This window comes from Modicisalibacter sp. 'Wilcox' (assembly GCF_010993675.1).
Taxonomy (GTDB): Bacteria; Pseudomonadota; Gammaproteobacteria; order Pseudomonadales; family Halomonadaceae; genus Modicisalibacter; species Modicisalibacter tunisiensis.
Genome location: NZ_WNXF01000001.1, coordinates 152725 through 209815, shown reverse-complemented (window position 1 = coordinate 209815; position 57091 = coordinate 152725). Strand labels below are relative to the sequence as shown.

At 67.3% G+C, this 57091-nt stretch carries 50 protein-coding genes (1 of these 50 cut by a window edge); 35 read left to right on the top strand and 15 right to left on the bottom strand.

All coding sequences use genetic code 11. From position 1 onward, the window contains the following. From G7A98_RS00930 to G7A98_RS00915, 4 genes are all read right to left on the bottom strand, one after another. Positions 1 to 1087: the 5' portion of a M14 family metallopeptidase gene (locus G7A98_RS00930; protein ID WP_163647605.1), read on the bottom strand. Its footprint begins 674 nt before the window's first position; the window shows 1087 of its 1761 coding nt (coding positions 1-1087); its start codon is at positions 1085 to 1087; its stop codon lies off the left edge, out of view. A gap of 223 nt (positions 1088 to 1310) precedes the next feature. Beyond that, positions 1311 to 2039, bottom strand: coding sequence for an AcvB/VirJ family lysyl-phosphatidylglycerol hydrolase (locus G7A98_RS00925; protein WP_163647604.1), 729 nt, complete (start codon positions 2037 to 2039; stop codon positions 1311 to 1313). Further along, entirely contained in the window at positions 2036 to 4600 is a 2565-nt protein-coding gene (mprF, locus tag G7A98_RS00920; protein ID WP_163647603.1) for a bifunctional lysylphosphatidylglycerol flippase/synthetase MprF, read from the bottom strand. Before mprF ends, G7A98_RS00925 begins: the two co-directional genes overlap by 4 nt. 382 nt (positions 4601 to 4982) lie before the next feature. Beyond that, the gene (locus tag G7A98_RS00915; RefSeq protein ID WP_163647602.1) at positions 4983 to 5207 is read right to left on the bottom strand and encodes a hypothetical protein; all 225 of its coding nucleotides are present in this window, start codon (positions 5205 to 5207) and stop codon (positions 4983 to 4985) included. Between the two features lie 418 nt (positions 5208 to 5625). On the opposite strand from G7A98_RS00915, the gene G7A98_RS00910 reads away from it, so the two are divergent. Then, entirely contained in the window at positions 5626 to 5937 is a 312-nt protein-coding gene (locus tag G7A98_RS00910; RefSeq protein WP_163647601.1) for a cupin domain-containing protein, read from the top strand. Between the two features lie 726 nt (positions 5938 to 6663). Beyond that, entirely contained in the window at positions 6664 to 8184 is a 1521-nt protein-coding gene (locus G7A98_RS00905; RefSeq protein WP_163647600.1) for an aldehyde dehydrogenase family protein, read from the top strand. Between the two features lie 80 nt (positions 8185 to 8264). On the opposite strand, the gene G7A98_RS00900 is transcribed toward G7A98_RS00905, so the two are convergent. After that, a complete protein-coding gene (locus G7A98_RS00900) occupies positions 8265 to 9215 on the bottom strand; it encodes an ABC transporter substrate-binding protein (protein ID WP_163647599.1) in 951 nt (316 codons plus the stop codon). Positions 9216 to 9379: 164 nt separating this feature from the next. On the opposite strand from G7A98_RS00900, the gene nrdR reads away from it, so the two are divergent. The 13 genes from nrdR (at position 9380) to ilvD (ending at position 24235) form a co-directional block, all read left to right on the top strand. After that, positions 9380 to 9862, top strand: a complete 483-nt coding sequence (gene nrdR, locus G7A98_RS00895) for a transcriptional regulator NrdR (protein ID WP_163647598.1) — start codon at positions 9380 to 9382, stop codon at positions 9860 to 9862. A 43-nt stretch (positions 9863 to 9905) separates the two neighbouring features. Further along, complete coding sequence (gene ribD, locus G7A98_RS00890) at positions 9906 to 11039, top strand: bifunctional diaminohydroxyphosphoribosylaminopyrimidine deaminase/5-amino-6-(5-phosphoribosylamino)uracil reductase RibD (protein WP_163647597.1); 1134 nt, start codon at positions 9906 to 9908, stop codon at positions 11037 to 11039. Positions 11040 to 11195: 156 nt separating this feature from the next. After that, positions 11196 to 12380: a bifunctional 3,4-dihydroxy-2-butanone-4-phosphate synthase/GTP cyclohydrolase II gene (gene ribBA / locus G7A98_RS00885; RefSeq protein WP_163647596.1), complete on the top strand. Its 1185-nt coding sequence runs from the start codon at positions 11196 to 11198 to the stop codon at positions 12378 to 12380. A 102-nt stretch (positions 12381 to 12482) separates the two neighbouring features. Further along, on the top strand, positions 12483 to 12965 hold the full coding sequence (ribE, locus tag G7A98_RS00880; RefSeq protein ID WP_163647595.1) for a 6,7-dimethyl-8-ribityllumazine synthase: 483 nt from the start codon (positions 12483 to 12485) through the stop codon (positions 12963 to 12965). Beyond that, positions 12962 to 13462: a transcription antitermination factor NusB gene (gene nusB / locus G7A98_RS00875; protein ID WP_163647594.1), complete on the top strand. Its 501-nt coding sequence runs from the start codon at positions 12962 to 12964 to the stop codon at positions 13460 to 13462. Before ribE ends, nusB begins: the two co-directional genes overlap by 4 nt. 13 nt (positions 13463 to 13475) lie before the next feature. Beyond that, positions 13476 to 14429 (top strand): thiamine-phosphate kinase, encoded by a 954-nt coding sequence (thiL, locus tag G7A98_RS00870; RefSeq protein ID WP_163647593.1) that lies wholly within the window; start codon positions 13476 to 13478, stop codon positions 14427 to 14429. Continuing rightward, on the top strand, positions 14426 to 14899 hold the full coding sequence (locus tag G7A98_RS00865; RefSeq protein ID WP_163647592.1) for a phosphatidylglycerophosphatase A: 474 nt from the start codon (positions 14426 to 14428) through the stop codon (positions 14897 to 14899). Before thiL ends, G7A98_RS00865 begins: the two co-directional genes overlap by 4 nt. A gap of 90 nt (positions 14900 to 14989) precedes the next feature. After that, the gene (gene lon / locus G7A98_RS00860; protein ID WP_163647591.1) at positions 14990 to 17407 is read left to right on the top strand and encodes an endopeptidase La; all 2418 of its coding nucleotides are present in this window, start codon (positions 14990 to 14992) and stop codon (positions 17405 to 17407) included. Positions 17408 to 17499: 92 nt separating this feature from the next. Next, complete coding sequence (gene thiB / locus G7A98_RS00855; protein ID WP_163647590.1) at positions 17500 to 18504, top strand: thiamine ABC transporter substrate binding subunit; 1005 nt, start codon at positions 17500 to 17502, stop codon at positions 18502 to 18504. Beyond that, a complete protein-coding gene (gene thiP, locus G7A98_RS00850; protein ID WP_163647589.1) occupies positions 18501 to 20165 on the top strand; it encodes a thiamine/thiamine pyrophosphate ABC transporter permease in 1665 nt (554 codons plus the stop codon). Before thiB ends, thiP begins: the two co-directional genes overlap by 4 nt. Positions 20166 to 20313: 148 nt before the next feature. After that, the gene (locus tag G7A98_RS00845) at positions 20314 to 21624 is read left to right on the top strand and encodes an MFS transporter (RefSeq protein WP_205596180.1); all 1311 of its coding nucleotides are present in this window, start codon (positions 20314 to 20316) and stop codon (positions 21622 to 21624) included. A 10-nt stretch (positions 21625 to 21634) separates the two neighbouring features. Continuing rightward, positions 21635 to 22297, top strand: coding sequence for an ATP-binding cassette domain-containing protein (locus tag G7A98_RS00840; RefSeq protein ID WP_240464642.1), 663 nt, complete (start codon positions 21635 to 21637; stop codon positions 22295 to 22297). A 93-nt stretch (positions 22298 to 22390) separates the two neighbouring features. After that, on the top strand, positions 22391 to 24235 hold the full coding sequence (ilvD, locus tag G7A98_RS00835; protein WP_163647588.1) for a dihydroxy-acid dehydratase: 1845 nt from the start codon (positions 22391 to 22393) through the stop codon (positions 24233 to 24235). Between the two features lie 99 nt (positions 24236 to 24334). Here the strand turns inward: ilvD and G7A98_RS00830 are convergent, their stop codons facing one another. Then, the gene (locus G7A98_RS00830) at positions 24335 to 24556 is read right to left on the bottom strand and encodes a hypothetical protein (RefSeq protein WP_163647587.1); all 222 of its coding nucleotides are present in this window, start codon (positions 24554 to 24556) and stop codon (positions 24335 to 24337) included. A gap of 57 nt (positions 24557 to 24613) precedes the next feature. Between G7A98_RS00830 and G7A98_RS00825 the strand changes: the two genes are divergently transcribed. Both G7A98_RS00825 and G7A98_RS00820 read left to right on the top strand, forming a co-directional pair. After that, positions 24614 to 25675, top strand: a complete 1062-nt coding sequence (locus G7A98_RS00825; RefSeq protein ID WP_163647586.1) for an oxidoreductase — start codon at positions 24614 to 24616, stop codon at positions 25673 to 25675. Positions 25676 to 25940: 265 nt separating this feature from the next. Continuing rightward, a complete protein-coding gene (locus G7A98_RS00820) occupies positions 25941 to 26282 on the top strand; it encodes a hypothetical protein (protein ID WP_163647585.1) in 342 nt (113 codons plus the stop codon). 122 nt (positions 26283 to 26404) lie between these two features. On the opposite strand, the gene G7A98_RS00815 is transcribed toward G7A98_RS00820, so the two are convergent. The 4 genes from G7A98_RS00815 to nudE all read right to left on the bottom strand — a co-directional run bounded on the left by G7A98_RS00815 (position 26405) and on the right by nudE (position 29046). Further along, complete coding sequence (locus G7A98_RS00815) at positions 26405 to 26779, bottom strand: hypothetical protein (RefSeq protein WP_163647584.1); 375 nt, start codon at positions 26777 to 26779, stop codon at positions 26405 to 26407. A 287-nt stretch (positions 26780 to 27066) separates the two neighbouring features. Beyond that, complete coding sequence (locus G7A98_RS00810) at positions 27067 to 27399, bottom strand: hypothetical protein (protein WP_163647583.1); 333 nt, start codon at positions 27397 to 27399, stop codon at positions 27067 to 27069. A 489-nt stretch (positions 27400 to 27888) separates the two neighbouring features. Beyond that, positions 27889 to 28239, bottom strand: coding sequence for a hypothetical protein (locus G7A98_RS00805; protein ID WP_163647582.1), 351 nt, complete (start codon positions 28237 to 28239; stop codon positions 27889 to 27891). Positions 28240 to 28467: 228 nt separating this feature from the next. After that, positions 28468 to 29046, bottom strand: a complete 579-nt coding sequence (nudE, locus tag G7A98_RS00800) for an ADP compounds hydrolase NudE (protein ID WP_163647581.1) — start codon at positions 29044 to 29046, stop codon at positions 28468 to 28470. Between the two features lie 77 nt (positions 29047 to 29123). On the opposite strand from nudE, the gene yrfG reads away from it, so the two are divergent. The 10 genes from yrfG to rsd all read left to right on the top strand — a co-directional run bounded on the left by yrfG (position 29124) and on the right by rsd (position 40606). Beyond that, positions 29124 to 29789, top strand: a complete 666-nt coding sequence (yrfG, locus tag G7A98_RS00795) for a GMP/IMP nucleotidase (RefSeq protein WP_163647580.1) — start codon at positions 29124 to 29126, stop codon at positions 29787 to 29789. 5 nt (positions 29790 to 29794) lie between these two features. Next, positions 29795 to 30193 (top strand): S4 domain-containing protein, encoded by a 399-nt coding sequence (locus G7A98_RS00790; RefSeq protein WP_163647579.1) that lies wholly within the window; start codon positions 29795 to 29797, stop codon positions 30191 to 30193. A 54-nt stretch (positions 30194 to 30247) separates the two neighbouring features. Beyond that, positions 30248 to 31123, top strand: coding sequence for an Hsp33 family molecular chaperone HslO (gene hslO, locus G7A98_RS00785; RefSeq protein WP_163647578.1), 876 nt, complete (start codon positions 30248 to 30250; stop codon positions 31121 to 31123). Positions 31124 to 31278: 155 nt separating this feature from the next. Then, entirely contained in the window at positions 31279 to 32856 is a 1578-nt protein-coding gene (locus G7A98_RS00780; RefSeq protein WP_163647577.1) for a phosphoenolpyruvate carboxykinase, read from the top strand. A gap of 140 nt (positions 32857 to 32996) precedes the next feature. Then, on the top strand, positions 32997 to 33506 hold the full coding sequence (gene msrB, locus G7A98_RS00775; protein ID WP_163647576.1) for a peptide-methionine (R)-S-oxide reductase MsrB: 510 nt from the start codon (positions 32997 to 32999) through the stop codon (positions 33504 to 33506). Positions 33507 to 33677: 171 nt separating this feature from the next. Beyond that, positions 33678 to 36044 carry a Tex family protein gene (locus G7A98_RS00770; protein WP_163647575.1) on the top strand — a complete coding sequence of 789 codons (2367 nt, stop codon included), beginning with the start codon at positions 33678 to 33680 and terminating at the stop codon, positions 36042 to 36044. A gap of 109 nt (positions 36045 to 36153) precedes the next feature. Then, on the top strand, positions 36154 to 37755 hold the full coding sequence (gene gshA, locus G7A98_RS00765) for a glutamate--cysteine ligase (protein WP_240464641.1): 1602 nt from the start codon (positions 36154 to 36156) through the stop codon (positions 37753 to 37755). A 48-nt stretch (positions 37756 to 37803) separates the two neighbouring features. Beyond that, positions 37804 to 38322, top strand: coding sequence for a disulfide bond formation protein B (locus G7A98_RS00760; protein ID WP_163647573.1), 519 nt, complete (start codon positions 37804 to 37806; stop codon positions 38320 to 38322). Positions 38323 to 38636: 314 nt separating this feature from the next. Further along, positions 38637 to 39995, top strand: a complete 1359-nt coding sequence (locus tag G7A98_RS00755) for a solute carrier family 23 protein (RefSeq protein WP_163647572.1) — start codon at positions 38637 to 38639, stop codon at positions 39993 to 39995. 107 nt (positions 39996 to 40102) lie between these two features. Beyond that, entirely contained in the window at positions 40103 to 40606 is a 504-nt protein-coding gene (gene rsd, locus G7A98_RS00750) for a sigma D regulator (RefSeq protein ID WP_163647571.1), read from the top strand. An 86-nt stretch (positions 40607 to 40692) separates the two neighbouring features. On the opposite strand, the gene G7A98_RS00745 is transcribed toward rsd, so the two are convergent. The 4 genes from G7A98_RS00745 to G7A98_RS00730 form a co-directional block, all read right to left on the bottom strand. After that, positions 40693 to 43758, bottom strand: coding sequence for an efflux RND transporter permease subunit (locus tag G7A98_RS00745; RefSeq protein WP_163647570.1), 3066 nt, complete (start codon positions 43756 to 43758; stop codon positions 40693 to 40695). Next, entirely contained in the window at positions 43758 to 44849 is a 1092-nt protein-coding gene (locus G7A98_RS00740) for an efflux RND transporter periplasmic adaptor subunit (RefSeq protein ID WP_163647569.1), read from the bottom strand. The genes G7A98_RS00745 and G7A98_RS00740 overlap by 1 nt, the downstream gene beginning before the upstream one ends. Before the next feature lie 119 nt (positions 44850 to 44968). Then, entirely contained in the window at positions 44969 to 46498 is a 1530-nt protein-coding gene (mqo, locus tag G7A98_RS00735) for a malate dehydrogenase (quinone) (RefSeq protein ID WP_163647568.1), read from the bottom strand. Positions 46499 to 46715: 217 nt separating this feature from the next. After that, the gene (locus G7A98_RS00730) at positions 46716 to 47369 is read right to left on the bottom strand and encodes an HAD family hydrolase (RefSeq protein WP_163647567.1); all 654 of its coding nucleotides are present in this window, start codon (positions 47367 to 47369) and stop codon (positions 46716 to 46718) included. A gap of 174 nt (positions 47370 to 47543) precedes the next feature. Here G7A98_RS00730 and G7A98_RS00725 point away from each other — a divergent pair, with 174 nt between their 5' ends. Together G7A98_RS00725 and ptsP are read left to right on the top strand one after the other, a co-directional pair. Beyond that, positions 47544 to 48035: an RNA pyrophosphohydrolase gene (locus G7A98_RS00725; RefSeq protein ID WP_205596179.1), complete on the top strand. Its 492-nt coding sequence runs from the start codon at positions 47544 to 47546 to the stop codon at positions 48033 to 48035. A gap of 39 nt (positions 48036 to 48074) precedes the next feature. Further along, a complete protein-coding gene (ptsP, locus tag G7A98_RS00720; protein WP_163647565.1) occupies positions 48075 to 50348 on the top strand; it encodes a phosphoenolpyruvate--protein phosphotransferase in 2274 nt (757 codons plus the stop codon). 15 nt (positions 50349 to 50363) lie between these two features. On the opposite strand, the gene G7A98_RS00715 is transcribed toward ptsP, so the two are convergent. Beyond that, on the bottom strand, positions 50364 to 51158 hold the full coding sequence (locus G7A98_RS00715; RefSeq protein WP_163647564.1) for an NRDE family protein: 795 nt from the start codon (positions 51156 to 51158) through the stop codon (positions 50364 to 50366). 85 nt (positions 51159 to 51243) lie between these two features. Between G7A98_RS00715 and G7A98_RS00710 the strand changes: the two genes are divergently transcribed. The 6 genes from G7A98_RS00710 (at position 51244) to G7A98_RS00685 (ending at position 56909) form a co-directional block, all read left to right on the top strand. Continuing rightward, positions 51244 to 52227, top strand: a complete 984-nt coding sequence (locus G7A98_RS00710; RefSeq protein ID WP_163647563.1) for a response regulator — start codon at positions 51244 to 51246, stop codon at positions 52225 to 52227. Positions 52228 to 52258: 31 nt separating this feature from the next. Next, positions 52259 to 53059, top strand: coding sequence for a prolipoprotein diacylglyceryl transferase (gene lgt, locus G7A98_RS00705; protein WP_163647562.1), 801 nt, complete (start codon positions 52259 to 52261; stop codon positions 53057 to 53059). A 42-nt stretch (positions 53060 to 53101) separates the two neighbouring features. Then, complete coding sequence (locus G7A98_RS00700; protein WP_163647561.1) at positions 53102 to 53896, top strand: thymidylate synthase; 795 nt, start codon at positions 53102 to 53104, stop codon at positions 53894 to 53896. Continuing rightward, positions 53893 to 54450: a dihydrofolate reductase gene (locus G7A98_RS00695; RefSeq protein ID WP_163647560.1), complete on the top strand. Its 558-nt coding sequence runs from the start codon at positions 53893 to 53895 to the stop codon at positions 54448 to 54450. Before G7A98_RS00700 ends, G7A98_RS00695 begins: the two co-directional genes overlap by 4 nt. A 417-nt stretch (positions 54451 to 54867) precedes the next feature. Then, the gene (locus G7A98_RS00690; RefSeq protein WP_163647559.1) at positions 54868 to 55293 is read left to right on the top strand and encodes a ProQ/FINO family protein; all 426 of its coding nucleotides are present in this window, start codon (positions 54868 to 54870) and stop codon (positions 55291 to 55293) included. A gap of 455 nt (positions 55294 to 55748) precedes the next feature. After that, the gene (locus G7A98_RS00685) at positions 55749 to 56909 is read left to right on the top strand and encodes a porin (protein ID WP_163647558.1); all 1161 of its coding nucleotides are present in this window, start codon (positions 55749 to 55751) and stop codon (positions 56907 to 56909) included. The last annotated feature ends 182 nt before the right edge of the window (positions 56910 to 57091 follow it).

The window sequence follows — 57091 nt, the reverse complement described above, 5'->3', positions numbered from 1 at the left end:
CGAACAGGTCCCACAGCTCGCAGACCTGGGCCACACAGCCGCGCTGATGATAGGCGAACTCGGTGAGATCGCCATGCAGCGGCGTCTCGGGCGCGTAGGTGAACTCCTCGAAGCCGCTGACGGTGGGGTAGCCGACGCACGCCCGGCCCCAGGCGGCCAGCTGCCGGTAGACGGCCAGATCGCCCGGGTCCATGCGCGCGTCCGGGGCGTCGATCAGCGGGCGGATGAACACCCCGCCGAAGGTGTGCAGGTTGAGCCAGGCGTAGAGCTGCGGATGGGCGACGGCGAACTCGATCACCGCGCGGGTCTCGGGCTCGCTGCCGGGGTAGGGGCCGGCGCCGACCTGCCCGGGCTCCGCGTGCCAGTCCCAGGGGAAGTTGCGGTTGAAGTCCGGGGTGCCCTCGAGCCACTGCGGCTCGGGGATCGTCTCGCCGTCCCAGCCGTCGATGACGCCTTCGGGGTAGAGCCGCCAGTAGGGCGGCGGGTCCTCGACCCGGCGTGGCAGCATCAGCCCCGGGTGCTGCGGCGAGGCGACGAAATCGCCGGCGGGGTCGGGCAGGCGCAGGTAGCGACAGCGGCCGTCGCCGTCGAGATCCTGATGGCGCCAGCGCGGCAGATCCGGCGCGCCCTGGCTGGGCCGTGGTGCGGAGCGCACGAAGCCGCCCCGGCGAAGCACCGGCTCGGCGCCGTCCGGCGACAGGCGCGGGCAGATGTAGAAGGGCACGTCGCGCAGGAACGCGCGCAGATGCTCGGGCAGGTGTTCCGGGAAGGCATCGGTAGGCCCGCCGGGCAGGACACCGAGGCCCAGGTGCAGCGCCAGGGCCGCCTCGGCCACCGCCAGGGCGACGCTGGAACCGGCCAGTTCGGCGCCGTGCATGTTGCCGTCGACCCATACGGCGGGGCGACTCCGCTGCGGCTCCGGGCCGACGGTCAGCACCCAGATCTCGCGGCCTTCCGGCGTGGTGCCGATGCTCGAGAGCGCGACCAGCTCGGGATACGCCGCCGCCCACCCCTCGAGCCGGCGGGTCAGCGCCGCGTAGTCCAGATAGCCGCTGCGGAAGTCGTCGTCACCCGTCGTCGCTGGCATATCCCGTCCCTCCCACATTCCCCGCTCTGGAACAGTATGGTCCAGCGCGGCGGCGTCTTTTCGTTGTGCCTGCGGCTTCAATTAAAAGAGCGACATGCTTCGCGCTTTATTAGCAGACATAATCTGCATGTCCGCTTCTGGCCGAAAGCTGACTAAAAAATTGGCAAAGTCCCATGGCCATGCCAGTGGAGTGCTGGGAGGTTTCTATTTCGCCACACCGCCTCTATTCGAGGCCATTCAGGATGTGTCGTGCCAGGGATGCATAGTCACCGTCGAAATGGTGTCCGCCTCGGGTCCTGATTCGTTCGGCGCGATCGAAAACGGCAGCCGGGCAGGCGCTGTCCTGCTCGTCTTCACCGTAAAAGCATTGAACCTTCCCGAGGTCGAGTTTGCTCACCTCGGGAAGCACGGGCAGCTCGTCCTGGCTCGAGCGGCCCAGCAGGCGATCGGCGACATGGATGCCGAAAGAGGCCTCCCGTGCCAAGCCGAGCAGTGAAATGCGCACGACATGCTGCTTGAGTTCATCGGGCAGCCGGTTGACAGCGAACGGCATGACATCGGCGCCGAACGAATAGCCGATCAGGATCACCCGAGGCCGCCCCCAGGCCGCTCGATAATGGCGGAGGAGGGCAGCCAGGTCCGTGGCGATCTGGTCCGGGGTCTTTTCATGCCAGAAGTAACGCAGGGAGTCGACACCGACCACCGGCACCCCCGCGTCCTGCAGGTGCTTGCCGAGGGTCTGGTCGATATCCCGCCAGCCGCCGTCACCCGACCAGAACACCGCCATGAGCTGCCCATTGCCCGCGACGGGGTACTCGACAAGCGGCAGGTCGGCGAGCATCGCGCTGGCCGCACTCGGGCCCTTCACTGTCTGGGCCAGCAGGCCGCCAGGGCTGGCCACCGTGGTGGTCAGCACCAATAGCAGGCCACAGAGCCGTCGAGTCCGGTTCATTTGCCGATCAGCCCCCTCATGCCGCCACTGATGAGCAGGGCGGCGTCACCCAGTGTGCGCGTCATCTCGACCCCGGGGCGTGCCGCCAGGTAACGCGGGCGCCAGACGGGATTGAACTTCGCCTTGTAGGCACGCAAGCCCTGGAAGTTGTAGAAGTGTTCGGCATGGCGAAACATGAGTGCGCCGGCCCGGGAAAGGGCGGGCGCCGAGGCTCGCTCCTCCAGTCCCGCCATCGGCGCCATGCCCAGGTCAAACTCGGCGTAGCCTTCCTGGCGTCCCCACAGCATCAACTCGATGAAGAGCTGATCCATCACCCCGTTGGGGGCGTCGTCCCGGTGGCGCATCAGGTCGACGGACAGCTCGCGTCGATCGGGGGTGGCGCAGAGGTTGGCGAAGGCGAGAAGGCGCCCCTCGAGCCGGATCGTCGCGATGGGGAAGCGCTGGATATAGTCGACCTCGAAACGCCCCAGGGAAAAGCCCTTCTCCCTGGCGTTCTTGGCCTTCAGCCACTGATCCGAGACCCCCTGCAGCTCATCGACAAGGGTCGGCACGGCGGCCTGGGGGATCACCTCGAAGACGAGTTGCTCGCGCCGCCCTCGGTTCAGGGCCTGCCGCAACCTGGATCGGTCGGCCCCTTGCAGGTCGAAATTACCAAGCGGCACGTAGGCTTGTTCCCCGAGCTTCTGAAATGCCAGCCCGGCCTCGGCGAATATCGGCATGGCTTCAGGGGTGATCTGGTAGAACGAGGCGCGTCCGCCGTTCCGGCGGCAGGTCTCCAGGAACGTCCAGACCAGCTCACGCCGCTCATCGAGGCGGCCGACCGGCTCACCCATGGCGATCCAGCTCACGCCATGGATGCCGAACATGATGAAGCTCTGCCCGCTCTGGCTGAACAGCAGAGGCTTGTCGCCGAGCAGCGCCAGCCAGCTCGAAGAACCCGCGTTCTCCGCCCCTTGAATGACTCCCTCGGCGCGGGCCAGATCCGTCGATGTCGGCAGGGTGGTAGCCGAGCCTGAGGGGGTCGGGCGCAGCGCCAGACGCAGGGCCACCAGTGCCAATACCGCCACGATACCGAGACTCGCGCGCAGGAAGCGCGGCGCGCCCTGATCGAGGACGAAGGTCCACCACAACTCATGGGAATATTCGACATGCCGGTAGGCAAAGAAGCCGAGCCACAAGTACGTGATGACCACGGCGGTGCTGACAATCAACCAGCCGATCGAGGGCGTCACGGCGAGCAGGCGGGTCCTGCGATCGAAGGCACGACGACAGGCGACGAGGGCGGCCAGGGTCGTGGCGAGCGCCAGCACCTCAGGCCAGGTTGTGCCCCTGAATAGCGAGAAGAGGAGTCCGCCGACGAGACAGCTGCAAGCCAGCAGCCAGGCGCCATTGAGCCGGTGGCGTAGCCCGTCGGCGACCAGCAGGAGAGCCGCCCCCATCACGCTGCCTGCAAAGTGCGACACCTCCATCACACCGAGGGGCACCAGCGCGACCAGCCAGTCCTTGCCGGCGTCGGTGCTCGGTACCGCTGCCGAGGTGAGCAGCACAATACCCGACGCGAATACCAGTACGGCAAACAGCGAGGGCGCCAGGGGCAGGGTCCAGGTCACGAGCCCTCTGGCAGGGCGCCGCAGGGTATGCCAGGCGAGCAGCAGTCCGGTCAGAAGGAGGGGGAGCAGATAGTAGATGAGGCGATAGGTCACTAGCGCCGCGATCGTCCCCGTTCTGGCCTCCTGGGGGACGGCGAGGAGAATGATCGCTTCGAAGACGCCGATGCCGCCGGGCACGTAACTGAGGAGCCCGACGCTGTTGGCAAAGACGAAGAGCCCCAGGAACCCTGCCGGACCGAATCCCGCATGATCGGGCATGAGGAGGTAGAGTGCCATTGCTGCAAGCGCATGATCGACGAGTGAAATCCCGATCTGACCGGCCGCGAGTGGTACGGTTGGCACGCTCAGCCCATGACCACGCCAGTGCAGGCGCGGGATTTTCAGGGCGGCCAGCAATAGCCATCCCATGGGGATGCAAAGCAGAACACCCCCCAGGAAAGGGCCGAACCATGTCGGCAATGTCACCAGTTCCGTCAGGCGCCGGCCCTCGCCAAGGAGAGCGATGCCGAAGATAGCCGTGATCCCCAGCAAGGTGGTCAAGGCGACGAAGCCAATGATCCTGGCGATCTCCAGGGCATTCAGGCCCCAGCTGCCATAGATCTTGTAGCGTAAGGCGCCCCCGCTTAGCATGTTCAGCCCCACACTGTACGACAGTGCGCAGGCGGTGAAGGAAGCGAAGGCGATACGTCGATAGGGCAGCGACCGGCCGATCCAGTAAACCGCCAGGCGGTCGTACCCCGTGAGTGCAAGATAGCTTCCTGCTGTGGCTATGGTGGCCAGCAGGATGGCCATTGGTGACTGGGAGCCGAGCTGTCGCTGGATAGTCCGCACATCGAACTGTGACAACCCATGGTGAATCAATGCTATGGCCAGGCCAAACAACACCAGGCCGATAAGCGTCGGCGCTGCCTGTCGCAACCTCGTCCCGAAGCGAAAGGGTCTGATGGCCATTTTATGAGCATGTATTCCCAGTGCGGATGTCGATAGTTCTTAGGTCGTTTAAAGAGTGCTGGAGTTACCGGCAACATTTATTGGCAGCAATGATTGATGATCCGGCAAGGGATTTCTCGCCGCCTTTGCGCAGGATGATCCGCTCTTCGCAATGGCGGTTGCGCTTCATCGCGAGATTTCCTTCTATCAGGCTAAACATAGCGGAAACTCGCATTGACGGTGGACCGGTGTCGGGGGAAAAGGTCAATCACAGGGGGCCGACATGTGCATGCCTTGGGCAACATCAAGTCGCCACCCATGAAAAAAGCCGGGGCGTTGCGCCCCGGCTCGAGTCAGCATGGCGTAGCCCGGGAGTCGATCGGGCCGCTCATGACCGAGGGGATCAGTCGTCGTCGGCGAGGATGACGTGGTTCTCGCCGGCGAGCACTTCATCCCAGGCCTGGTCGAGGCTGTATCCCTGGCAGGCATCGATGGTGTCGAGTACCTCGACGGCATGCTGCAGGGACTCGCCGTGGGCTTTCAGCGCGACCACGACCTTGGCCAGGTCCTGCTTGCTGAAGGTGCTGGCGATAAGATCGGCCTGTTCGGTCAACTGGATGTTGTTCATTGTTCACTCCTCATGCAAGGTCATCATTGCCCGGGAAGCATCCCGCCCCGGGTTGCCATCGGCGATGGCGTTCTGGTGCCTTGGCTACGCATGCCGGGCCGGATAAGCGCCCGAGGCTGCACTGCGGCAGGGTCATCAGTGTTCCAAGACCGTCGCTCCTGACGCCTGGATCGAGGATGGCATGGCGCTCAGGTGGTAGCCGGGCGTCGGTCAGTGAATCGAGGTGATGATTCCCTGTCCGGCGCCGTGATTTCACTATGGGTCAGGGCGCGATATCCCACAAAGCGCCATTGGGCGCACAAGCCGTTGTAGCTTAACTACACGATGGACGCCCGGCGTCGGGATCGGTAGCGGGACTACGAGATCGTGAATGAGCACGATGGCGATTCCGGCGTCGTGCCCTGTTGGAGGTTGGCTCATGGACAATCTGTTTGCCGGGATTCCCGAGCGTCTCGATGACGAGCTGTTCGAGTCGATCATCGAAAACGAGGCCGTGACGGTGGAGCGGATCGTCTCGCGCGGGCAGCGTTCGCCGGCGTCGGGCTGGTACGACCAGGCGCGCGACGAGTGGGTGGTGGTGCTCAAGGGGAGTGCCATGCTGGCGTTCGAGCGAGGGGAGGAGATGACCCTGGCACCCGGCGATCATGTGCTCATCCCGGCGCACGTGCGCCATCGGGTCGCCTGGACCGACCCCGACGGCCCGACCGTCTGGCTGGCGATTCATTACTGACCGGTGGCCGTTGCCGGCCACCTCGGCGAGGCGGTGGATGGTCGATCCTCGAAAGCATGACCGGGTGGCGCGCCTGCCGACGATCGGCCTGGTCGGGACGGCGCACCGGGAAGGGACGTGAACGGCTTTCGGGGGCCCAAAAGAGAACGCCCAGCCCCTGATGGCAAGGGCTGGGCGATGATCGTGTCTTTTTCTTGAATATTGTTGTTGTTGGATTTCTTGGAGGCTGGCGTTGTTCTTGCTGATCTTCTCCAGCGACGCCGATTGTCGTGGCGCTTGAATTCGTCGCATGGCGGGTCGTTGACCGGCGGCGACGTAACAGTGAGCTGGCGTGCTCCGCCTCGCCCCCCTCGTCTTGCCCGGGGGACTTTTTTTGCATCCCTTGTTCTTCTTGTGTGATGCGTCTTGCCGCCGTGTCTTGTACTTGATCTTCGACGGTCTTCGGCTTCTTGGTGTTCTTGCCGTGACCTCGTCACCGTCGATTTGCCTTGTATTTCTTGCCGACGTCCTGCGTCGTTGCAATGGGCTCATGATCGATTTTGGCCCCCTTCGAGACAACTCCACTTTGGTGGCATAGCCATTCGTCGATCACGGCAAGGGAGCCGGGCGGTGCCGCTGCGGCCCCGGTTCGTTCAGCGACTCATACCTTCGGACTATGTCGCGCTGGGGCGTGGTGACCAAGACTCAATCGGTGTCACTCATCACAACCCTGTCAGGAGCACAGCCATGATCTACGCCAACCCGGGGAGCGGCGGTGCCGTCGTCTCGTTCGAGAAGCGCTACGGCAACTATATCGACGGCGAGTTCGTCGCCCCGCGCCAGGGCCGGTACTTCGACAACATCAGTCCGGTCCGCGGCGAGGTATTCTGCGAGATACCGCGCTCCACCGAGGAGGACATCGAGCTGGCGCTGGACGCCGCGCACCGGGCGGCGCCCGCCTGGGGCAAGACTTCGGCCGCCGAGCGCAGCAACATCCTGCTGAAGATCGCCGATCGCATCGAGCAGAACCTGGAGATGCTGGCCGTCGCCGAGACCTGGGACAACGGCAAGGCGGTGCGCGAGACCCTGAACGCCGACCTGCCGCTGGCGGTGGATCACTTCCGCTACTTCGCCGGCTGCATCCGCGCCCAGGAGGGCACGGCCGCCGACATCGACGCCAACACCGTGGCCTATCACTTCCACGAGCCGCTGGGCGTGGTGGGGCAGATCATCCCCTGGAACTTCCCGATCCTGATGGCCACCTGGAAACTCGCGCCGGCGCTGGCGGCGGGCAACTGCGTGGTGCTCAAGCCCGCCGAGCAGACCCCGGCGTCGATTCTCAAGGTCATGGAGCTGATCGGCGACCTGCTGCCGCCGGGGGTGGTCAACATCGTCAACGGCTACGGCGAGGAAGTCGGCCAGGCGCTGGCCACCAGCAAGCGCATCGCCAAGATCGCCTTCACCGGCTCCACGCCGGTGGGCTCGCACATCCTCAAGTGTGCCGCCGACACCATCATCCCCTCCACCGTGGAGCTGGGCGGCAAGTCGCCGAACATCTACTTCGCCGACATCATGAACGCCGAGCCCGAATTCATCGACAAGGCCATCGAGGGGCTGGTGCTGGCCTTCCTCAACCAGGGCGAGGTGTGCACCTGCCCGTCGCGGGCGTTGATCCAGGAGTCGATGTACGACGACTTCATGGCCAGGGTGGTCGAGCGTACCCGGGCGATCAAGCGCGGCAACCCGCTGGATACCGAGGTGCAGGTCGGCGCCCAGGCCAGCCAGGAGCAGTTTGACAAGATCCTGTCGTACATGGACGTGGCGCGCGAGGAGGGGGCCGAGTTCCTGACCGGCGGCGGCAGGGAGAGCTTCGATCCGGCCTACGACAAGGGCTTCTACATCCAGCCGACCCTGCTCAAGGGACGCAACAGCATGCGGGTCTTCCAGGAGGAGATCTTCGGCCCGGTGGTGGGCGTGACCACCTTCAAGGACGAGGCCGAGGCGCTGGCGATCGCCAACGATACCGAGTTCGGGCTCGGCGCGGGGGTCTGGACCCGCGACATGAACGTCGCCTTCCGCATGGGCCGCGGCATCCAGGCCGGGCGGGTATGGACCAACTGCTACCACCAGTATCCGGCGCACGCCGCCTTCGGTGGCTACAAGAAGTCCGGCATCGGTCGCGAGACCCACAAGATGGCCCTGGAGCACTACCAGCAGACCAAGAACCTGCTGGTCAGCTACGACACCAATCCGCTGGGCTTCTTCTGAGCCTTCACGATCGGTATCGACGGATCGGGCGCGCCAGTGGCGCGCCCGATCTCGTTACCGGACTATCCTGCCTGTACCGGTTATCCCGCCTGGTCGAAGCGTGCCCGAACCGCGTCGATGGCCGGCTGTCCGTCTTTGGCCTCGACCCCGTCGAGCCAGGTGGCCACCTCGTCGAGGTGCGAGCCGATCCACCGGCGTGCCACGTCCTCGGCCTTCTTTTCCTCGTGGCCGTGGGCGTCGACCCACTGGTTCTGATCGTCGATGTCCACCACCATCTGCGAGAAGAAGCGGTAGACATCCGCATCACGGGCCTCGAGGTCGGCGGGCAGCACGGTCCATACGGTGCTGCGGATGTCGGCTACGCCCGCATCGTCGCTGTCCGCTAGGTAGCGCAGGTCGTAGCTGATGTTCATCCAGTGCGGCTCCCAGCCGATGAAGGTGACCCACTGGTGGTTGTCGATCTTCTGCCCGGCCTGGGCCAGCATCGCGGCGGTGGAGCTTTCGCGCAGGCTCCAGTCGCCCAGTCCGGCGCGATCCGCCTCGATGGCCGCGTTGACGGCATTGTTGATGCCGGTGCCGGCCTCGATGCCGAGGATCTCGCCGTCGAAGCGGTCGCGGTAGGCATCCAGGTCCGCCACGCTGTGCACGCCGGCCTCGTACACGTAGTCGGGGACCACCAGGCCGGAGGTGGCGCCGCGGATATTGGCCGTGGCCTTGACCACCTTGCCCTGGTCGACCAGCGGCTCGACCATGTCCTCCTCGACCGGATACCAGCCGCCCAGATAGGCCTCCAGGTCGCCACGGGCCAGGCCGTCGAGAATCACGCTGACCGCCAGGTTGTTCTGCCGGGTGCGGTAGCCCATCGCCTCGAGCAGCTGGGCGGCCACCTCGCTCTTGACCGTCACCCCCGGCCAGGGCGGCACCCCCAAGCGTACGGTATCGATGTCGGCGCTGGCCGCCGCAGCGGTGCCCCCCAGGGGCAGGGCACAGAGCAGGGCAAGGGCGGTGGAGGGCAGCAGGGATCGGGTCATGGCAAGGCTCCTGATGACGAATGGTCGGTCCAGCCTATCCGCGGGGGCGGCCATCCCTTGCCGCAAGACGACGCTCGAGCCACGCCAGGCGTCATCATGGCGATTTCCGCGCTGCGCGCCATCCCGTTACAATGACGCCACGTACTCCTGGTGGATCTCGAGCGATGCATTGTCCCTTCTGCGGTAAGAACGACACCAAGGTCACCGATTCGCGCCTGGTCGCCGAGGGGGATCAGGTGCGCCGGCGGCGTCAGTGCGCCGCCTGCGGCGAGCGCTTCACCACCTACGAGACCGCCGAACTGATCATGCCGCGGGTGATCAAGGCCGACGGCTCGCGCGAGTCCTTCGATGCCCGCAAGCTGCGCGACGGCATGCTGCGCGCCCTGGAGAAGCGTCCGGTGAGTGCCGAATCGATCGAGGCGGCGGTGGAGCGGATCCGCCAGCGGCTGCGCGCGCGCGGCGAGCGCGAGATCGAGGCCCGCGAGATCGGCGAGGAGGTGATGCACGCGCTCAAGCGGCTCGACCAGGTGGCCTACATCCGCTTCGCCTCGGTCTACCGCCGCTTTCAGGACATCGACGAGTTCCGCGCCGAGATCGACCGGCTCGCCCAGGAGCCGAACTTCCTGCCCGGCGACGAGCCGCGCTGAGCCGGCCCGCCGGGCGTCCCATCTTGCCACCGTCGAGGAACGCATGGCCAAGGCGACCCCCGAATCCTTCATGGCCCGCGCGCTGGAACTGGCGCGACGCGGGCTCTATACCACCGATCCCAATCCGCGCGTGGGCTGCGTGCTGGTCAAGCAGCGTCGCGTGGTCGGCGAGGGCTGGCACGTGCGTGCCGGCGAGCCGCATGCCGAGATCCATGCTCTGCAGGCCGCCGGTGAGGCGGCGCGAGGCGCTACCGCCTACGTGACCCTCGAACCCTGCGCCCACCACGGCCGTACCGGGCCCTGCGCGCAGGCGTTGATCGAGGCCGGCGTGAAGCGGGTGGTGGTGGCGATGGAAGACCCCAATCCCGAGGTGGCCGGGCGTGGCCTGGCGATGCTGCGCGAGGCGGGGGTCGCCGTCGAGACGGGGCTGCTGGAAGCCGACGCCCGGCGGCTCAACCCGGGGTTCGTGTCGCGCATGACGCGTCGGCGGCCGTTCGTGCGGCTGAAGATGGCGATGAGCCTCGACGGGCGCACGGCCATGGCCAGCGGCGAATCGCAGTGGATCACCGGGCCGGCGGCGCGTACTCAGGTGCAGCGGCTGCGGGCCCGCTCCAGTGCGGTGATGACCGGGGTCGAATCGGTGATCCACGATGACTCGCGGCTGACGGTGCGGGCCGACCAGTTGGGGCTCGAGGCCGAGGCGGCGGGCCGGGTGGCCGAGCGCCAGCCGCTGCGGGTGATCGTCGATTCGCGCCTGCGCCTGCCGCTGGCGGCGGCGTGTCTGCGTGAGCCTGGGCGTACCCTGGTGGCGACCTGTGCCCGCGAACCGGCGCGCCGCGCCGCCCTCGAGGCGGCCGGCGCCGAGGTGCTCGAGCTGCCGTCGCTGGCCGAGCGGGTCGACCTGGCCGCACTGCTGCGCCATCTGGCGGCCGAGGAGGCCTGCAACGAGGTACTGCTGGAAACCGGCGCGACGCTCGCCGGGGCGATGCTCGACGCCGAACTGATCGACGAGATGCAGTTGTTCGTGGCGCCGACGCTGCTGGGCGGCGAGGCGCGCCCGCTGTTCGCCTTGCCGGGGTTGTCGCGCATGGCCCAGCAGCGCCCGTTGCAGATCGACGACATTCGTGCGGTGGGGCGCGACTGGCGCATCATCGCCCGCCCCGAACGCGTGAGCTGATGGTGTCGCGGGGCTGGCGCGCCGGGCCCCGGGCAGGTACCCTGACCGCCGACCTGACACGGCGTACAAGGCCGCGCAGCGTCGCCCGGTGACGACATTACCGGCCGGGCCGGGTCCTAGACATGCTGGGTCTGAAACATGAAGACCGGAGATTCCATGGCGCTTTCCAATTCCCACGCCGCCGATTCCGACTTGCCGACCCCCGGAGGGCTGGCGCGCGTCGAGGCGCTGATCGAAGACATTCGCCAGGGCAAGATGGTGATCCTCATGGATGACGAGGATCGCGAGAACGAAGGCGACATCATCATGGCCGCCGAAAAGGTCGAGGCCGAGCACATCAACTTCATGGCCCGGCATGCACGCGGACTGATCTGTCTGCCGATGACCCGCGAGCGCTGCGAGCGTCTCAAGCTGCCGCTGATGGTACGTGACAACGGTTCCGGCTTCGGCACCAAGTTCACCGTGTCGATCGAGGCCGCCGAAGGCGTCACCACCGGCATCTCCGCGGCCGACCGTGCCCGTACCGTACGTGCGGCGGTGGCGCGCGACGCCGTGCCGGCCGACATCGCCCAGCCCGGGCACATCTTTCCGCTGATGGCCGAGCCGGGCGGTGTGCTGCGCCGTGCCGGGCATACCGAGGCGGCCTGCGATCTGGCGGCGATGGCCGGCCTCGAGCCCAGCGGGGTCATCTGCGAGGTGATGAACGAGGACGGCAGCATGGCGCGGCGTCCCGAACTCGAGCGCTTCGCCGCCGAGCATGACCTGAAGATGGGCACCATCGCCGATCTGATCCACTACCGCATCCACAACGAGCAGACCGTCGAGCGGGTCGACAGCCAGACAGTGCAGACCGTCTTCGGCGAGATGACCCTGCATGTCTTCCAGGATCGCATCCAGGGAGCCCACCACCTGGCGCTGGTCAAGGGCGAGCCGCGCGCGGAAATGCCGACCACGGTACGCGTGCATCTGGCCGACAGCCTGCGGGACCTGCTGGCCCTTCAGAGGGGCGAGCAGCCCACCTGGACCGCCCATCGGGCTCTGGCGCATGTCGCCGCCGCGCCGGCGGGGGTGTTCGTGCTGCTCGACGACGGCCGCGCGCCCCTGGACCTGAAGACCCAGTTCGACATCTTCCTCGGCCGTCAGCGCGCCCCGCGCACCAGCGACTCCGACGGCGCCGGCAACTACCTGATGATCGGCACCGGCTCGCAGATCCTGCGTCAGCTGGGGGTGGGGCAGATGCGCCTGCTCAGTTCGCCCTGGAAATTCTCGGCCCTGTCGGGCTTCGACCTGGAAGTGGTCGAGCGGATCGATGCCGAGGCGGCGCCGGGCGCCGCCGACTGACACGCGCCCCGGTGCAGCCGCCGCGGCGGACCCCGCGGGGTCGACGCAGACATTCGCGTGGCGGTTGCCTAGAATAGGCTCCTTTTTGTCCAGGACATGGTTATGCAGCCGATATCTCAAGTCGAAGGTTCCTTCACCGACGTCGACGCTCGTTACGTGATCGTCGTCGGCCGGTTCAATCATCACGTCGTCGACAGCCTGGTCGAGGGCGCGGTCGACAGCCTGGTGCGCCACGGCGTCGACGAGGAAAACATCGACCTCGTGCACGTGCCCGGCGCCTGGGAGCTGCCGCTGGCGGTCAAGCGGGCCCTGAAGGTGGTCAAGCCGGATGCGGTGATCGCGCTGGGTGCGGTCATTCGTGGCGGCACGCCGCATTTCGAGCATGTCGCCGGCGGCTGCAACGCCGCGCTCGGCAACCTGCAGCTCGAGTATGAAACGCCCATCGCCAACGGCGTGCTGACGGTCAACTCCATCGAGCAGGCCATCGAGCGTGCCGGCACCAAGGCGGGCAACAAGGGCACCGAAGCCGCGATGGCGGCCATGGAGATGGTGTCATTGATGCGTCGCCTGGGAGGCCAGGCATGAGCGATCGCAAGCGTTCCGGCCAGGCGTCGCGTCAGGCGCGTCACGCGGCCCGCGAACTGGCCGTGCAGGCACTGTATCAGTGGCAGATGACCGGCAAGCCGGTGGCCACCGTGGAAGCGGAGTTCCGCAGTCAGGTGGCCGACGAGGATCTCGAGGACCACGAGAACTGGCACAAGGTCATGGAACTCGCCGACCTGGCGCTGTTCCACGAGCTGTTCCAGAACGTGGCTCGCTATCGCAGTGATCTGGACGCCGCCATCGCGCCGTTGCTCGATCGTCGGCTCGAGGATCTCGACAGCATCGAGCTGGCGATCCTGCGTCTGGGCGCCTACGAACTTTCTCATCGCCTCGAGGTGCCGTATCGCGTGGCGATCAGCGAAGGCGTCGAGCTGGCCAAGTCCTTCGGTGCCACCGACGGTCACAAGTACGTCAACGGCATCCTCGACAAGCTGGCCGCCCGCCTGCGGTCGACCGAGGTCAACGCGCGTCTTCGCTGACGTGCCGGCTGCCATGCCCAGCGAGTTCGAACTCATCGCCCGTTTCTTCGCACGCCCCTGCGACGCCGAGCCGGGTGTCGTGGCGGGGCCGGGCGACGATTGCGCGCTGCTGGCGCCGAGTGCCGGCAGCGAGCTGGCGGTGAGCGTCGACACCTCGGTCGTGGATGTGCACTTCCCGCAGGCGGCGCCGGCGGTGGCGATCGGCCATCGTGCGCTGGCGGTGGCGCTCAGCGACCTGGCCGCCATGGGAGCCCGGGCGCGCTGGTGCGCGCTGGCGGCGACCCTGCCCGAGGCCGACGAGGCGTGGCTGGAAAGCTTCGCCGCGGGCTTTCACGCCCTGTGCCGGCGCAGCCGGGTGGCGCTGGTCGGCGGCGATGTAACCCGCGGGCCGTTGAGCCTGTCGGTGACGGTGCATGGCGAGGTGCCGGCCGGCCGGGCGCTGCGCCGCTCGGGGGCCGAGGCTGGGGACATTCTGGCCGTGACCGGCGCGCTGGGCGGTGGTCGTGGCGGCCTCGCGGCCTGGCGTGACGGAGTGCGCGACCTCGATGATCCGCTGCTGCGTGCCTACCTGCTGCCGGAGCCCCGGCTGACCGCGGGCGAGGTGCTGCGCGAACTGGCGCATGCGGCGATCGATATTTCCGATGGCCTGCTGGCCGACCTGCAGCATCTGTGCACCGCCAGTGGCGTCGGGGCAGCGCTGCAACCCGAGGTACTGCCGCTGGCCGAGGGGCTGACGGCGCGGCTCGGCGAGGCGGCCGCCCGGGAGGCGGCACTCGCCGGTGGCGATGACTACGAACTGCTGGTCGCGCTGCCGCCCGAGGCCCTGAACGAGGCCGTCAATCGCCTTCAGACGCTCGGCCTGCCGCTGACGCCGATCGGCCGGGTGGTCGGCGAACCGGGCATTCATGGCATCGATGACAGCACCCGCCCCACGGGCTGGCAGCATTTCCCGGGAGGGACGCCATGAACCGGGCTCCCTCCAGCGTCTGGCGCCGTCCTACCCACTTCTTCGCCTTCGGGCTGGGCAGCGGTGCGGTGCCGTTCGCCCCCGGCACCTTCGGCACCCTGGCGGCGATTCCCTTCTACTGGCTGATGTCCGGGCTCACCCTGTCCTGGTATCTGGGGCTGGTGCTGGTCGCCGGACTGATCGGCATCTGGCTGTGCGAGAAGACATCCCGGGATCTGGGCGTCCACGATCACTCCGGCATCGTCTGGGACGAGTTTGTCGGCTACTGGCTGACCATGGCGGCGGTGCCGTTTTCGTGGCAGGCGGCGCTGTGGGGATTCGTGGTGTTCCGGGTGTTCGACATCATCAAGCCCTGGCCGATTCGCCTGGTCGACCGGCGCGTCGCCGGGGGCTTCGGCATCATGTTCGACGACATTCTCGCCGGTGTTTACGCCTGGAGCACCATGCACCTGTGGTTCTGGCTGCACTGAGTCCCGCGCCCGTCGCGCTTGAAGTTTTTCCGCGCTGCCCGCATAGCAGGTTCCAGATGGGTAATTCGACCCAGCGGACAAGGGTGAACGATGAGCGAACGCGACCAAGACGCACCGGATATTCTCCTGGACTCCAGCGCTTCCCGTGACGACGGCGAACAGGCGCCGCGCGGGGCGGTGGTGCCTACCCAGGAATACCTGCCCGAACGCATCTACCTGTTGCCGATCCACAACCGCCCGTTCTTTCCCGCCCAGGTGCAGCCGTTGCTGATCCAGCGCCGGCGCTGGGAGGAGACCATGCAGCGGGTTGCCGATACGCCGCATCACGTGGTGGGGGTAGCCTACGTCGGTGATGCCGGCGTCGACCAGCTCGGCCACGAGGACTTCCCGACGATCGGCACCGCGGTCAAGGTGCACAAGGCGCAGGGCGAGGAGCAGCAGATCCAGTTCATCGCCCAGGGCATGCGGCGCTTTCGGATCGTGCGCTGGCTGTCGAAGACCCCGCCCTATCTGGTCGAGGTCACCTATCCCAAGGAGCCGGTCGACGCCGAGGAGAACGAGGCGCGCGCCTATGCCATGGCACTGATCAACGGCATCAAGGAGCTGTTGCCGATCAACCCGCTCTATGGCGAGGAGCTCAAGCAGTACCTCAATCGCTTCAGCCCTCAGGAGCCGGGGCCGCTGACCGATTTCGCCGCGGCCATCACCTCTGCCAAGGGGCCGGAACTCCAGGAAGTGCTCGAGACGCTGCCGGTGATGGCGCGCATGCAGAAGGTGCTGCCGCTGCTGCGCAAGGAGATCGAGGTCGCCCAGCTGCAGAGCGAGATCAGCGAGCAGGTCAACGCCCAGATGCAGGAGCGCCAGCGCGAGTTCTTCCTGCGCGAGCAGCTCAAGGTGATCCAGAAGGAACTGGGCATCTCTAAGGACGATCGCGAGAACGACGTCGATACCTTCCGCGCCCGGCTGGAGCACCTGACGGTGCCGGAACGCGTCCAGACACGCATTGACGAGGAGCTCGACAAGCTCTCGGTGCTCGAGACCGGCTCGCCCGAATACGGCACCACGCGCAACTATCTCGACTGGCTGACCTCGCTGCCGTGGGGCGTGACCTCCGACGATCAGCTCGATCTCAAGCATGCGCGCACGGTGCTCGACCGCGATCACGACGGCTTGAACGACGTCAAGGAACGGATCATCGAGTTCCTCGCCGAGGGCACCTTCAAGGGCGACGTGGGTGGTTCGATCCTGCTGCTGGTTGGCCCGCCGGGGGTCGGCAAGACCTCGGTGGGGCGCTCCATCGCCGAGGCGCTGGGCCGGCGTTTCTATCGCTTCTCGGTGGGCGGCATGCGTGACGAGGCCGAGATCAAGGGCCATCGGCGCACCTATATCGGCGCCATGCCCGGCAAGCTGGTCCAGGCGATCAAGGAGGTCGAGGTCGAGAACCCGGTGATCATGCTCGACGAGATCGACAAGCTGGGCCAGTCCTTCCAGGGCGACCCGGCCTCGGCACTGCTCGAGGTACTTGATCCGGAGCAGAACGTCGACTTCCTCGATCACTACCTCGACGTGCGCATGGACCTGTCCAAGGTGCTGTTCGTGTGCACCGCCAACACCCTGGACTCGATCCCCCCGGCGCTGCTCGATCGCATGGAGCAGATTCGCCTGTCCGGCTACATCGCCGAGGAGAAGGTGGCGATCGCCAAGCACCACCTGTGGCCGCGGCTGCTCGAGCGTGACCGCATCGCCAAGAAGCGCATCAACCTGACCGATGCCGCGCTCCGGCAGGTGATCGAGGGCTATGCCCGCGAGGCCGGGGTGCGTCAGCTCGAGAAACAGCTGCATCGCATCGTGCGCAAGGCGGCCGTGAAGCTGCTGGAGAACGACCAGCAGACGGTCAAGGTGTCGGTCAACAACCTCGAGGACTACCTCGGTGCGCCGCTGTTCCGCAAGGAGCAGGTGCTCAAGGGCGTCGGCGTGGTCACCGGCCTGGCCTGGACGGCGATGGGCGGGGCGACGCTGCCCATCGAGGCCACCAAGGTGCATGCCCTGACCCGCGGGCTGAAGCTCACCGGCAAGCTCGGCGACGTGATGCAGGAGTCGGCCAACATCGCCTACAGCTATGCGCTGGGGCATCTCGGCGACTACGGTGCCGATGCCGACTTCTTCAACGAGGCCTTCGTGCACCTGCACGTGCCCGAGGGGGCCACGCCCAAGGACGGCCCCTCGGCGGGGGTGACCATGACCACGGCGCTGCTCTCGCTGGCGCGCAACCAGGCCGTCGGCCGCCCGCTGGCGATGACCGGCGAGCTGACCCTGACCGGTCAGGTGCTGCCGGTGGGCGGGATCCGCGAGAAGATCATCGCCGCGCGCAGGAGCGATCTCTTCGAGGTGATCCTGCCCGAGGCCAACCGGCGCGACTACGAGGAACTGCCGGACTACCTGAAGGAGGGCATGACCGTGCATTTCGCCAAACAGTACAAGGATGTCGCCCGGGTGGTGTTCGACTGAGACGGGGCGCGCCGGTCGTGAGGACGGGGTGAGAGGCGAGGGACTATAATGCGCCGCGACGCTCATCGCCCACGACACGACAAGGACACGCCATGTCTCGCAGGACTCTCGCCGGCGGCCTCACCCTGGCCGCCCTGTGCAGCGTTTCCCCGGCCCAGGCCGAGGAAACGCTGACGGTCTACACCTACGACGCCTTCGTCTCCGAATGGGGGCCGGGGCCGAGCATCAAGAAGGCCTTCGAGGCGCAGTGCGACTGCCGGCTGCGCTTCGTCGCCCTCGACGGCGGTGTGGGTATCCTGCAGCGGCTCAAGCTCGAGGGCGAGGACAGCGCCGCCGACGTGGTGCTGGGGCTGGACATGAACCTCATGGCCGAGGCTCGTGACACCGGGCTGCTGGCCCCCCACGGCGTCGACCTGTCGCCGCTGGCGCTGCCGGTCGACTGGGACGACGACACCTTCGTGCCGTTCGACTGGGCGCCGTTCGCCTTCGTCTATGATTCTCGGGCGCTGCCCGAACCGCCGCACAGCTTCCAGGAGCTGATCGATGCGCCGGACGACCTCAAGGTGATCATCGAGGACCCGCGCACCAGCACGCCGGGGCTGGGGCTGCTGCTGTGGATCCGGCATGCCTACGGCGATCGCGCCGACGCCATCTGGCGCGGCCTGCAGCCGCACATCCTGACCGTGACCCGCGACTGGAGCGAGGCCTACTTCTCGCTGTTTTTGAACGGCGAGGCGCCGATGGTGATGTCCTACGCCACCTCGCCGGCCTACCACATGGCGGTGGACCACACGGACCGCTACCAGGCGGCCGCGTTCGACGAGGGCCACTACCTGCAGGTCGAGGTGGCGGCGAGGACCCGCCACGGCAAGCACCCCCAGCTGGCCCGCGAGTTTCTGGCCTTCATGCTCAGTCGCGACTTCCAGCGCGAACTGCCGCTGAGCAACGTCATGTACCCGGCGATCGATCTTGGCGACGGCCTGCCCGAGGCGTATTCGAAACTGATCGACCCCGAGGTCTACACCTTCTCGCCGTCGGTCGTTCGCGAGCACCGCAAGGCCTGGATCGATGACTGGCTGCGCGCCAGCACGCGATGAGCGAGGCGGGGATCGGCCCGGAGCGGGACTGGCGTCCGGCCCGGAGCGTGCTGGGCGCCGGCGTGCTCGCCTGGGCGCTGGTGGTCGGTCTGGGGCTGGGCAGTCTTGCCGCGCTGCTGGTCAATGCGCCGGTGGTGGCACTCGATACGCTGTGGCGCGATCCCTACCTGAGCGGGGTGCTGCGTTTCTCGCTGCTTCAGGCGACGCTGTCGACCCTGATCAGCCTGGTGCTGGCGATACCGGTCGCCGTGGCGCTGGCACGGCGGCCGCGCTTTCCCGGGAGACGCCTGCTGCTGCGGGCCATGGAACTGTCGCTGGTGATCCCCACGCTGATTGCGCTGTTCGGGCTGGTCGCGGTGCACGGCCGGCAGGGATGGCTGTCGACGCTGTGGCGTGAGCTCAGTGGTGAACCGCTCGGCTATCTCTACGGGCTGTCGGGCATCGTCCTGGCGCATGTCTTCTACAACCTGCCGCTGGCAGCACGCCTGCTGCTTCAGGGCCTCGAACGTCAGCCCGAGGCGCAGTGGCGGCTGGTCGCCCAGTTCGGCCTGACGCGGCGCGCCATCTGGCGCTGTCTGGAATGGCCCGTGGTGCGCCGCCTGCTGCCACGCCTGACGGCGCTGGTCTTCACGCTGTGCTTCTCGAGCTTCGCCATCGTCATGACCCTGGGCGGCGGTCCCGGCGCGACCACTCTCGAGGTCGCTCTCTACCAGGCGCTGACCTACGAGGGGGATCTGGCGCGTGCGGCACTGCTGGCGCTGACCCAGCTGGCGGTCTGCCTGGCCCTGTGGGCCCTGGCGCTGCGCCAGGGTGGCGGGATGCCGCTGCTGGCCACCGGCGACGCGGCGCGGCCGGCCGGTCGCTGGCGGCGTCGTGATGCCCGGGGTCTGTCGCGGCTCGTGGATGGCGTCTGGCTGACGATGCTGGCGGCCCTGCTGTTGCCGCCGCTGGCAGCGGTGGTGATCGCCGGGGCCCGCGGGCTGCCGGCGCTGCCCGGGCAGTCGGCGCTGTGGCCGGCCACCCTGTTGAGTCTGACGATGGCACTGGCGGCAGCACTCGGGGCGCTGATGCTGGCGCTGGCACTGGTGGGTGCCGCCCAGCGCTGGCGGCGTCGAGGCCACGCGCTGCCGGCCGGCCTGCTCGAGGGTGGGGGCCAGCTGATCCTGATACTGCCGGCGATGGTGCTGGGCACCGGGCTGTTCCTGCTGCTGCGCCCGGGGCTGGGTGGCGACTGGCAGAGCTATGCCCTGGTGGCACTGGTCAACGCCTTCATGGCCCTGCCGTTCGTCATGCAGGTGCTGCAGGGCGGGGTGGCGCTGCCCGTCGGCAAGGCCCGGCGGCTGGCCGATCAGCTGGGCGTGCGCGGCTGGGCCTACTGGCGCTGGCTGATCTGGCCGCGGCTGAAGCGGCCGATGGGGTTGGCGCTGGCCTATGCGATGACCCTGTCACTGGGGGATTTCAGCGTCATCGCGCTGTTCGGCAGCCCCAGCCGGCCGACCCTGCCGATGCTGCTCTACCAGCAACTGGGCGGCTATCGCTGGCAGGGCGCGGCGGCCACCGCGCTGATGCTGCTGGTCGTGGTGGTGGCGGTGTTCGCGCTGCTCGATCGGCTCTCGCGGCGCCGGCCGCGCTATCCGCAGTCACGCTTCGTCCGCGCATGATGCACAAGGCGCCGTTTCTGGTCGGGAGCGACCGCTGCCGACTTGATTAGAGTGCGAATCAAGTGCATAGTTCTTCAGCACCGCGCGGGGCCGTTGTCGCGACGGCATGAGCGCCAGGGGTTGGCCGCCAATGAACGGGGAGGGGGAGATGCCAAGCGATGTGATCGTCGGTCGGGAACGCCGCGAGCCGATGAGTTTCCTGCGTCATACGCCGAAGACGCTGATCGGCGGCGCCATCGGCAACGTCATGGAGTGGTACGACTTCGCGCTCTATGGCTTCTTCGCTCCGGTCATTGCGCAACTGTTCTTTCCCGCCGACAACCGGTTCGTCTCGCTGATCGCCACCTTCGGCGTGTTTTCCGTGGGCTTCGTCATGCGTCCGCTCGGTGGCGTGGTGTTCGGCTTCATCGGCGATCGCTGGGGCAGGGCCGCCGTGCTGCGCCTGTCGATCGTCACCATGGGCCTGGCAACCTTTCTGCTCGGCCTGCTGCCCAGCGCCGAGACGCTTGGCCCCTGGGCCGCGGTGCTGCTGATTCTGGTGCGCCTCATCCAGGGGCTGTCGGTGGGCGGCGAGTTCAGCGGCTCGGTGACCTACATGGTGGAGACCGCGCCGCGCTCGCGGCGGGGGTTGGCCGGTAGCTGGGCGAATTTCGGCAGTCTGGTGGGCACGCTGCTCGGTTCGGCGCTGGCTGCGGCGATCACCAGCACGTTGAGCGCCGCAGAGCTCGTTGCCTGGGGCTGGCGTGTGCCTTTCGTGGCGGGCGGGGCGGTCGGCATTCTCGCCTTTCTCTATGTGCGCCGCCTGTCCGACACGCCTCACATGGCACACCATGAGCGGACCCACGTCGACGACTCGCCGCTACACGAGGCGTTGACCCGCAATCGCCGCGAAACGCTGCTGGCCATCCTCTTCGCCTCGGGGTACGGCGTCTTCTTCTACATTCCGCTGGTTTACCTGCCGACCTATGCCAGCCAGTTCGGTGGTCTCGATGACGGCCTGGCGCTGCGCATCAACGCGCTGGGTATCCTCGTGGCCCTGCCGTTCATCACCTTGAGCGGCTGGCTTTCCGACCATTGGCTACGCCGGCGCACGTTGCTCATGCTGGCCTTCGCCATGACGGCGGTACTGGGGGTGGGGCTGATGTGGCTGGCGGCGAGCAACGCCATGGGCCTGATCGTCGCCCAATTGGTGTTCGCGCTGCTGATCGCGATTCCGCTGGGGGCGGCGCCGGCCATGTTCGTCGAGCTGTTCCCCGCCGCCGATCGGTTGACCGGCTATTCGCTGGCCTACAATCTGGGCCTGGGCATTGCCGGCGGCAGCGCGCCGATGATCGCCACGTGGCTGGTCTCGGCCAGCGGGCTGGTGGTCTCGCCCGGTTGTTACCTGTCGGTCGCGGCGCTGCTGTCGCTCGCCGCCCTGTGGGCGATGCCGGATCGCAGTCGCGAGCCCCTGCCGTGATGCGGGGTCGATGATGCTCGAGTGTCGCGACCTGCAATTCCACTACGATCGTGCCGACCCTGGCGAGACGCCGGATTTCGACTTCTCGCTGCGGCTGGCGCCCGGTGAATGCCTGGCCGTGCAGGGGCCGTCCGGGTGCGGCAAGAGTACCCTGCTGAGCCTGATCGCCGGCTTTCTCGAGCCGGCATCGGGCTGGCTGGGCTGGTCGGGACGCGCTTGGCGTGACCTGCCGCCGTGGGAGCGCTCGCTGACCACGGTCTTCCAGGAGGACAACCTGTTCGCCCATCTGCCGGTGTGGATCAACGTCGGCCTGGGCCTGGCGCCGGATCTGCGCCTGGATGCCGCCGCCCACCGACGCATTCGCGACGGGCTGGCGCGGGTCGGGCTCGAGGGATTGCAGGACCGTCTGCCGGAGGCGTTGTCCGGCGGGCAGTGCCAGCGCGTGGCGTTGCTGCGGGCCCTGCTGCGCGAACGCCCGCTGCTGCTGCTCGACGAGCCGTTCAGCGGACTGGACGCCGACAACCGGCATCAGCTCTGGGAGCTGGTGCGCGAGCAGCGCCGGCGAGGGGTCGCCGTGCTGCTGGTCAGCCACGACAGTGAGGACATCCGCGCCCTGGCGGATCGCTGCTGTGGGCTGCAGGGCGGGCGACTGGTCGATTCCGCGGCGATCTGACAGAATCGGGAGCTCGCTGGACAGACACCACAGACCGTCAGCGCCGATGCGATGGCGTCGGCCAAGACGGCTCGCCCTTTTCGAGGAAACCCCATGCCCGAGTATCGCTCACGCACCACCACCGCCGGTCGCAACATGGCCGGTGCCCGCGCCCTGTGGCGCGCCACCGGGATGAAGGACGATGACTTCCACAAGCCGATCATCGCGGTGGCCAACTCGTTCACCCAGTTCGTGCCCGGCCACGTCCACCTCAAGGACATGGGGCAGCTGGTGGCCCGCGAGATCGAGAAGGCCGGCGGCGTGGCCAAGGAGTTCAATACCATCGCCGTCGACGACGGCATCGCCATGGGCCATGACGGCATGCTCTATTCGCTGCCGAGTCGCGACATCATCGCCGACAGCGTCGAGTACATGGTCAACGCGCATTGTGCCGACGCGCTGGTGTGCATCTCCAACTGCGACAAGATCACCCCGGGAATGCTGATGGCGGCGATGCGCCTCAACGTCCCGACGATCTTCGTCTCCGGCGGGCCGATGGAGGCGGGCAAGACCAAGCTGCTGGATCACGGCCTCGACCTGATCGACGCCATGGTCTCCGCCGCGGATGACAAGTACAGCGACGAGGAGATCGCCGAGATCGAGCGCAGCGCCTGTCCGACCTGTGGCAGTTGCTCGGGGATGTTCACCGCCAACTCGATGAACTGCCTGACCGAGGCGCTGGGCCTGGCGCTGCCGGGCAACGGCACCGTGCTGGCCACCCACAGCGATCGCCGACGGCTGTTCGAGCAGGCCGGCAGTCGCATCGTCGAGCTGGCCAAGCGCTACTACGAAGGCAACGAGGCGCACCTGCTGCCGCGCGCGATCGGCTCCAAGGATGCCTTCAAGAACGCCATGACCCTGGACATCGCCATGGGCGGTTCCACCAATACCATCCTGCACCTGCTGGCGGCCGCCCAGGAGGCCGAGGTCGACTTCGGCATGGCCGACATCGACAAGCTTTCCCGCGAGGTGCCGCAGCTGTGCAAGCTGGCGCCCAACACCCAGCAGTACCACATCGAGGATTGCCACCGCGCCGGCGGGATCATGGGCATCCTTGGCGAACTCGATCGTGCCGGGGTGCTCAACACGTCGGTGCCGACGGTCTATGGCGACAGCCTGGCCGAGGCGCTCGAAGCGTGGGATATCATGCGCTCGCCGAGCCCGGAGGTGGTCGAGTTCTTCAAGGCCGGGCCGGGCGGCGTGCCCACCCAGGAGGCCTTCTCGCAGTCGGCGCGCTGGCCGAGCCTCGATGGCGACCGTGCGAGCGGCTGCATCCGCGACCGGGAACACGCCTTCTCGACCGAAGGCGGCCTGGCGGTGCTCAAGGGCAACATCGCCCGTGACGGCTGCGTGGTGAAGACCGCCGGCGTCGACGACTCGATCCTGGTCTTCGAGGGGCCGGCGCACGTGGTCGAATCCCAGGACCAGGCCGTGGAGCACATCCTCGGCGGCCAGGTGAAGGAAGGCGAGGTGGTGGTGATCCGCTACGAGGGCCCGAAGGGTGGCCCCGGCATGCAGGAGATGCTCTATCCGACCTCGTATCTCAAGTCGAAGGGGCTGGGCAAGGCCTGCGCGCTGCTCACCGACGGTCGCTTCTCGGGCGGCACCTCGGGGCTGTCGATCGGGCACGTCTCGCCGGAAGCGGCCGCCGGCGGCGCCATCGGCCTGGTGGAGAGCGGCGACATCATCCGCATCGACATTCCCGGCCGCCGCATCGACGTTAAGCTCTCCGACGCCGAACTCGAAGCGCGTCGCCAGGCCCAGGAGGGCCGCGGCAGTGACGCCTGGAAGCCGAGCATCCAGCGCCTGCGCAAGGTCTCCACGGCGCTCAAGGCCTATGCGCTGCTGGCCACTTCCGCCGACAAGGGGGCCGTGCGGGATCTGAGCAAGCTCGACTGAGCGGGCGCGATTGCTTGACGCTGCCCCTCAAGGACGAGGCCCGCGGAGTCGCCGCGGGCCTCGATGATCGCGGGCAGGCGATGGGCCTGCCGCGGTGCGTCAGGCAGCTTCCGGCACCTCTGCCTCGGCCTCGGCCGCTTCACGCAGAAGCTCCAGTTCGCACTCGATGACATACCAAACTTCCAGCCATTCCAGGCTGTCCTCGGAATAACACATCGTCGTTTCCTCCTTCCTCGCGGAATGCTGAACTTCACGCCACAGTATGGTTGATGCGACGAAGGTCGAGGTAACGATGTCGACCACGTTCTTGACAGTCATCACGGCAAGAGCTTCGCCCGTTCATGTGGGCATGGGGATTGCTGTCAGCAAGGAGATGCCATGAAGGAATCGTTCAACGTCGGGGTCGTTGGTTACGGGTTCGCCAGCCAGACCTTTCATGTGCCGCTGATCCAGGCCACACCGGGGCTCGAGCTGATCGCGGTGTCCTCGAGTGATGCCGCCAAGGTCCATCGCGGTCTGCCCTCGGTGGCGGTGGCGGACTCGCCGCAGGCCCTGTTCGCGCGGAGCGACGTGGATCTGGTGGTGATCCCGACGCCCAACGAGAGCCACTTTCCGCTGGCCAAGGCCGCGCTCGCCGCCGGCAAGCATGTGGTGGTCGACAAGCCGTTCACGGTGACCCTGAGCGAAGCGCGGCAGCTGCGCTCGCTGGCCGAGCAGGCCGGCCGGCTGCTGTCGGTGTTCCACAATCGTCGCTGGGACAGTGACTTCCTGACCGTGCGCGAACTGCTGGCCGACAAGGCACTGGGTCGGGTCGTGCATTTCGAGTCGCGCTTCGACCGTTTCCGTCCCGAGGTTCGCCAGCGCTGGCGGGAGCAGGCCAAGCCCGGGGGCGGCATCTGGTACGACCTGGGGCCGCACCTGCTCGATCAGGTCCACCAGCTGTTCGGTCTGCCCCGGGCGATCCTGCTCGACCTGGCCATGCGCCGCGACGGCGCTCAGGTCGACGATGACTTCCTGGCGCTGCTCGACTACGAGGACAAGCGTGTGAGCCTGCATGCCTCGGCGCTGGTCGCCGCCGAATCGCCGCGTTTCGTCATCCACGGTACGCAGGGCAGTTACGTCAAGTACGGGCTGGATCCGCAGGAGGGCCGGCTCAAGCAGGGCGAGACACCGGCACCCCGGTGGGGCGAGGACACGCGGAACGGACGACTGACGCTGGCCGCGGAGGATGGCCGTCTGGGGGAGCGCGAGCATCCGACGCTGCCCGGCGATTACCTGGCCTACTATCAGGGCGTGCGCGATGCCCTGCTGGGCGAGGGCGACAACCCGGTGCCGGTGGATGAAGCACTGGCGGTAATGCAGTTGCTCGAGACGGGGCTCGACAGCGCGCGTCAGCAACGCTGGGTACGTCTCAAGGAAAAGAACGCCCCGAGACACTGATGCCTGTCATGCGCATGCTTCCCTCCGACCCCGGCTCCGGCCGGGGTTTTTCATGCTGGAAGGGAGCGGTTTTGATTGCCGGGTTAACATTAGCCTGTAATATATATTGCAAGGAAATTGTTAGCGTAGTAATATTATTGTCATCGACGCGGCGCCACAAGCGCCAAGTCCCGTGACACATGGAAACCCGCTGCTCGGCCCATGCCGCTTGAATGTCGGGTCACTCCGTGGTCAATAGCCACGTCTTCCATGAGGAGGTTCGAACATGAAACGCATCAATCCGGTTTCCCTCGCGTCTGTCCTGCTGGTTTCCACTCTGGCGGCTTCCGGTGCCGCGCTGGCCGGCCAAGCCAGCACGATCGCGCCCGACAGCGGCCTGGATCATGGCCATCAGGTGCCGCCGCAGTTTCCCGTCCAGGCAACCTACCACTCCGGTATCAAGCTGGGTCATGACGGCGATGTCGTCACCGTAGTGAGCGATCTCGCCTCGGGTTCCGGCGTCGAGGCCATCCAGGTGCGCACCACCCGGAGCCAGCATTCCATGCCTCGTACCTCCTTCGAGGTCGAGCCGCTGGTCAGCGACAGCGGTCTGGACAGCGGCGTATAAACGCCGGCTGCCGGGCTCCGGGTCCGGATAGTGCCGACGAGACGTAAAAAGCCCCGCTCTGAAGCGGGGCTTTTGTCGTGACGCCGTCCGATCGTGAATCGGAGGGTGCGTGCGGCACGGGGTCAGGGCGTGTCATCGCCGATGCGATCATCCTTGGCATCGACCCCCTTGTCCTTGACCACGCTGCTGTCGCTGTAGTTGGTCTGCTTGTCGACGTCCGTGGCGCCGGAATCCGACGGGCGATCCTCGTAGGTATCGACGCCCTCATCCTTGGCAAGCTCATTGGTCCCGGCGGCGCCGTCCTGGTCCGTAGTGCCCTTGATCTTTGCCGCTTCCGTCTGCTCCTCGGGCTTCTGCGGAGGTACATTGTGGCCCTCGACACCGGCATCGACGCCCTTGTCGGGTGCCACGGTGGTATCCGCCACGGCAGTGCCGGATAGTACCAGCATCGAAGCCAGCAGGGCCGAGGTCAGCGACAGTCCTTTCACGCTCTTCATTAACACACCTCCATGCATGCTTGGGTTGCGTGTGGAATTTCGGCAATGTGCGACGGTCATTCCTGTGTCTCACATCCTGTACATACCCTAGACATGAAAATAATCCATGTAAAGTAATGGCCGGTTTGATGAGCCATGCTTCATCGACAAGCTAGCCAATGAATCGTTGCTCGGCAAACGGGCAGCTGGTCAGAGGAAGCCGGCGCGCATGCCTGCTCGCGGCGACAGTCGGCCTGCACAGCCGGCTCCCGGTCCGGGGAGCCGGTGTGTCCTCGCCGGCACGGTGATTATTGGCCGCGCTGCCCGAGGGCGTCGATCCCGGCGGCGGAGTTCAGCGGTGCCATGCCCCGATAGTTGGTGCGGGTATCCACCAGCACGGCTGCCGATGCGCGGTACTCGAGGGCGTCGATGCCGGCGCCGGGAGCCAGCGAGATGCCGGGAGCCGGGGCCCGGCGAGAGGCCAGGTTGATGCCGGCGTCATTCAGTGGCGTGGCTGTCACTCGTTGCCCGTTATCGAGGCCGTGATCGGAGGCGATGCTGCTGGCCAGCGCCGTTCCGGAAGCGGCCAGAAGGCCGATGAGCACGAGGGACCCGAATGAGAGTGTCTGGGTGGTTTTCATGGGTTGCCTCCCGTCAGGATGTGGGAGTTCGTGATGGATCGAGGGGGACGGGGGTAGTGCCGTGAGCCTCGAGAGTCGTCATGGCAGTCGACTCGAGGTGGCATGGGGAGGGGCTGCCTGATGCTCTCAGCATGTAACGCTGACCAATAGTTGACAAGTTGGTTTTTTTGATAGCGATGCTGGTTTATTTATTTCCATGTTCGGCTGACAGGCTTGTGAACCGGTATATCAAGTCCCTGGGCCATGCTCCGGGCCAGAGCCTTCCTGACGGGGGATTGCCGGCTGCGCTGCTCGATGGTTCCGGCGCCAGCGGCGCGACGTCGCGGCAGGCGGGAGCAGGCGATTATCGGGAGAGCGTTGGCATGGAGTCGGGGCGTGGCGAGGGCTTGGCCGGCGATGAGCCAAAAAAACCTCGGCGGGAGCCGAGGTTTTCGTGTGTCGCTGAGCCGTTGGTGACGCAGGGATAGAAACCAGTCCGGGACGACCTTTTCAATCCTTGTTGTGGGTGCCCTTGTCCTTGACGATTTCCGGATTGCTGTAGGACGTGGCATCGCTCTCGTGAGCAGTGTTTCCCGGCCTGTCCTCGGTGGCATCGACGCCACTGGCGGGGGCCAGTTCGCTGCCCTTGTCCTGCATCGCCGAGTTGTCACCGGTCTGGATGCCGGTCGACTCCGCCTGTTCCTCGGCCTTCTGGGGATACGTGTCGTGACCCTCGATACCCGAATTGACGCCGCTGTCGGGGGCGAGCTCGTTGGCTTCCTGAGCCAGCGAGGCGCCGGAGAAGGCCAGCAGGGTGGCCAGCAGCGCAGAAGTCAGGGTCAATCCTTTAATGCCTTGCATGAGGACCTACCTCCTTGCGTGTTTCCAGCATTCATTTTCAGCGACTCGCCGCCGGCTGAATGACGAGCATGGGAGACTTCGGTGCTCCAGTGCTCGGTCGTGATGTGGATGTCGGAGGGTCGCCGGTAGGCAGGGCCTGGGGCTGTCGCTCCCTGTGGAGCTCGGTACCGGCGGGTCCTGTCTGCCATTTAAAGCTAGACAACCAACCATTGCTTGGCAAAAGGCGAATCACCACCAGGACTCGCTGTCGCGTTCGGCGCGGAGCGTCTCGCGAGCGATGAACAGCGCGGCGATGGCCCTGGCTTCGTGAAAGTCCTCGCGGGCGAGCAGGGCGGGCAGGGACTCGAGGGCGTGCGTCTCGACTCGCAGGGGCTCGGGCTCGTCGCCGGGCAGGCGCTTCTCGTAGAGGTCGGTGGCCAGCAGTACCTGCATGCGATGGTTCATGTAGTTGGGCGCCAGCGACAGCTCGACGAGCGGTTCGATGCGCCGGGCGCCCATGCCGCATTCCTCCATCAGTTCCCGATTGCCGGCGGTGATGATGTCCTCGCCGGGGTCGACCAGCCCCTTGGGGAGCGTGAGGGCGTACTCCTCGAAGCCGGCGGCGTACTCCTGGATCAGCAGCACGTGATCGGGGTCGGGCATGGCGATGATCATGACCGCCGGGCGGCCGCGTCCCTTGAGCCGCTCGAAGGTGCGTTCGGCGCCGTTGGAGAAGCGCAGCTCGAGCCGCTCGATGGCGAAAAGCTCGCTGTGGGCGACATCCTCCCGGGCCAGGATGCTCGGCTTGACGGGGGTATTCGATGACATGGTGCCTCCGTGCGTGATGCGGGGGGATCCCGTACAATGACAGGTGTCTTTTACCACCGCCGCGGAGCTTCTGGCCAATGATCGACTGGCGCGACATCGACACCGTCCTGCTCGACATGGACGGGACGCTGCTCGACCTGCACTTCGACAGCCATTTCTGGCTTGAGCACCTGCCGCGCCGCTATGTCGAGCTGCATCATCTGGATGAGGCGACCCAGGAGGTCGTGCGCGAGCGCATCCTGCGCGAGCAGGGCACGCTCGACTGGTACAGCCTGGCCTACTGGGAACGCGAGCTGGGCGTCGACATTCTCGCCCTCAAGCGTGAGGTACAGCACCTGATCGGCCTGCGCAGCGATGCCCTGGACTTCCTGGCCTGGCTGCGCTCGGCGCATCCGCGCGTGGTGCTGGCGACCAACGCCGACCGGGCCAGCCTGTCGCTCAAGCTGCCGCTGACCGGGCTCGAGGCCTACCTGGACGCCATCGTCTCGTCGGCGGATCTCGGCGTGCCCAAGGAGGAGCAGGCCTTCTGGTTCGCCCTTCAGGAAGTCGAGCCCTTCGACCCGCAGCGCACGCTGTTCATCGACGACAACCCGGCCGTGCTGGAAAGCGCCCGCGAATTCGGCATCCGCCACCTGCTGGGCATCAAGCAGCCCGACAGTCGGCGTCCGGAGCGCGAACTGGAAACATTCATCGCCCTCGACCGTTTCGCGGCCTTGTTGCCCGACCGTGACGCCCCCATGTAGACGCCATGCCAGAATCCGCCGTACGTATCGACAAGTGGCTGTGGGCCGCGCGCTTCTTCAAGACCCGTGGTCTGGCCAAGAAGGCCATCGAGGGGGGCAAGGTCCAGGTCGATGGCGCGCGCGTCAAGACCAGCAAGCTGATCACGCCGGGCGCCCGGGTGAAGGTGCCCCAGGGCTGGGACCAGTGGGAGGTGGAAGTGCTCGCCGTCTCCGACCAGCGGCGTGGCGCGCCGGAGGCCCGCGAACTCTATCGCGAGACGCCCGAGAGCCAGGCGCGTCGCGAACGCGAGGCCGAGCAGCGGCGCCTGGCCAATCAGGTCATGCAGGCGCCCCGCGGGCGCCCCGACAAGCGCGGACGCCGCGAGATCCAGCGCTTCCAGCGTCAGCGTCCCGACGATCAGTGATGCCGTCTTTCCCGTCTTTCCCGTCTTCCCGTTATCCCCGTTGCCGAGCGACTCATGTCCGACCAGATTCAGCGATTCCTGTTTGACGATACCAATGTGCGTGGCGAGATCGTCTCGCTCGAGAGCGCCTACGCCGAAGTCCTCGACCGCCATGCCTACCCGCCGGTGGTGGCCCGTCAGCTCGGCGAGATGCTGGCGGCGGTGGCGCTGCTCACCGAGACGGTCAAGCTCGACGGCACTCTGAGCCTCGAGGTGCGCGGCCAGGGGGCGCTGCGCCTGCTGATGGCCGAGTCCAATCCGGGTGGCGAGCTGCGGGCCATCGCCCGGCTCGACGACGAGGCGGCCCTGCCGGCGGATTCCGCCACCTTCGCCGAGCTGGTCGGCGACGGCCAGATCGTGATCACCCTGGACCCGCGCGAGGGCAATCGCTATCAGGGCATCGTGGCGATCGAGGCCGACACCCTTGCCGGCTGTCTCGAGGACTACTTCGCCCGCTCCGAGCAGCTGGCCACCCGGCTGTGGCTGGCGGCCGACGGGCAGCGTGCCGGGGGGCTGCTGCTCCAGCAGCTGCCCGACGATTCCCGTAATCACGATCCCGATGCCTGGGACCGCCTGGTGCACCTGGCGAGCACGGTGCGCGGCGACGAGCTGCTGGGCCTGGCGCAGCGCGATCTGCTCTATCGCCTCTATCACGAGGAGACGACGCGGGTCTTCGATCCCAAGCCGCTGCATTTCGGCTGCACCTGCTCCCGCGAGCGCATCGCCCGGGCGCTGCTCGGCCTGGGAGCCGAGGAGCTGCGCGACATCCTCGCCGAGCAGAAGGCGGTGGATACCCAGTGCCACTTCTGCCACACCCGCTATCATTTCTCGGCGGCCGAGATCGAGTCGCTGATCGAGTCCCCGGATGCCGGTTCGCCGACCATGCATTGACACCGCCCCACGGCGTTTTGCCGATCGAGGCGGTTTGCCATCATAATGTAACGGCTCGTGCATCACTCCCGGACAAGAGGCGGCAAACGCCCGTGATGCGCGGTCGCTTTTTTGGCTAACGAGAGAGAATCGGCCCTCGAGGCCCAGGACACCCCATGACTACGAATTCCGCTGCTGCCCAGCCGACGGCGCGACGCGCGAGCGTGCACACCAACCTCTGCGCCGCCGAACTCATCGAACGTGCCGTTGCCGACGGCGAAGGGCGCCTTGCCACGAACGGCGCCCTGGTCGTCAACACCGGCGAGCGCACCGGCCGTTCCCCGGCGGACCGCTTCATCGTCGACGAGCCGTCCACCGCCGACCTGATCGACTGGGGAAGCGTGAACCGTCCCTTCGATGCCGAGCGTTTCGATGCCCTCTGGGAGCGCGTCGAGGATTACCTGGCCGAGGGCAGCAGCTATGTTGCCGAACTGCATGTCGGTGCGGACCCCGAGCACTACCTGCCGATCCGCGTGACCACCGAGACCGCCTGGCACAACCTCTTCGCCCGCAACCTGTTCGTGCGCCCCGAGGCCTTCAATCCCAAGGGCAAGAACGAGTGGACGATTCTCAACGCGCCGCACTTCACCTGTGATCCGTCGCGCGACGGCACCAACTCCGACGGCGCGGTGGTCATCAACTTCGCGCGCCGGCGCGTGCTGCTCGCGGGCATGCGCTATGCCGGCGAGATGAAGAAGGCGATGTTCTCGGTGCAGAACTTCCTGTTGCCCGAGAAGGACGTGCTGCCCATGCACTGCAGCGCCAACGTCGGCGAGGACGGCGAGACCACGCTGTTCTTCGGCCTCTCCGGCACCGGCAAGACCACCCTGTCCGCCGATCCGGCGCGCTACCTGATCGGCGACGACGAGCACGGCTGGGGCGAAGGCACGGTGTTCAACATCGAGGGTGGCTGCTACGCCAAGTGCATCGACCTGTCCGAGAAGAACGAGCCGGTGATCTGGCAGGCGATCCGCTTCGGTGCGGTGCTCGAGAACGTGGTGCTCGACGATCGCCGGGCGCCGGACTACGCCGACGACAGCCTGACCCAGAACTCCCGCGCCGCCTACCCGCTCGAGCACATCGACAAGCGGGTCGAGGAGAACCGCGCCGGCGAGCCGAGTGCCATCATCTTCCTGACCTGCGACATGAGCGGCGTGCTGCCGCCGGTGTCGGTGCTCTCCAAGGAAGCCGCGGCCTACCACTTCCTGTCCGGCTACACCGCCAAGGTGGGCTCCACCGAGATGGGCTCCTCGGCCGGCCTGGAAGCAACCTTCTCGACCTGCTTTGGCGCGCCGTTCTTCCCGCGGCCGGCCCGCGAATACGCCGACCTGCTGATCAAGCGCATCGAGGCCTTCGGCTCGCGGGTCTACCTGGTCAACACCGGCTGGACCGGCGGCAGCTACGGCCAGGGCGGCAGCCGCTTCAGCATTCCCACCACCCGCGGCATCATCAGCGCCGTCCAGTCCGGGGCGCTCAAGGACGTGGAAACCCGTCGCGTCGACGGCCTCAACCTGGACGTCCCCGTCGCGGTGCCGGGTGTCGACTCGCGGCTGCTCGACCCGCGCGAGACCTGGGGAGACCCCGCCGCCTACGATCGTCAGCGTCAGGAACTGGTGGCCAAGTTCGTCGAGAACTTCAAGAAGTTCGCCGGCGTCGACGAGGCGATCATCGCCGCGGGCCCGTCGCTCAACTGAGCCCCGCGTCGGTTCGCCAACGACCTCGCCGAGGGCGCGTCAGATGACGCGCCCTCGGCGTTTCCGGCCCCGCTGCATCCGCGATGGCGGGGCCGGCGTATGCTGAAGGTGACGTGGCGAACAACGAGCGGAGGGACGTCATGCAACGACGACATTTTCTGGGCCTGCTGGGCGCCGGCGGGCTGGCGGGGCTGCTGCCGGGCTGGGCGCTGGCGCGTCCCGTGCTGGACCTGAAGCGTGGCGCCGATGTCGAGCCGCTGTCGCTCGACGAGCAGGCGTGGCGCAAGCGCCTCAGCGAGGCGCAGTTCCAGGTGCTGCGCGAGGCGGACACCGAACCGGCGGGCAGCAGCCCCCTCAACGCCGAGAAGCGCCGCGGCGAGTATCGCTGCGCCGGCTGCGACCTGACGCTGTTCACCAGCGCCATGAAGTATGACTCGGGCACCGGCTGGCCGAGTTTCTTCGACCATGTCGAGGGGCATCTGCTGACCCGGCTCGACTTCGTGCTGCTGCTTCCGCGTACCGAATACCACTGCGCCCGCTGTGGCGGGCATCAGGGCCATGTCTTCGAGGACGGCCCCGAGCCCACCGGGCTGCGCTGGTGCAACAACGGCCTGGCGCTGCGTTTCGTGCCGGCCGCCGCGAGCGGCTGAGCGCCGCAGGAATCGGCATCGACGGCGGGCCGGCGCGCTTCGGCCTGCGCCCTCGCGCGGCTTTGTGGTACCTTGTCGCCACCCGTGGTGTCGGCCCTCCCGCCGGGCTTGACGCCGCCTCGGCGCGGCGCTTCCCGGGCCGCCCGGTGAACCTGTCAATGCAAGGATTCCATGGACGTTCAGACTTCGATCAATGCGCGTCTCGCCGAGGAACTCGGCGTGCGTCCCGCCCAGGTGACAGCGACCGTCGAACTGCTCGACGGCGGGGCCACCGTTCCGTTCATCGCCCGGTACCGCAAGGAAGTGACCGGCGGTCTCGATGATGGCCAGCTGCGTCAGCTCGAGGAACGCCTGCGCTATCGGCGCGAGCTCGAGGAGCGCCGCGCGAGCGTGCTGGCCAGCATCGACGAACAGGGCAAGCTGACCGCGGCACTGGCGGCGCAGATTGGCGAGGCCGACACCAAGCAGCGCCTGGAAGACCTCTACCTGCCCTACAAGAAGAAGCGCCGCACCAAGGCGCAGATCGCCCGCGAGGCGGGGCTCGAGCCGCTGGCCGATGCGCTGCTGGCCGATCCGACCCTTGATCCGGAGCGTGAGGCCGCGGCCTATCTGCGCCCGGCGGACGGTGACACGCCCGCCGTCGCCGACGCCAAGGCGGCGCTCGACGGCGCCAAGCAGATCCTCATGGAGCGCTTCGCCGAGGATGCCGAACTGGTCGGTCGCCTGCGCGAGCGCCTGTGGCAGGAGGGCGTGCTGCGCGCGCGCCTCGTCGAGGGCAAGGAACGCGAGGGCGCCAAGTTCGCCGACTACTTCGAGCACGACGAACCGCTCGCGAAGGTGCCGTCGCATCGGGCGCTGGCCATGTTCCGTGGCCGCAACGAGGGCGTGCTGGCGCTGACCCTGGCGCTGCCGGGGGAGGACGAGGCGCCGGTGCATCCCGCCGAGGTGGCGATCGCCCGCCATGCCGGCATCGAGCTGGCCGCCGAGGCGCCGGGACGCGCCGCCGATCGCTGGCTGCGCGAGGTGGTGCGCTGGACCTGGCGGGTCAAGCTCTACACCCACCTCGAGACCGAGCTGATGGGGCGGCTGCGCGAGCGCGCCGAGCGCGAGGCGATCGAGGTCTTCGCCGCCAACCTCAAGGACCTGCTGCTGGCCGCGCCGGCCGGCCCCCAGGTCACCCTGGCCATCGACCCGGGACTGCGCACCGGCTGCAAGGTGGCGGTGGTCGACGCCACCGGTCAGTTCCTCGAGCAGGCGGTGATCTACCCGCATGCGCCCCAGAAGCGCTGGGACGAGGCCCTGGCGGTGCTCGGCGGGCTGGTCGAGCGGCACGGCGTCACCCTGGTGGCGATCGGCAACGGCACCGCCAGCCGCGAGACCGACAGGCTCGCCGGCGAGCTGGTCAAGCGCCTGGCGCCGCGTCGCCTGACCAAGGTGATGGTCAGCGAGGCCGGCGCCTCGGTGTATTCCGCCTCCGAGCTGGCGTCCCGCGAGCTGCCGGAGCTGGATGTCACCATCCGCGGGGCGGTCTCCATTGCCCGCCGTCTGCAGGACCCGCTGGCGGAACTGGTCAAGATCGAGCCCAAGTCGATCGGCGTGGGTCAGTATCAGCACGATGTCTCGCAGGTCCAGCTCTCGCGGAGTCTGGAGGCGGTCATCGAGGACTGCGTCAACGCCGTGGGTGTGGATCTCAACACCGCGTCGGTGGCGTTGCTCTCGAGGGTCTCGGGGCTCAATCCCGGGCTGGCCGAGAACGTCGTCGCCCGGCGCAACAGCCAGGGCGTGTTCCGCGACCGCCGCGACCTGCTCGAGGTCAACCGCCTGGGGCCGCGCACCTTCGAGCAGTGCGCGGGCTTTCTGCGCATCATGAACGGCGCCAACCCCCTCGATGCCAGCGCGGTGCACCCGGAAGCCTATCCGCTGGTCGCGCGCATCGCCGAGCGCAATGACCGCGACCTGGCCAGCCTGGTCGGCGACAGCGGCTTTCTGCGCACGCTCAAGCCGGCGGACTACGTCGACGACACCTTCGGGGTGCCGACCATCACCGACATCCTCAAGGAGCTCGACAAGCCGGGCCGTGACCCGCGCCCCGAGTTCCGCGCCGCCGAGTTCCGCGAGGGGGTCGAGACGCTGACCGATCTCGAACCGGGAATGATTCTCGAGGGCAGCGTCACCAACGTGACCCACTTCGGTGCCTTCGTCGACATCGGTGTGCACCAGGATGGCCTGGTGCATATCTCGGCGCTGTCGGACACGTTCGTCGAGGATCCGCGCCAGGTGGTCAAGGCCGGCGACATCGTCAAGGTCAAGGTGATGGCGGTGGACGTCGAGCGCGGCCGGATCGGCCTGTCGATGCGCCTTCACGACCAGCCGGAGGCCGAAGCCGGCGAGAAGGAGGCCAAGGGCGAGAAGCCGGCGCGGCGCGGCAAGGGCGGCGGGCGACGCGGCCGCGGCGATGCGGGCAGCGGCCAGTCGCCGGGCGGGCAGATGGGCGCGCTGGGCGAGGCGCTGCTCAAGGCCCGCGACAGGACGCGCTGAGCCGGGCCGGAATGATTCGCCTTGAAACGGCTGTCTCCGGCACCATAATCTGATGTTTCACCGGCACGTCGGGCGTGCCGGCGGCGGTCTTCAACATGGGGTGTTCAACTTGTCCGAGCAATTCGTCAATGCCATCGCGAGGCTCCGTGGCGCGGCGCGCCAGGGCGCCCTGGGACGCCTGCGGCGGGGTATCGAAAAGGAAGGGCTGCGCGTCGACGCCGACGGCCGGATCGCGCAGACGCCGCATCCCCGGGCGCTGGGGTCCAAGCTGACCCATCCGCACATCACCACCGACTACTCCGAGTCGCTGCTGGAATACATCACCCCGGTCTACTGTCGTCCCGAGGATGCGCTGGCGTTCCTCGCCGACCTGCATCGCTTTTCCTATCGTCATCTCGGTGACGAGCGGATCTGGCCGGCCAGCATGCCCGGCCGGCTCGACGGCAACGACAGCGTGCCGATCGCCGATTACGGCCCGTCCAATGTCGGCTTCATGAAGCATGTCTACCGCAAGGGGCTCGACGTGCGCTACGGGCGGATCATGCAGTCGATCGCCGGGGTGCACTACAACGTCTCGCTGCCCGAGGATTTCTGGCCGGTCCTGCAGGAGCTGGAAGGGGCGACGGACACGCCGCTCACCCATTACCGCTCGGCGCGCTACTTCGACATGATCCGCAACTTCCGCCGCAACAGCTGGCTGCTGCTCTACCTGTTCGGCGCGTCGCCGGCGCTGGATCGCAGCTTCCTGACCGGGGCGGCGCCGGGCCATCTGCGCGCCCATGCTCGTCACACGCTGGTGTCGCCCTACGCCACCAGCCTGCGCATGTCCGATCTGGGCTACCAGAACAAGGTTCAGGCCCAGCTCAAGATCTGCTTCAACTCGCTGTCCAACTACGTCGGCACGCTGCGCCACGCCATCACCACGCCGTGGCCGGCCTATCAGCGCCTGGGGGTCAACGAGCAGGGCGAGTGGCGCCAGCTCAATGCCAACATCCTGCAGATCGAGAACGAGTACTACAGCGACATCCGTCCCAAGCGCGTGGCGCGTCACGACGAGACCCCGTCCCAGGCGCTCGAGGCCCGCGGCGTGGAGTACATCGAGGTGCGCTGTCTCGACCTGAACCCCTTCCTGCCGCTGGGGATCGACGCGACCCAGATGCGCTTCCTCGACGTCTTCCTGATGTGGTGCCTGCTGGCCGAGAGCCCGTGGATTCCGGATGAGGAGTGCGACCGGCTGGACGACAACCGGCGTGCCGTGGTGGAGCAGGGGCGCAAGGCCTCGCTGGCCCTGGCCGTCGACGGTCGCGAGCAGCGTCTGGCCGACCGCGCGGCGGCGATCTTCGCCGAACTGCGCGAGGTGGCCGAGCTGCTGGACATCAACGAGGAGGGCGGTGTGCATGTCGCGGCACTGTCGGCCCTCGAGCCGCTGCTCGACAATCCCGAGCACACGCCGTCGGGGCGGCTGCTGGGCGAGCTGGAAGCCAGCGGCAGCGACTTCGTCGAGCATGTGCTGGGGCTGGCCAATGCCCAGGCCGAGCAGTTCCGGGCCGAGCCCATGGACCCGGCGCGGGAGGCGCTGTTCCGCGAGCTCAGCGAGACCTCGCACCAGCAGCAGGCGCAGATCGAGGCGGCCGAGACCCGGGATTTCGCGGCCTTTCTCGACAGCTATTTTGCCCGCGCCCGTGAATCGCGACCCACGCCCGCCTCGTAACGCTTGCGGCGACCCCGGCGGGTCGCCCCGAATCATGGAGTGATCCGCATGCCTGTCAGTCTGCGCCGCCTGTCGGTGCGTCAATGGAGTCTGGCCGGTCTGGCCTTCTGTGCCCTGATGATGGGCGTCGCCCTGGCCCTGCAGTATGTCGCGGGGCTGGAGCCGTGCCCGCTGTGCATCTTCCAGCGCATCGCGGTGATCATGGCGGCCGGGGTCTTCCTGGTCGCCGCGCTTCACAATCCGCGCGGCTGGGGCGGCCGGGTCTACGGATTGCTGGGCCTGCTGGCGGTGGGCGGCGGCATCGCCGTCGCCGGCCGGCATGTCTGGCTGCAGTCCCTGCCTCCCGATCAGGTGCCCAGCTGCGGGCCGGGGCTCGATTACATGCTCGAGGTGCTGCCGCTGTGGGACGTGCTCTCCCGGGTGCTGTCGGGGTCGGGCGAGTGCGCGACCATCGACGGGTACTGGTGGGGCCTGACGCTGCCACAGTGGACGCTGATCGGCTTCGCGGTGCTGGCCCTGGTGCCGCTTGGCCTGCTGCTGATGCCGCGCCGCGCCCGCGGCGTCTGACTCCCTCCGCCTCAACCGAACGGCCGTGAGCCGGCGCTCGCGGCCCTCTGCCTTCCTTCACCGTCTGTCTTTCCGCGCGTGTCGGCTCGTGCCTCTTTAGTCGCAGGAAAGGGACTCGGCCTGCCGGCCATCCTTGCCGTTTCTTTCAGTGATTCCTTTTTAATCAAATGGTTGGGACATCATTCCCTTCGCTGTCGGGATGCCGCGACACCGCTGCGGGCAAAAAGAGGCTTTTATCGCTCCGGACATTTGGTATACGGTTTTACCTGTTTATTGTGTACAAATAATCCAACAACACAACGGATCCGTAGCGCATGAACCCCGCGAGCCAACGTCAGTCGGTCTTCGACTTCTACGGCAAGCCGCCGCTTCTCAAGGCCTTGCCGCTCTCTCTCCAGCACATCCTGGCCATGATCATGGGCACGGTGACGGTGCCGATCATCGTCGTCGGTGCCGTGGGCGCCTCGCTGGCGGACAAGATGGCGCTGATCCAGATCTCGCTGATCTTTTCCGGCGTCTCCACGCTGATCCAGCTCTATGCCATCGGCCGTTTCGGGGCCCGCCTGCCGGCGATCTTCGGGGTGGGCTTCGCCTACGTGCCGACGCTGACCGCGGTGGGTGCACAGTACGGCCTGAGCGGCATCCTCGGGGCACAGATCGCCGGGGGCGTGGCGATGATGGTGGTGGGGCTGTTCACCCGGCACCTTCGCCAGTGGTTCCCGCCGGTGGTCGCCGGGGTGGTGGTGCTGGTGATCGGCCTGTCGCTCTACGATATCGCCATCAACTACATGGCCGGCGGCGTGGGCAGCGCCGATTTCGGCGCCCCGATCAACTGGTTCCTGGCGCTGGCCACCTTGCTGGTGGTGCTGTTCGTCTCGCAGTTCTGCCAGGGCTTTCTCAAGCTGGCCTCGATCATCTGCGGCATCGGTGTCGGCTACGGGATGGCGCTGGCACTGGGGCGAGTCGACTTCACGCCGGTGCTGAACGCGCCCTGGTTCACGCTGCCGCAGCCGCTGAGTTTCGGCCTGTCGTTCCACGGCCCGGCCATGGTGTCGATGGTGATCATCTGCGTCATCAACTCGGTGCAGACCATCGGCGATCTCTCCGCCACCACGGTCGGCGGCATGAATCGCGAGCTCGAGACTCGCGAGCTCTACGGCGGCCTGCTGGGCAACGGCCTGTGCACGGCGCTGGGCTCATTCTTCGGTGCGCTGCCGACCTCCTCGTACAGCCAGAACGTGGGCATCGTCGCCATGACCAAGGTGATCAGCCGGTATGTGCTGGCGCTGGCGGCGTTGTTCATGCTGACGGCGGGCTTCGTGCCCAAGTTCGGGGCGCTGATGACCACCATCCCGCTGCCGGTGCTGGGCGGGGCGACGGTGATGGTCTTCGGCATGATCACCGTGACCGGGATTCGCCTGATCACCAAGGACGAGATGTCCTCGCGGAACATCACCATCGCCAGCCTGGCGCTGGCGCTGAGCATGGGTGTCTACGCGGTGCCGGAATCGATCGCCCGGTTTCCGGAGGTCGTGCAGCTGGTGATCGGCGGCTCGCCGATCGTGATCGCGGCGCTGGTGGCGTTCACGCTCAACGTCATCCTGCCGCGCCGCTCCCTGGCCGACGAGGAGGCCGAACGCGAGGCGGTCGAGGCGCGACTGAGCGAAGGTTGATGTCCCGCAAGGGATTGCGCCGGCGGGGTCGCAAAGGATTGACAGGTGACGCCGTTGGGGTGACGCTGGACCCTCGCTGCCGGACGACGACACAGGGGAGGCGACCGATGCTCGAAGACTGCAAGACCGCCCAGGAGCACTGGGGTGGCGTCCACCGCCTGATCGACCGCTGGCTCGAGGAGCGACGGACGATGCTGGGCGTGTTCACGGAGCTGCGCCAGGCCTGCGAGGTGGACCCCGAGGCCATCGGCAAGTCGCAGATCGATCGCTTCAGTGAACTGCTGATGGACTACATCAGTGCCGGGCACTTCGAGATCTACCCCCAGCTTCGCGAGGAGGCCCGGCACTTCGACGACGAGGCGGCGCTGGCCCTGGCCGGCCAGCTGCTCGAGCGCCTGGAAATGTCCACCGCCATGGTGCTGGACTTCGACCGCGACTTCTCGACGCCGACGCGCTGCCAGCACTTCGCCTCCCGCCTGCCCGCCTGGCTCCAGCGGCTCGACCGCGGCCTCTCCGAACGCTTCTCGCTCGAGGATCGGCTGATCGCCCGGCTGCATGCCGCGCACTCCCCGCAGCCGGCCTCGGGCGTGGCACCCCGCGCCACCCTGTAACGGCCGTCGTCACGCGGCAGTTATCGCGCCTCGCCGGATGACTCGACGAGGCGCACCGATTCCCTTCTCCGTCACTTACTGCTTCCTTACCGGCGACGCCGTCGCGCGCCCAGGCGCGCCCCGAGTTCCAGCATGCAGGGCGTGAGCAGCAGCGTCAGCCCGGTGGCGAAGGCCAGGCCGCCGGCGATCGCGCTGGAGAGCTGGGTCCACCACTGGGTCGAGGGCGCGTGCCAGCCCAGGCTCGGCGTCAGCAGGTCGACGTTGACCCCCAGCACCATGGGGATCAGCCCCAGGATGGTGGTGATCGCGGTGAGCAGCACCGGCCGCAGCCGCCGGCAGCCGGCTTCCAGCGCCGCCTGACGCGCGGACAGCCCGTCGCCGCGCAGCTGGTTGTAGGTGTCGATCAGCACGATGTTGTTGTTCACCACGATGCCGGCCAGGGCGATGATGCCCATGCCCACCATGACGATGCCGAAGGGCTGGGCGTTGAGCAGCAGGCCCAGCAGCACGCCGGCGGTCGAGAAGACGATCGCCGAGAGCACCAGGGCGGTCTGGTAGAGGCTGTTGAACTGGGTGACGAGGATGATCGTCATCAGGAACAGGGCGACACCGAAGGCGCTGACGAGGAAGCGGCTGGTTTCGGCCTGGTCCTCGCGCTCCCCGGCCAGGTTCGCGCGTACGCCGTCGGGCAGTTCGGCCAGGGTCGGTGCCAGGGCGCGCAGGCGTTCGTCGACCTGGCGGCCGGGCTGTACGTCGGCCTCCAGGGTGATGGCGCGATGGCCGTCGATGCGGTGCAGGATGCCGACCTTGGGCGCGGGCGTGAGCCGCACGAACTGACGGATCGGCAGCTGGCCCCGCTGGGTGTGCACGGTCAGGCGCTCGAGCTGGTCGAGGCTGCGCCACACCGCCGGCAGGCGGACCCGGATATCGACCTCGTCATCCACCTCGGGCGGGCGGTAGGTGGCCAGGGGCAGGCCGGTGGTGACCAGCTGCACGGCGCTGCCGATGGTGGCCACGTCGGCGCCGAAGCGGGCCGCCGCCTCGCGATCCACCTCGATGCGCCACTCCACGCCCGGCAGGCTGCGATTGTCCTGGATATCGCGGAAACCACCCAGGCGCTGCATGGCCGCGCGCAGCTGTTCCACGGCGGTGTCCAGCGTTTCCGGCTGGCGACCGGTCAGCTCGATCTGGATCGGCTTGCCGCTGGTCGGGCCGCGTTCCTGTTCCTGAAACGTCAGGCGCACACCGGCCAGGTCACGGGTACGCGCGGCCATGTCGTCGAGGATGGCGCTGGCCGGGCGGCGCCGATCCCAGTCGATCAGCGAGACGTTGAGCTGGCCGATCACGTCGGCGGCCATGCGGTTGTCCGGGGCGGCGAAGGAGCGTGCGTAGAGGGCGTCGATCTCGGGCATGCCGGCGACCCGGGCCTCGACGCGACGCACGATGGCGTCCTTCTCGTCCACCGACAGGTCGCCGCGGGCGTGCACCCGGATCTGGGCGTTGTCGGGTTCCACCTCGGGAAAGAACACCACGCCATGGTTGAAGCGCGCATAACCGACATAGATCACGGCCATGATGCCCAGCGCGCCGAGCAGGGCGAGCGCCGGACGCGCCAGCAGGCGGTCGAGCAGCCGTCGATAGAGCCGGGCACCGGCATCCAGGCCGCCGCCGGTGCGGGATGTATTGCGACGTCGCAGCAGGTTGCCCAGGGTCGGCAGGAAGATCAGCGCCATCAGCAGCGAGGCCAGCAGGCACAGCACCACCGTGGCCGGCAGGTATTTCATGAACTCGCCGACCACGCCCGGCCAGAACAGCAGCGGCACGAACACCGCCAGGGTGGTGGCGGTCGAGGCGATCACCGGCCAGGCCATGCGTCCGGCGGCTCCCGCCCAGGCGTCCCGCGATGACGAGCCCCGGGCGAGGTTGTAATCGGCCTGCTCGCCGACCACGATGGCGCCGTCCACCAGCATCCCGGCGACCAGGATCAGGGCGAACAGCACGACGATGTTGAGGGTGTAGCCGATGCTCCAGATCAGCAGGATGCCGGTCAGAAAGGCGCCGGGAATGGTCAGGCCGATCAGCAGCGCCGAACGCAGGCCCATGGTGGCGAGAATCACGATCAGCACCAGCACCACCGCGGTCAGCACGTTGTTGAGCAGGTCATCGAGCAGGGAGACGACGGTGGTGGACTGGTCCATGATGGTGCGCAGCTGCAGGGTATCCGGCAGGCTGGGCCGGGCCTCGTCGAGCACGGCGTGGACGGCCCGGCTCGTGGCGATGATGTTGGCCCCGGCGCGCTTGGCGATCTCCAGCACGACGGCGGGCTGGCCGTCGATCCGGGCATAGCCCTGCGGGTCCTTGAAAGTACGATGAATGACCGCGACGTCGCCGAAGGTGACCACCCGGTCGCCGTCCACCTTGATCGGCATGGACAGCAGGTCGTCGAGGTTCTCGATCAGCCCGGGCACCTTGATCGCCAGGCGGCCGGCGCCGTTGTCGATGCTGCCGGCGGCGACCAGGCGATGATTGCGCGAGACCAGGTTGAACAGGGTGTCGAAGTCGATGCCGTAGCCGGCCAGTACCTGCGGGTCGACGACGATTTCCATCAGGTCCTCGCGCTCGCCGGCGATATCGACGTCGAGTACCTGCGGCAGCCCTTCGATGGCGTCCCGGAGGCCACGCGCCGCCAGCATCAGCTCGCCGGCGGAGAGCGGGCCGGAGAGTCCCACCGAGAGCACTGGAAACCGCGAGACGTTGACTTCCATCACCCGCGGTTCATCGGCCTCATCGGGCAGCGAGCTGCGGGCGATATCGACCTTTTCACGCACGTCGGCCAGCGCCTGGCGCGGGTCGAAGCCGGCATCGAACTCCAGGGTGATCGAGGCATAGCCCTCGGCCGCCTGGGCGGTCATCTTGCGTACGCCCTCGATGGCCTGCAGTTCCTGCTCCATGGGGCGTACCAGCAGGCGTTCGGCGTCTTCCGGGCTGACGCCCTCGAGTGTCAGCGACACGTAGATGGTGGGGATCGTGACGTCCGGGTTAGCCTCCTTGGGGATGGCCAGGTAGGCCACGCCGCCGCCGATCAGCAGGAAGAGCAGCACCAGCAGGGTGGTCCGGGTGCGGTCGATGGCGGCGTCGATCCAGCGGCGCATCAGGAGCCCTCGGGGGTGTCGGCGGGGACGGGGGTCACCCGCTGGCCGGCCTTGACGAAACCGCCGCCCAGCGTGATCAGCCGCACCGGATCGGGCAGGCCGCCGACCCAGGCGTGCTCGGCATCGGCGCTGATCAGCTCGACGGGGCGAAAGCGTACGCGATTATCGGCGTCGACGGTCTTCACCCCCAGACGGCCCTGCTCATCGAGCACCAGCCGGGCCGGCGACAGGCGGTGCGCCGGACGCGGCGGCAGGGAAAGGGTCAGGGTGGCGCTGGCCCCGGCGACCCGCCAGCCCTCGGGGTTGGGCACGCTGGCCTCCAGGGCGAAGCGCCGGGTGGCCTCGTCGGCCTCGCTGGCCACGAAGCTGACGCGGCCCTCGAGGCGGCGGCCGTCGAGCAGGGTGAGGTGCGCGGGCATGCCGACCGCGATGTCGCCGGCCCGCTGCTGCGGCAGCCAGGCGGTCGCCTTCAGGTGGCCGACATCCACCAGCCGGCCCAGGCGCTCGCCGACCTGGACATAGGCCCCGGGGTCGATGTCGAAGCGCTCGAGCGTGCCCGCGAACGGGGCGTCGATGCGGGTATCGGCCAGCGCGTCCTGCAGGGTGGCCAGCGTGGCCTGGCTGCCGGCCAGCTCGCTCTGCAGGCGCAGCAGCTCGTTGTTCGAGACCAGGTTGCGCCCGCGCAGCTGACGCGCGCCCTCCAGTTCGGCGCGGGCCAGTGCCAGGTCGGCGCGGGCCTGCGCGAGGCGGGCGGGCAGGTCGCCGGCGTCGAGGGTCGCCAGGCGATCGCCGGCGGCCACCCGGTCGCCCTGGGCGTGCGGCAGCGCCTCGACCCGTCCGGCGCGCCGCGCGCGCAGGACCACGCTGCGGCGAGGCTCGAGCTGGCCTTCCAGAATGACCTGCGGGGCATGGGGTTCGGCGTGTGACAGGCGAACCTCGACGCGGGGTGCCTCGGCGGTGGTCGTCTCGGTGGCGGAAGCGGGCGGTGTGTCGCGGAAATGCCGGCTGTCTCCGAAGGCGAGCCAGAGCAGCAGACCCAGGCTCAGCAGCAGCGCCAGCCAGGCGGGAGAGAGCATCGCTCGTATGCGCATGACGGGATCCTGGTAAGGCCAAGCGGCGGCCACATGACAGACCGCCCCGGCGCGAACGTCGAGGCGGTCAGTCTAACAGGTGGCGGAAGCCCCGAAAGCCTCCCGCCGGGCAGCGCGGGTCAGCAGGCCGGCTCGGCTTTGGCGGGCTCGGCGGCGGTCGTGCGGTGCCTGTGCAGCCCCAGGGCTTCTTCACTGGCGGCACGGGTGCGGCGCAGCAGGGCGGCATCGCCGGCCAGGGCATCGGCCCGGGCGGGGACCAGCTGCTGGAGCCGTGCCCGCCACTCGGGCGAGGCGAAACGCTCGGGGAAGCAGCGTTCGATCAGCTCCAGCATGATCGAGGTGGCGGTCGAGGCGCCGGGGGAGGCGCCCAGCAGCGCGGCCATCGAGCCGTCGCCGGCGGTGACGATCTCGGTACCGAACTGCAGGATCCCGCCCTTCTCCGGGTCCTTCTTGATGATCTGCACGCGCTGGCCCGCCACTTCCAGGCGCCAGTCGCCGGGCTCGGCGGACGGATAGAAGGCGCGCAGCTCCTCGACCCGCTCCTCGTGGGACAGCCGTACCTGGTCGATAAGGTACTTGACCAGGCTGACATTGTGGCGGGCCACCGACAGCATGGGGCTGAGGTTGGAGGTGCTGACCGACTTGACCAGATCGAAGATCGAGCCGTTCTTGAGGAACTTGGTGGTGAAGCCGGCGAAGGGGCCGAACAGCAGCGAGGGCTTGCCGTTGACGTGGCGCCGGTCCAGGTGCGGGACCGACATGGGCGGGGCACCGATGGCGGCCTTGCTGTAGACCTTGGCCTGATGGCGCGAGACGACCTCCGGGTCGTCGCAGCGCAGCCATTGCCCGCTCACCGGGAAACCGGCATAGCCGTGCCCTTCGGGGATGCCGCTCTTCTGCAGCAGGCGCAGCGAGGCGCCGCCGGCGCCGAGGAACACGAAGCGCGAGCGCAGCCGGCGGCGGTCGCCGTTGTCGAGGTGGATCGTCAGGGTCCAGGTGCCGTCGGCGTTGCGCTCGAGGTCCTTGACCTTCTGGCCGGTGCTGACACGCACGTGCTCGTTGTCCACGGCGTGCAGGCGGGCCAGCAGCTGGTCGGTCAAGGCGCCGAAGTTGACGTCGGTGCCGCCTTCGGCCCAGGTGGCCGCCACCGGCTCCGCCGGGTCGCGGTCGGCCATCAGCAGCGGCGCCCATTCGGCGATGGTGCGGGCGTCCTGGGTGAAGTGCATGCCCTCGAAGCAGTGGTGCTGGCTCAGCGTCTCGTGGCGGGTCCGCAGGAAACGCACGTTGTCCTCGCCGCGCACGAAGCTCATGTGGGGGACGGGGGTCAGGAAGCCGGCAGGGTCACCGAGGTTGCCCCGCGAGGCGAGGTAGCTCCAGAACTGCTTGGACTCCTCGAAGAGGGTGTTGATGCGAATGGCCTTGGCGATGTCGACGCCGCCATCGGCGGTCTCGGGCGTGTAGTTGAGTTCGCAGAGACCGGCGTGGCCGGTGCCGGCGTTGTTCCAGGCGAACGAACTCTCGCTGGCCGTGGAGTCGAGTCGCTCGATGATCTCGATGCGGGCGTCGGGCTCCAGCTCGTGAAGGAGTGTCGCCAGCGTCGCGCTCATGACACCGGCCCCTACCAGTACGCAATCAACCGTCTCGTCCATAGTGGATATCAGCCCTTTGGCGATTCAGATGACGGGATTATATCATATTGCAATGCAAAAACGACCGGCGCAGAAGGGATGTATTATGCTGGGAAGTTTTTCCATAAGGGAAAGCTTTGTTCGGGATGAGTGAAGAAGCCTTCCCTGTCAGATGCTTATATTTAGTCTGCGAATATTTTGCGTAGGGGCGGGCACCGGCTCGCCGAAAAATGTTCACTCATCGCAGGCTGATGATCCGCCAGCCCCGCTCCCGGGCGATCTCGGCGAGGGCGGCATCGGGGTCGACGGCGACGGGGTGGTCGACGCGTTCCAGCAGCGGGATGTCATTGTGCGAGTCGCTATAGAACCAGGCGTCGTCCAGGGTGACATCGCGGGTGGCCAGCCACTGCTCGAGCCGGGTGATCTTGCCCTCGCGGAAGCTGGGTACGCCGCTCACGCGGCCGGTATAGCGGCCGCCGGCGGTTTCCGGCTCGACGGCGATCAGCTCGTCGACGCCCAGGCGGCGGGCGATGGGGCCGGTGATGAAGCGGTTGGTGGCGGTGATGATCAGCAGGGTGTCGCCCCGTGCGCGGTGGCGGGCCAGCAGTTCCTCGCCCCGGGGCAGGATGTGCGGCTCGATCTTGCTGGCCATGAACTGCTGGTGCCAGGCGGCCAGCTGCTCCGGGCTGTGCTCGGCCAGGGGCTTGAGCGCCAGGGCCAGGTAGGCGTGGATGTCCAGGGTGCCTTCCTGATAGGCCGCCAGGAAGCGTTCGTTGGCCTCGCGGTAGCTGATCGGGTCCACGGCGCCCTGTTCCACCAGGAACTCGCCCCAGGCATGGTCGCTGTCGATGCCCAGCAGCGTATTGTCGAGATCGAAGATGGCCAGGCTCAATGCGCTCTCCTCAGGTCTGGTTGGTCGCTCATCGGGCGGGTGGCGAAAAGGCGGCGGCGATTATTGCAGAACTCCGACAGGCTTGCACATCGCGGCGCCGCCAAGCGTGTATTGATGCGCTTTCAGCGTTTGTGGAAGAATGGCAGCAATACTGGATTTCATAAGGTGAAGCCCGTGATCGACGCTGACGGCTTCCGCCCCAATGTTGGCATCATCATCGCCAACCCGGAGGGCCAGCTGCTGTGGGCGCGTCGGGTGGGGCAGAACGCATGGCAATTCCCTCAGGGGGGCATCAAGGCCTACGAGACACCGCAGCAGGCGCTCTATCGCGAGCTGGAAGAGGAAATCGGCCTCACGCCCGATGACGTCGAGGTGCTGGCCTGTACCCGAGGGTGGTTGCGCTATCGTCTACCCCGACGCATGGTCCGTACCCAATCGCGTCCGGTGTGCATCGGTCAGAAGCAGAAGTGGTTTCTGCTCAAGATCCGCTGTCAGGACAACCGCATCTGCATGGATACCACGGCCAAGCCGGAGTTCGATGGCTGGCGCTGGGTCAGCTACTGGTATCCGCTGGGGCAGGTCGTGCCCTTCAAGCGCGAGGTCTATCGGCGCGCGCTGCGCGAACTCGCGCCCCGGGTGCAGCGCCTGGCCCGGGGGGGCGGCTGACATGCGGCCGCTGTCACACCGACAACAAGAAGAATGCTCATGCTCGATGTACTACGTCGTATCGTCCAGGAGGTAAACGGCGCGCGCAGCCTGGATGCCGCGTTGGCCACCATGGTCCGGCGGATCCGCAAGGCCATGCATACCGACGTGTGCTCCATCTACCTCTTCGACGCCGCTCAGGACCGCCTGGTCCTGATGAATACCATCGGCCTGCGCAGTCAGGCCGTTGGGCATGTCAGCCTGCGCCTGGGAGAGGGCCTGGTGGGCCTGGTCGGCCAGCGCGAGGAACCGCTCAACCTCGAGGACGCCCCGTCCCATCCCGGTTTCCGCTATTTCGAGGAAACCGGCGAGGAGCGCTTTTCCAGCTTTCTGGGGGTGCCGGTCATCCACCAGCGCCGGACGCTGGGCGTGCTGGTGGTGCAGCAGCAGGAAAAGCGTCGTTACGACGAGGGCGACGAGGCCTTTCTGGTGACCATGGCGGCCCAGCTGGCCGGGGTGCTGGCGCATGCCCTGGCGACCGGCACGCTCAACCGGCCGACCCGCACTCCCGGCATGGCGACCTTCACCGGCGTGGCGGCCTCGCCCGGCATGGTGATCGGCGAGGCGCGGGTGATCGCGCCGCCGGCCGACCTGGACAGCGTGCCGGACCTGGTACCCACCGACATCGAGTACGAGATCCGCCGCCTGGGCGAGGCCATCGAGCGGGTGCGTGGCGAGATTCGCGCGGCCGGGGCGCGCCTGTCGAGCCGCATCCCCAGCCAGGAGCTGGCGCTGTTCGATGTCTACGAGCAGATGCTGGCGGATGCCGCCCTCGGCCAGGAGGTCGAGAAGCGCATCCGTGAAGGGCAGTGGGCGCCGGGGGCGCTGGCCGACGTGGTGCGCCGGCACGCCCAGTATCTCGAGCGGGTCGACGACGACTACCTGCGCGAGCGCGCGGCCGACGTGCGCGATCTGGGGCGGCGGGTGCTGGCTCACCTGCAGCAGGAAGCCAGCGACGGGCCCGGCGAATACCCCGAGCAGTGCATCCTGGTCGGTGACGAACTGAGCGTGACCATGCTCGGCGAGGTTCCCCGCGAGCGCCTGGCCGGGCTGGTGTCGCTGAAGGGCTCGAGCACCTCGCACGTGGCGATTCTGGCCCGGGCCATGGGCATCCCCACGGTGCTGGGCATGGTCGACCTGCCGCTGCCCAGGCTCAACGGGGCGCCGGTGATCCTCGACGGGCATCGCGGACGGCTGTTCGTGCGCCCCGAGGAGGACCTGGTCGGCCACTATCGCAAGCTGATCGACGAGGAGCGGGCGCTGGCCGAGGTGCTCGAGCACGAGCAGCACCTGCCGAGCGTCACGCCGGACGGGCACGCCATGCCGCTGATGGTCAATACCGGACTGGCGGTCGACGCGGTGGCGTCGCTCAAGCCGCGCATCGCCGGAGTCGGACTGTATCGGACCGAAGTCCCCTTCATGATCACCGAACGCTTCCCCGGCGAGCAGGAGCAGTCGCGGCTCTACCGCGACCAGCTCGAGGGCTTCGCGCCGCTGCCGGTGGTGATGCGCACCCTGGACATCGGGGGTGACAAGGACCTGCCGTACTTCCCCATCCACGAGGCCAACCCCTTCCTCGGCTGGCGGGGCATCCGGGTGACGCTCGACCATCCCGAGGTGCTGATGGTGCAGCTGCGCGCCATGCTGCGCGCGTCTGTCGGGCTGGACAACCTGCGCATCATGCTGCCGATGATCACCAATGTCGATGAGGTCGACACGGCCCTGCGGCTGCTCGAGCGAGCCCACAAGGAGCTCAGTGAAGAGGGGCTGTCGATCCGGCGCCCCGAGGTCGGGGTGATGATCGAGGTGCCGGCGACGCTCTACCAGCTGAGCGCGCTGGCCGAGCGGGTCGATTTCTTCTCGGTGGGCAGCAACGACCTGACCCAGTATCTGCTGGCGGTGGACCGCAACAACCCGCGGGTGGCGGAGCTCTACGATGCCTGCCATCCCGCGGTGCTCTCGGCGCTGGCGCAGCTGGCGGCGGAATCCCGGCGCCTGGCCATGCCGGCCACCGTGTGCGGCGAGCTGGCCGGCGACCCCTGCGGGGCGCTGCTGCTGACCGGCATGGGCTTCGTCGGGCTGTCGATGAACGCGCCCAGCCTGCCCCGGGTGCGGGCGGCCATCCGGCGGGTGTCGCTGTCCGATGCCCAGGCGCTGGTCGACGAGACCCTGGGCCTGCCCACCGCCAGGGCGGTACGCGCCCACCTGGTCGAGCGTTTCGCCCAGTGGCAGTTGACGCACCTGCTGCCGCCGCGCGACGAACAAGAACGCTGAGCCGACGTGCCGGGGTTACCGGGCGCGGTGCAGTCGCTCGGTGGGCAGGTGCTCGGTGTGGGTGTCTTCCTCTCGCCCCAGGGGGCCGAAACGACGCTCGACCAGCGTCAGCTCGCCCGTGGCGCGCCATTCCACCAGCGTCGTGGCGCGCGTGCCGTAATCGCGGCCGAGGATGAAGGGCGCCGACAGCCAGCGTTCCCGCTCCAGCCCCACGCCGGTGTCCGGCAGTTCGGCGTCCGGTGCCTGGCGGGTATCGGCCATCAATGCCCAGGCCCGGTGTTGAAACGTCTCCCACGGGGCGTCGTGCAGGGCGCTCACTCCGTGCCGCACGCGGCACAGCTTGGGCCAGGGGGTGTCGAGACTGGCGTTGGAGACGCCGTGCACGCCGGGCGCCACGCGCTGCAGGCGCGTTTCGTGACGGCCGTGGTGCACATGCCAGAGCGTCTCGCCGTCGCTGACCAGCAGGTTGAAGCCGGCGTAGGCCCCGGCCTCGTGATCGGCCAGGCGTGACAGCCAGGCCGGCAGGGACGGGCTTTCCAGTGCCTCCCGCACCAGATGTCCGCGGCTGGGGGCATTCGGCGGCGGGGAAAACCCCGGATCCCGGACATTGGTCAAGGCCGCCAGACGCCCGCCGACCCGAGCCGCCAGCCAGGTACCGCCGGCTTCCAGGTCACGGCCGCCGACGATGTCCGGGGCGTCCTTCCACGGGGCGAGCGGCGCGCTGGGGCGGTCGTGACGCTCGTCGCGGTTGGCCGCCAGGCGCAGTGGCACGGGCGCGTGCGGGCGCCAGTCGAGAACGATCAGGCACATGGCATCTCTCGTTGAATGGCCGGGGCCATGACAGGCCGGTGACCGGCGATGTAAACTCGCTCCATTGTCGACGGCAGGGACGCGGATGCAAGACCTCGAGGCGGAGCGCAGACACCAGCGAGGCCCCGGTCGTCGCCCCTTGTGGCTGGGGGCGGCGTGGGCTGTGCTGTGCCTGCTGGGGGCGCTGGGCGTGGCGCGCTTCCTGCCGGTATCGACGCTCTGGGTCGCCATCGTCGGCGGATGGGTCTGGCTGGTGGGCGGCCTGTTGCTGATGCTGGGCTTCTGCGGGCTGCCGCGTGAGCACTGCCGGGTCGTGATGGGACGGCGATTGCGACGCCTGGCCGACGTGCTCGAGAGGGCGGAGCGTCCCTCGGGCCTGGCGTCCGAAAAGCCGGGCGGGGCGCCGGCCGATGCGACTCGGCCGCGTGGCGGTGTTGCGCATCGCCGAATGCTGCAACAGTGCGTCCGGGAGCGGGATCGGGCCCGCGAAGAGGCGGAACTGCTGATGCGTTACCTGCGTCAGGTGCGTCGCGAGCTGGAAGCGCTGGAAGGGTGGTCGCCGGAGGTGGAAGCCGGGGCGGAGCGTCGCCTCGCGGACGTGCTGGCGTTGCTGCGGCAGTTCGATGGGCCGGACGGCCCGCGCGAACTGGCCCGCACGGATGGCGAGCCGCCGCGGGTGCTGATCGTCGACGACGGTCCCGTGAATGCGGCGCTGGCCCGGCGCGTGCTGGGCGCGGAAGGCTTGCAGGTCGATATCACCGCCGATGGCGAGGCGGCCCTGGCCCTGATGCAGCAGCACGATTACGCCCTGGTATTCATGGACATCTTCATGCCCACGCTCGACGGGGTGGAGACCAGCCGCCGCTGGCGCGCGCTGGAGCGCGAACGCCGGGCGGTGCCGAGCATCCTGATCGCGCTGACGGCCAATGCCAGCGAGGCGGATCGCCAACGCTTCTTCGCCGCCGGCATGGATGATTACCTCGCCAAGCCCTATCGTCCCCAGGCGCTGGTCGATCGCGTGCACCGTTGGCTGCCCGGCCGGCTGCTGCGGGATCCCGGGGCGCCGTGACCCCTTTCTTTCCTCTTGTTCAGGAATCATCATGCTCGAGTATCCGCAAATCGATCCCATTGCCGTTGCCCTGGGGCCGCTGAAGATCCACTGGTACGGGCTGATGTACGTGGTGGGGTTCGTGGGGGCCTGGTGGCTGGGGCGCCGGCGTGCCGCCCGGATCGGACTCACCGCCGATGACATCGGCGACCTGCTGTTCTACGGGGCGCTGGGGGTGGTGCTGGGCGGGCGCCTGGGCTATGTGCTGTTCTATGGCTTCGAGCGGCTGGCCAGCGACCCGCTGTGGCTCTTCCAGGTCTGGGATGGCGGCATGAGCTTCCACGGCGGGCTGGTCGGGGTGCTGATCGCCGCGGCGCTGTTCGCGCGCAAGCATCGTCTGGCCTTCTTCCAGCTCACCGACTTCATCGCGCCGCTGGTGCCGATCGGCCTGGGGGCCGGGCGCATCGGCAACTTCATCAACGCCGAGCTGCCGGGGCGGGTCAGCGACGTGCCCTGGGCGATGGTGTTTCCCGGCGGTACCCAGCCGCGTCATCCCTCGTCGCTCTACGAGTTCGCGCTGGAAGGCGTCGTGCTGTTCACCGTGCTGTGGCTGGTGTCGCGCCGGCCGCGTCGGCGGGGTATGATATCCGGCCTTTTTCTGCTGCTCTATGCCCTGTTCCGCTTCGGTGTGGAGTTCGTGCGCCAGCCGGATCCGCAGCTCGGCTTCATCGCCTTCGGCTGGCTGACCATGGGGCAGCTGCTGACCGTGCCCATGGCGCTGGCCGGGCTCGCGCTGATGCTGTGGTCACGTCGCCAGCCGGTGGACGGGGCCGCGACCCCGCAGCCGGCCTGAGCGCCGCGTCATGCCGACATTCGTTTTTCCCGGTGAGTATTCATGCAGCCCTATCTTGACCTGATGCGCCGCGTGCTGGACGACGGCGTGAAGAAAGACGACCGCACCGGCACCGGTACCCTCAGCGTGTTCGGTCATCAGATGCGCTTCGACCTGGCCGACGGCTTCCCGCTGGTGACCACCAAGAAGCTGCATCTGCGCTCGATCATTCACGAGCTGCTGTGGTTCCTGCGCGGTGACACCAATATCGCCTACCTCAAGGAGCACGGGGTGCGTATCTGGGACGAGTGGGCCGACGAGAACGGCGAGCTGGGGCCGGTCTACGGCTATCAGTGGCGCAGCTGGCCGCGACCCGACGGCGGTCACGTCGACCAGATCGCCAACGTGGTCGAGCAGATTCGTCGCCATCCCGACTCGCGGCGACTGATCGTCTCGGCCTGGAATCCGGCGCAGGTCGACGACATGCAGCTGCCGCCATGCCACGCCCTGTTCCAGTTCTATGTCGCCGAGGGGCGGCTGTCCTGCCAGCTCTACCAGCGCAGTGCCGACATCTTCCTCGGCGTGCCGTTCAACATCGCCAGCTACGCGTTGCTCACGCACATGGTGGCGCAGGTCTGCGGGCTGGCGCCGGGCGAGTTCATCCATACCCTGGGCGATGCCCACCTCTACCTGAATCATCTCGACCAGGCCCGCGAGCAGCTGACCCGCGAGCCCCGCCCGTTGCCGGGGCTGGTGCTCGACCCGACGGTCGATGATCTGTTCGCCTTCCGCTTCGAGCACATCGCCATCGAAGGGTATGACCCGCATCCCCATATCAAGGCACCGGTGGCCGTATGAACGAAACGCAACCCCTGGACGACCGGCACGCGACGCTGGTGCCGGTCGCCATGATCGCCGCCGTGTCACGCAACGGCGTGATCGGTGTGGACAACCAGCTGCCCTGGTACCTGCCGGAAGACCTCAAGTTCTTCAAGCGCATGACCCAGGGCAAGCCGCTGGTGATGGGGCGCAAGACCCACCAGTCGATCGGTCGTGCGCTGCCGGGCCGGCTCAATATCGTCGTTACCCGCGATCCCGATTTCCGGGCCGAGGGCGTGCGGGTCTGTCACGACCTGGCCGAGGCGTTGGCGCTGGCGGACGATCAGGCGATCATCGATGGTGTCGAGGAGATCATGGTCATGGGCGGCGGGGAAATCTATGCTCAGGCCATGCCGTGGGCGTCGAGCCTCTACCTCACCGAGGTCGACGTCGAGCTGGCCGGCGATACCCGCTTTCCAGCGATCGACCGCGACGTCTGGGAAGAGGTCCAGCGCGTTACCGGGGAGCGCAGCGGGCAAGAGGGCAAACCCGGCTATGCCTTCGTGGCCTATCGGCGCCGGACGGCGCCGTGACCCAAGGCGCGTTCAGTTGTCAAAGCGTGCCGGCGTGACACAGACTGTACCCATGGAAAGGGAAGGTTCATCGCAGGCTGAGGGAGTCCTCTTGCAACCGACGGAGGTTATGCCTTGTTGACGGAACGCGCGTCAGCGCTATTCGAGACCCTGGAGCGTCAGGCCCGTGAAGGCGTGGACGAAATAGCCAGCCTGCGTGAGCGTTTGCAGCATCTCGAGGCCGAAAATGCCAGCCTGCGCGAGGCGCTGTCGCACCTCGTGAAATCGGACGCCGTGACGCCTCGCTCTGCCAGCGAACGGGGGTACCCGCTGCCGCGTCGGCCTATGCCGTCCGGCGAACCAGCCGCCGAGCCTGCCCCTGCCGCTATGGCGATGCCCGGTCCGGCACCCTCGGACGTGCCCCCGGATTCAACGACGGTGTCTGCCGAAACCGGAGACGGTGACGAGCCGCCATCGCCCCAGGCCCTGCTGGATAGCTGGTACCGGCGTTACACCAGCACCTTCTTCAAGGGCCACACCCGCCCGTTGAAGGTGGGCATCCACGAGGACCTGCTTGCGCTTGAGCCCTGGCCCGAGAAGCTCGTACGCCGGGCGCTCGCCTGTTACGTGCATCTGCCGCGCTATCTCAAGGCCGTGCGTGCCGGTGCCGAGCGGGTCGATCTCGAGGGCCAGCCGGCCGGCGTGGTGGACGACGAGGAAGCCCGTCACGCACGCAAGAAGCTCGAGGCCCTGCAGGCCAAGCAGCGCGCGCGAGACGCCGGCACCTCGGAGCGTGAAAGCCGCAAGAACGTGCGACTCGATCGCAAGTTGAGCGACCTGCTCGCCAAGCACGGCCGTCACTGACCCATCGACTCCTGTCTTGCCTGTCTCCGGAGCGCCATTGCGTTTGGCGCTGCGGGGTTCTTCACCGCGTTACGTTGGCCAGCCGTTGGTTGCGACGCGCGAATGGCTTGATTAGTGCCCTTGCAATGACACCCAGGGCTGATCATCATGAACGCCGTTCGCGATCGTCACGCTTTCGTCACATGGTGGCAGTAGGGTGCGTCGTGACACGGTATCGCGGCGTTGCGGTGCCAGTGTGCCGAGGTGAGCCGAAAGAGGGCCCCGCTGAGGCGGCAGGATTAAAAACAGTGTTTTTTTCTTGTTGCGTTCGGGAAAGTCCCGGTATATGGTTCTCCTGCGAGCATTGGATAATAACAAGGCTTCGCTGAGGCAAGCGCCTTTTCAGGCCGCGCCCGGCAAGCCAGTTGCATTTGCAAACAACGATCGAACAGTAAGCTAGTTAAGGAACTATCGCGATGAAAAAGACGCTCTTAGCGACTGCTATTGCCGGTGCCCTGGGCGCCTCCGCCGCTGCACAGGCTGCCACCGTCTACAACGAAGACGGCACGCAGTTCGACATCTATGGCAACATCCAGCTTGCCTATGCCGATCAGGAAACCTACGGCGGCGGTGATGTTGATAGCGAAGATCAGCTGCTCGACAACGGCTCGACCATCGGCTTCAAGGGTCAGCACATCATCAACCCGGGCCTGATCGGCTACTTCAAGGCCGAGTTCGAGCACGACGCCGACGAAGAGAAGGTCAACGGCGGCATCAATGATGGTGACCAGGCTTACCTGGGCCTGACAGGCAACTTCGGTGACTTGCGTGTCGGTTCCTGGGACCCGATCATCGATGACTGGGTCCAGGATCCGGTCTCCAACGTCGAGTACGCGGACGTTACCGATTCCACTTCCGATCTGGGCCGTCTCTACGGTGATGATTTCGGCGTAGGCGCCGATACCGACCGCGAGGGTGACAAGGTTCAATATATGTCTCCGTCGTTGGGTGGTCTGCAGGTCGTCGTCGGCACCCAGTACAAGGGTGATGCGGAAGGCGAGTACGAAGCAACAGGTTACAAGAACCAAGGTTCCAATGCCTCGCTGTTCGGCGGTCTCAAGTACGCCGTTGGCGCCTTCTCCGTCGCGGCTATCTACGACGACCTGAACAACTACGAACTCGACTCCACCACCGGTGGCGACGACATCAAGGCTGACGCCTACGGCCTGGGCGCTCAGTACGTCATCGGCACGCTGCGGGTGGCGGCAAAAGCCGAGCGTACCAAGCTCGATTACCTCGGCGAAGATGGCAACATCGACCGTTACGCCCTGGGTGCGCGCTATGGCTACGCGCTATCCGACAACTTCGCCGGCGATGTGTACGGTGCTTACCAGTACGTCGACGCCGACAAGGAAGTGGCCGCAGTTACCAACCCGATGGCGTACACCAACGCTGATGGCGGCCACAACGTGACCCAGTCCGGCGACTACAACGGTGATGATTCGTTCAACGAATTCATGGTCGGTGCCACGTACAACATCTCTCCGGCCATGTACACCTTCGTCGAATACGTCAGCTACGATCGTGAAGACGACCTGGGCGACGCGGTCTCCTTCGGTGCTCTCTACAGCTTCTAAGCTGTCGACCGACACACGAGGCATTGCCTAATGAAGCCGGCCCATTTGGGCCGGCTTTCTGTCTATTTGTGTCTTTGTCTTGATCGCCCGAGACTCGTTCTGCCTTCTGCCTTCTGCCTTCTGCCTTCTGCCTTCTGCCTTCTGCCTTCTGCCTTCTGCCTTCTGCCTTCTGCCTTCTGCCT

Excerpts from the sequence above, each read along its gene's own strand:
- rsd (WP_163647571.1), top strand. The coding sequence starts at position 40,103 with ATGCTCGAAGACTGCAAGACCGCCCAGGAGCACTGGGGTGGCGTCCAC.
- mprF (WP_163647603.1), bottom strand. The coding sequence starts at position 4,600 with ATGGCCATCAGACCCTTTCGCTTCGGGACGAGGTTGCGACAGGCAGCG.
- G7A98_RS00745 (WP_163647570.1), bottom strand. The coding sequence starts at position 43,758 with ATGCGCCGCTGGATCGACGCCGCCATCGACCGCACCCGGACCACCCTG.
- G7A98_RS00740 (WP_163647569.1), bottom strand. The coding sequence starts at position 44,849 with ATGCGCATACGAGCGATGCTCTCTCCCGCCTGGCTGGCGCTGCTGCTG.
- G7A98_RS00815 (WP_163647584.1), bottom strand. The coding sequence starts at position 26,779 with ATGAAGAGCGTGAAAGGACTGTCGCTGACCTCGGCCCTGCTGGCTTCG.
- G7A98_RS00780 (WP_163647577.1), top strand. The coding sequence starts at position 31,279 with ATGACTACGAATTCCGCTGCTGCCCAGCCGACGGCGCGACGCGCGAGC.
- thiL (WP_163647593.1), top strand. The coding sequence starts at position 13,476 with ATGCCCAGCGAGTTCGAACTCATCGCCCGTTTCTTCGCACGCCCCTGC.
- G7A98_RS00805 (WP_163647582.1), bottom strand. The coding sequence starts at position 28,239 with ATGCAAGGCATTAAAGGATTGACCCTGACTTCTGCGCTGCTGGCCACC.
- msrB (WP_163647576.1), top strand. The coding sequence starts at position 32,997 with ATGCAACGACGACATTTTCTGGGCCTGCTGGGCGCCGGCGGGCTGGCG.
- G7A98_RS00865 (WP_163647592.1), top strand. The coding sequence starts at position 14,426 with ATGAACCGGGCTCCCTCCAGCGTCTGGCGCCGTCCTACCCACTTCTTC.
- G7A98_RS00695 (WP_163647560.1), top strand. The coding sequence starts at position 53,893 with ATGAACGAAACGCAACCCCTGGACGACCGGCACGCGACGCTGGTGCCG.
- G7A98_RS00760 (WP_163647573.1), top strand. The coding sequence starts at position 37,804 with ATGCCTGTCAGTCTGCGCCGCCTGTCGGTGCGTCAATGGAGTCTGGCC.
- nrdR (WP_163647598.1), top strand. The coding sequence starts at position 9,380 with ATGCATTGTCCCTTCTGCGGTAAGAACGACACCAAGGTCACCGATTCG.
- ilvD (WP_163647588.1), top strand. The coding sequence starts at position 22,391 with ATGCCCGAGTATCGCTCACGCACCACCACCGCCGGTCGCAACATGGCC.
- nudE (WP_163647581.1), bottom strand. The coding sequence starts at position 29,046 with ATGTCATCGAATACCCCCGTCAAGCCGAGCATCCTGGCCCGGGAGGAT.
- G7A98_RS00900 (WP_163647599.1), bottom strand. The coding sequence starts at position 9,215 with ATGACCCGATCCCTGCTGCCCTCCACCGCCCTTGCCCTGCTCTGTGCC.
- G7A98_RS00840 (WP_240464642.1), top strand. The coding sequence starts at position 21,635 with ATGATGCTCGAGTGTCGCGACCTGCAATTCCACTACGATCGTGCCGAC.
- ribBA (WP_163647596.1), top strand. The coding sequence starts at position 11,196 with ATGGCGCTTTCCAATTCCCACGCCGCCGATTCCGACTTGCCGACCCCC.
- G7A98_RS00710 (WP_163647563.1), top strand. The coding sequence starts at position 51,244 with ATGCAAGACCTCGAGGCGGAGCGCAGACACCAGCGAGGCCCCGGTCGT.
- G7A98_RS00820 (WP_163647585.1), top strand. The coding sequence starts at position 25,941 with ATGAAACGCATCAATCCGGTTTCCCTCGCGTCTGTCCTGCTGGTTTCC.
- hslO (WP_163647578.1), top strand. The coding sequence starts at position 30,248 with ATGTCCGACCAGATTCAGCGATTCCTGTTTGACGATACCAATGTGCGT.
- G7A98_RS00755 (WP_163647572.1), top strand. The coding sequence starts at position 38,637 with ATGAACCCCGCGAGCCAACGTCAGTCGGTCTTCGACTTCTACGGCAAG.
- G7A98_RS00700 (WP_163647561.1), top strand. The coding sequence starts at position 53,102 with ATGCAGCCCTATCTTGACCTGATGCGCCGCGTGCTGGACGACGGCGTG.
- lon (WP_163647591.1), top strand. The coding sequence starts at position 14,990 with ATGAGCGAACGCGACCAAGACGCACCGGATATTCTCCTGGACTCCAGC.
- G7A98_RS00905 (WP_163647600.1), top strand. The coding sequence starts at position 6,664 with ATGATCTACGCCAACCCGGGGAGCGGCGGTGCCGTCGTCTCGTTCGAG.
- ribE (WP_163647595.1), top strand. The coding sequence starts at position 12,483 with ATGCAGCCGATATCTCAAGTCGAAGGTTCCTTCACCGACGTCGACGCT.
- G7A98_RS00715 (WP_163647564.1), bottom strand. The coding sequence starts at position 51,158 with ATGTGCCTGATCGTTCTCGACTGGCGCCCGCACGCGCCCGTGCCACTG.
- G7A98_RS00810 (WP_163647583.1), bottom strand. The coding sequence starts at position 27,399 with ATGAAAACCACCCAGACACTCTCATTCGGGTCCCTCGTGCTCATCGGC.
- G7A98_RS00790 (WP_163647579.1), top strand. The coding sequence starts at position 29,795 with ATGCCAGAATCCGCCGTACGTATCGACAAGTGGCTGTGGGCCGCGCGC.
- G7A98_RS00845 (WP_205596180.1), top strand. The coding sequence starts at position 20,314 with ATGCCAAGCGATGTGATCGTCGGTCGGGAACGCCGCGAGCCGATGAGT.
- lgt (WP_163647562.1), top strand. The coding sequence starts at position 52,259 with ATGCTCGAGTATCCGCAAATCGATCCCATTGCCGTTGCCCTGGGGCCG.
- yrfG (WP_163647580.1), top strand. The coding sequence starts at position 29,124 with ATGATCGACTGGCGCGACATCGACACCGTCCTGCTCGACATGGACGGG.
- G7A98_RS00910 (WP_163647601.1), top strand. The coding sequence starts at position 5,626 with ATGGACAATCTGTTTGCCGGGATTCCCGAGCGTCTCGATGACGAGCTG.
- G7A98_RS00770 (WP_163647575.1), top strand. The coding sequence starts at position 33,678 with ATGGACGTTCAGACTTCGATCAATGCGCGTCTCGCCGAGGAACTCGGC.
- G7A98_RS00825 (WP_163647586.1), top strand. The coding sequence starts at position 24,614 with ATGAAGGAATCGTTCAACGTCGGGGTCGTTGGTTACGGGTTCGCCAGC.
- G7A98_RS00685 (WP_163647558.1), top strand. The coding sequence starts at position 55,749 with ATGAAAAAGACGCTCTTAGCGACTGCTATTGCCGGTGCCCTGGGCGCC.
- G7A98_RS00925 (WP_163647604.1), bottom strand. The coding sequence starts at position 2,039 with ATGAACCGGACTCGACGGCTCTGTGGCCTGCTATTGGTGCTGACCACC.
- thiP (WP_163647589.1), top strand. The coding sequence starts at position 18,501 with ATGAGCGAGGCGGGGATCGGCCCGGAGCGGGACTGGCGTCCGGCCCGG.
- ptsP (WP_163647565.1), top strand. The coding sequence starts at position 48,075 with ATGCTCGATGTACTACGTCGTATCGTCCAGGAGGTAAACGGCGCGCGC.
- thiB (WP_163647590.1), top strand. The coding sequence starts at position 17,500 with ATGTCTCGCAGGACTCTCGCCGGCGGCCTCACCCTGGCCGCCCTGTGC.
- mqo (WP_163647568.1), bottom strand. The coding sequence starts at position 46,498 with ATGGACGAGACGGTTGATTGCGTACTGGTAGGGGCCGGTGTCATGAGC.
- ribD (WP_163647597.1), top strand. The coding sequence starts at position 9,906 with ATGGCCAAGGCGACCCCCGAATCCTTCATGGCCCGCGCGCTGGAACTG.
- nusB (WP_163647594.1), top strand. The coding sequence starts at position 12,962 with ATGAGCGATCGCAAGCGTTCCGGCCAGGCGTCGCGTCAGGCGCGTCAC.
- G7A98_RS00915 (WP_163647602.1), bottom strand. The coding sequence starts at position 5,207 with ATGAACAACATCCAGTTGACCGAACAGGCCGATCTTATCGCCAGCACC.